This window comes from Bacillus sp. AY18-3 (assembly GCF_008042305.1).
GTDB classification, from domain to species: domain Bacteria; phylum Bacillota; class Bacilli; order Bacillales; family Bacillaceae_G; genus Bacillus_A; species Bacillus_A wiedmannii.
Genome location: NZ_QKQR01000022.1, coordinates 1 through 43,604 on the forward strand (window position 1 = coordinate 1; position 43,604 = coordinate 43,604).

The 43,604-nt window shown below is 32.0% G+C and carries 54 protein-coding genes and 1 pseudogene; 40 read left to right on the forward strand and 15 right to left on the reverse strand.

The window, feature by feature from the left end; all coding sequences use genetic code 11:
• Positions 1 to 171 precede the first annotated feature (171 nt).
• The 32 genes and pseudogenes from DM800_RS19440 to DM800_RS19590 all read left to right on the forward strand — a co-directional run bounded on the left by DM800_RS19440 (position 172) and on the right by DM800_RS19590 (position 26,600).
• Positions 172 to 432: a hypothetical protein gene (locus DM800_RS19440; RefSeq protein ID WP_147787374.1), complete on the forward strand. Its 261-nt coding sequence runs from the start codon at positions 172 to 174 to the stop codon at positions 430 to 432.
• Positions 433 to 436: 4 nt separating this feature from the next.
• Positions 437 to 634 (forward strand): hypothetical protein, encoded by a 198-nt coding sequence (locus DM800_RS29675; protein WP_147787375.1) that lies wholly within the window; start codon positions 437 to 439, stop codon positions 632 to 634.
• 52 nt (positions 635 to 686) lie between these two features.
• Entirely contained in the window at positions 687 to 1,001 is a 315-nt protein-coding gene (locus DM800_RS19450) for a DUF5592 family protein (protein WP_147787376.1), read from the forward strand.
• Between the two features lie 62 nt (positions 1,002 to 1,063).
• A complete protein-coding gene (locus tag DM800_RS19455; RefSeq protein ID WP_147787377.1) occupies positions 1,064 to 1,732 on the forward strand; it encodes a hypothetical protein in 669 nt (222 codons plus the stop codon).
• Between the two features lie 14 nt (positions 1,733 to 1,746).
• On the forward strand, positions 1,747 to 3,684 hold the full coding sequence (locus tag DM800_RS19460) for a VirB4 family type IV secretion system protein (protein WP_147787378.1): 1,938 nt from the start codon (positions 1,747 to 1,749) through the stop codon (positions 3,682 to 3,684).
• 1 nt (position 3,685) lies between these two features.
• Positions 3,686 to 4,828: a bifunctional lytic transglycosylase/C40 family peptidase gene (locus tag DM800_RS19465; RefSeq protein ID WP_147787379.1), complete on the forward strand. Its 1,143-nt coding sequence runs from the start codon at positions 3,686 to 3,688 to the stop codon at positions 4,826 to 4,828.
• A 24-nt stretch (positions 4,829 to 4,852) separates the two neighbouring features.
• The gene (locus DM800_RS19470) at positions 4,853 to 5,461 is read left to right on the forward strand and encodes a hypothetical protein (RefSeq protein ID WP_147787380.1); all 609 of its coding nucleotides are present in this window, start codon (positions 4,853 to 4,855) and stop codon (positions 5,459 to 5,461) included.
• Positions 5,462 to 5,536: 75 nt separating this feature from the next.
• Complete coding sequence (locus DM800_RS19475) at positions 5,537 to 5,779, forward strand: hypothetical protein (RefSeq protein WP_147787381.1); 243 nt, start codon at positions 5,537 to 5,539, stop codon at positions 5,777 to 5,779.
• Positions 5,780 to 5,835: 56 nt separating this feature from the next.
• Positions 5,836 to 6,114: a DUF5513 family protein gene (locus DM800_RS19480; RefSeq protein WP_000926961.1), complete on the forward strand. Its 279-nt coding sequence runs from the start codon at positions 5,836 to 5,838 to the stop codon at positions 6,112 to 6,114.
• Complete coding sequence (locus DM800_RS19485; RefSeq protein ID WP_001237286.1) at positions 6,105 to 6,962, forward strand: hypothetical protein; 858 nt, start codon at positions 6,105 to 6,107, stop codon at positions 6,960 to 6,962. The genes DM800_RS19480 and DM800_RS19485 overlap by 10 nt, the downstream gene beginning before the upstream one ends.
• Positions 6,963 to 7,324: 362 nt before the next feature.
• Positions 7,325 to 7,612, forward strand: a complete 288-nt coding sequence (locus DM800_RS19490) for a hypothetical protein (protein WP_147787382.1) — start codon at positions 7,325 to 7,327, stop codon at positions 7,610 to 7,612.
• A gap of 17 nt (positions 7,613 to 7,629) precedes the next feature.
• Entirely contained in the window at positions 7,630 to 8,238 is a 609-nt protein-coding gene (locus DM800_RS19495; protein WP_147787383.1) for a hypothetical protein, read from the forward strand.
• A 19-nt stretch (positions 8,239 to 8,257) separates the two neighbouring features.
• Positions 8,258 to 9,814: a MobP2 family relaxase gene (gene mobP2 / locus DM800_RS19500; RefSeq protein WP_147787384.1), complete on the forward strand. Its 1,557-nt coding sequence runs from the start codon at positions 8,258 to 8,260 to the stop codon at positions 9,812 to 9,814.
• Positions 9,815 to 9,849: 35 nt separating this feature from the next.
• Entirely contained in the window at positions 9,850 to 10,278 is a 429-nt protein-coding gene (locus tag DM800_RS19505) for a DUF5514 family protein (protein WP_147787385.1), read from the forward strand.
• Between the two features lie 22 nt (positions 10,279 to 10,300).
• Positions 10,301 to 10,507, forward strand: a complete 207-nt coding sequence (locus tag DM800_RS19510) for a DUF5511 family protein (protein ID WP_147787386.1) — start codon at positions 10,301 to 10,303, stop codon at positions 10,505 to 10,507.
• A pseudogene (locus DM800_RS19515) lies at positions 10,507 to 12,275 on the forward strand (LPD25 domain-containing protein). Before DM800_RS19510 ends, DM800_RS19515 begins: the two are co-directional and overlap by 1 nt.
• A gap of 64 nt (positions 12,276 to 12,339) precedes the next feature.
• Positions 12,340 to 13,167, forward strand: a complete 828-nt coding sequence (locus tag DM800_RS19520; protein WP_147787387.1) for a hypothetical protein — start codon at positions 12,340 to 12,342, stop codon at positions 13,165 to 13,167.
• A 24-nt stretch (positions 13,168 to 13,191) separates the two neighbouring features.
• Positions 13,192 to 13,743 (forward strand): metal-dependent hydrolase, encoded by a 552-nt coding sequence (locus DM800_RS19525; RefSeq protein WP_061401420.1) that lies wholly within the window; start codon positions 13,192 to 13,194, stop codon positions 13,741 to 13,743.
• Between the two features lie 146 nt (positions 13,744 to 13,889).
• Positions 13,890 to 14,915, forward strand: coding sequence for a DUF3991 and TOPRIM domain-containing protein (locus tag DM800_RS19530; protein WP_147787388.1), 1,026 nt, complete (start codon positions 13,890 to 13,892; stop codon positions 14,913 to 14,915).
• 248 nt (positions 14,916 to 15,163) lie between these two features.
• Positions 15,164 to 15,760 carry a type III toxin-antitoxin system ToxN/AbiQ family toxin gene (locus DM800_RS19535; RefSeq protein ID WP_147787389.1) on the forward strand — a complete coding sequence of 199 codons (597 nt, stop codon included), beginning with the start codon at positions 15,164 to 15,166 and terminating at the stop codon, positions 15,758 to 15,760.
• 233 nt (positions 15,761 to 15,993) lie between these two features.
• On the forward strand, positions 15,994 to 17,298 hold the full coding sequence (locus tag DM800_RS19540; RefSeq protein WP_147787390.1) for a hypothetical protein: 1,305 nt from the start codon (positions 15,994 to 15,996) through the stop codon (positions 17,296 to 17,298).
• A 200-nt stretch (positions 17,299 to 17,498) separates the two neighbouring features.
• A complete protein-coding gene (locus tag DM800_RS19545; RefSeq protein WP_147787391.1) occupies positions 17,499 to 19,643 on the forward strand; it encodes a type IA DNA topoisomerase in 2,145 nt (714 codons plus the stop codon).
• A 34-nt stretch (positions 19,644 to 19,677) separates the two neighbouring features.
• On the forward strand, positions 19,678 to 20,127 hold the full coding sequence (locus DM800_RS19550; protein WP_147787392.1) for a CPBP family intramembrane glutamic endopeptidase: 450 nt from the start codon (positions 19,678 to 19,680) through the stop codon (positions 20,125 to 20,127).
• 117 nt (positions 20,128 to 20,244) lie between these two features.
• Positions 20,245 to 20,985, forward strand: a complete 741-nt coding sequence (locus DM800_RS19555) for a hypothetical protein (protein WP_147787393.1) — start codon at positions 20,245 to 20,247, stop codon at positions 20,983 to 20,985.
• Positions 20,975 to 21,394, forward strand: a complete 420-nt coding sequence (locus tag DM800_RS19560; protein ID WP_147787394.1) for a hypothetical protein — start codon at positions 20,975 to 20,977, stop codon at positions 21,392 to 21,394. The genes DM800_RS19555 and DM800_RS19560 overlap by 11 nt, the downstream gene beginning before the upstream one ends.
• 247 nt (positions 21,395 to 21,641) lie before the next feature.
• On the forward strand, positions 21,642 to 21,770 hold the full coding sequence (locus tag DM800_RS29680) for a hypothetical protein (RefSeq protein ID WP_000393366.1): 129 nt from the start codon (positions 21,642 to 21,644) through the stop codon (positions 21,768 to 21,770).
• 85 nt (positions 21,771 to 21,855) lie between these two features.
• Complete coding sequence (locus tag DM800_RS19565; RefSeq protein WP_147787395.1) at positions 21,856 to 22,221, forward strand: hypothetical protein; 366 nt, start codon at positions 21,856 to 21,858, stop codon at positions 22,219 to 22,221.
• 81 nt (positions 22,222 to 22,302) lie between these two features.
• Complete coding sequence (locus DM800_RS19570; RefSeq protein WP_147787396.1) at positions 22,303 to 22,755, forward strand: vacuolar protein-sorting protein 36; 453 nt, start codon at positions 22,303 to 22,305, stop codon at positions 22,753 to 22,755.
• Between the two features lie 312 nt (positions 22,756 to 23,067).
• The gene (locus tag DM800_RS19575; protein ID WP_147787397.1) at positions 23,068 to 23,355 is read left to right on the forward strand and encodes a hypothetical protein; all 288 of its coding nucleotides are present in this window, start codon (positions 23,068 to 23,070) and stop codon (positions 23,353 to 23,355) included.
• A 163-nt stretch (positions 23,356 to 23,518) separates the two neighbouring features.
• Complete coding sequence (locus DM800_RS19580) at positions 23,519 to 23,854, forward strand: hypothetical protein (RefSeq protein WP_147787398.1); 336 nt, start codon at positions 23,519 to 23,521, stop codon at positions 23,852 to 23,854.
• 357 nt (positions 23,855 to 24,211) lie between these two features.
• A complete protein-coding gene (locus DM800_RS19585) occupies positions 24,212 to 25,042 on the forward strand; it encodes a GNAT family N-acetyltransferase (protein ID WP_147787399.1) in 831 nt (276 codons plus the stop codon).
• A gap of 121 nt (positions 25,043 to 25,163) precedes the next feature.
• Positions 25,164 to 26,600, forward strand: a complete 1,437-nt coding sequence (locus DM800_RS19590; protein WP_147787400.1) for an IS4 family transposase — start codon at positions 25,164 to 25,166, stop codon at positions 26,598 to 26,600.
• Positions 26,601 to 26,749: 149 nt separating this feature from the next.
• Here DM800_RS19590 and DM800_RS19595 read toward each other — a convergent pair whose 3' ends face one another.
• From DM800_RS19595 to DM800_RS19625, 8 genes are all read right to left on the reverse strand, one after another.
• On the reverse strand, positions 26,750 to 27,130 hold the full coding sequence (locus DM800_RS19595) for a hypothetical protein (RefSeq protein ID WP_147787401.1): 381 nt from the start codon (positions 27,128 to 27,130) through the stop codon (positions 26,750 to 26,752).
• A gap of 45 nt (positions 27,131 to 27,175) precedes the next feature.
• Positions 27,176 to 27,352 carry a hypothetical protein gene (locus tag DM800_RS29285; protein ID WP_000739175.1) on the reverse strand — a complete coding sequence of 59 codons (177 nt, stop codon included), beginning with the start codon at positions 27,350 to 27,352 and terminating at the stop codon, positions 27,176 to 27,178.
• A gap of 53 nt (positions 27,353 to 27,405) precedes the next feature.
• Positions 27,406 to 28,386 carry a tyrosine-type recombinase/integrase gene (locus tag DM800_RS19600; RefSeq protein WP_147787402.1) on the reverse strand — a complete coding sequence of 327 codons (981 nt, stop codon included), beginning with the start codon at positions 28,384 to 28,386 and terminating at the stop codon, positions 27,406 to 27,408.
• 17 nt (positions 28,387 to 28,403) lie between these two features.
• Positions 28,404 to 29,015 carry a recombinase family protein gene (locus DM800_RS19605; protein WP_000023351.1) on the reverse strand — a complete coding sequence of 204 codons (612 nt, stop codon included), beginning with the start codon at positions 29,013 to 29,015 and terminating at the stop codon, positions 28,404 to 28,406.
• A 298-nt stretch (positions 29,016 to 29,313) separates the two neighbouring features.
• The gene (locus DM800_RS19610; protein WP_147787403.1) at positions 29,314 to 31,035 is read right to left on the reverse strand and encodes a hypothetical protein; all 1,722 of its coding nucleotides are present in this window, start codon (positions 31,033 to 31,035) and stop codon (positions 29,314 to 29,316) included.
• A gap of 54 nt (positions 31,036 to 31,089) precedes the next feature.
• A complete protein-coding gene (locus tag DM800_RS19615) occupies positions 31,090 to 31,464 on the reverse strand; it encodes a hypothetical protein (protein ID WP_147787404.1) in 375 nt (124 codons plus the stop codon).
• Positions 31,465 to 31,513: 49 nt separating this feature from the next.
• On the reverse strand, positions 31,514 to 31,855 hold the full coding sequence (locus tag DM800_RS19620) for a YolD-like family protein (protein WP_147787405.1): 342 nt from the start codon (positions 31,853 to 31,855) through the stop codon (positions 31,514 to 31,516).
• The gene (locus DM800_RS19625) at positions 31,852 to 33,117 is read right to left on the reverse strand and encodes a Y-family DNA polymerase (RefSeq protein WP_147787406.1); all 1,266 of its coding nucleotides are present in this window, start codon (positions 33,115 to 33,117) and stop codon (positions 31,852 to 31,854) included. Before DM800_RS19625 ends, DM800_RS19620 begins: the two co-directional genes overlap by 4 nt.
• 247 nt (positions 33,118 to 33,364) lie before the next feature.
• Here DM800_RS19625 and DM800_RS19630 point away from each other — a divergent pair, with 247 nt between their 5' ends.
• Positions 33,365 to 34,075, forward strand: a complete 711-nt coding sequence (locus DM800_RS19630; RefSeq protein ID WP_106103025.1) for a hypothetical protein — start codon at positions 33,365 to 33,367, stop codon at positions 34,073 to 34,075.
• 414 nt (positions 34,076 to 34,489) lie between these two features.
• Here DM800_RS19630 and DM800_RS19640 read toward each other — a convergent pair whose 3' ends face one another.
• Both DM800_RS19640 and DM800_RS19645 read right to left on the reverse strand, forming a co-directional pair.
• Entirely contained in the window at positions 34,490 to 34,696 is a 207-nt protein-coding gene (locus DM800_RS19640) for a hypothetical protein (protein ID WP_087983576.1), read from the reverse strand.
• Between the two features lie 196 nt (positions 34,697 to 34,892).
• Positions 34,893 to 35,063, reverse strand: coding sequence for a hypothetical protein (locus DM800_RS19645; RefSeq protein ID WP_179192157.1), 171 nt, complete (start codon positions 35,061 to 35,063; stop codon positions 34,893 to 34,895).
• 109 nt (positions 35,064 to 35,172) lie between these two features.
• On the opposite strand from DM800_RS19645, the gene DM800_RS19650 reads away from it, so the two are divergent.
• The 7 genes from DM800_RS19650 (at position 35,173) to DM800_RS19675 (ending at position 42,002) form a co-directional block, all read left to right on the forward strand.
• Entirely contained in the window at positions 35,173 to 35,808 is a 636-nt protein-coding gene (locus DM800_RS19650) for a DUF3967 domain-containing protein (RefSeq protein WP_137053512.1), read from the forward strand.
• 402 nt (positions 35,809 to 36,210) lie between these two features.
• Positions 36,211 to 37,326 (forward strand): tetratricopeptide repeat protein, encoded by a 1,116-nt coding sequence (locus tag DM800_RS19655; RefSeq protein ID WP_147787407.1) that lies wholly within the window; start codon positions 36,211 to 36,213, stop codon positions 37,324 to 37,326.
• Positions 37,326 to 37,454, forward strand: a complete 129-nt coding sequence (locus tag DM800_RS29685; protein WP_255447017.1) for a hypothetical protein — start codon at positions 37,326 to 37,328, stop codon at positions 37,452 to 37,454. The genes DM800_RS19655 and DM800_RS29685 overlap by 1 nt, the downstream gene beginning before the upstream one ends.
• A 348-nt stretch (positions 37,455 to 37,802) precedes the next feature.
• Positions 37,803 to 37,979: a hypothetical protein gene (locus tag DM800_RS29290; protein WP_001030996.1), complete on the forward strand. Its 177-nt coding sequence runs from the start codon at positions 37,803 to 37,805 to the stop codon at positions 37,977 to 37,979.
• A gap of 77 nt (positions 37,980 to 38,056) precedes the next feature.
• On the forward strand, positions 38,057 to 38,776 hold the full coding sequence (locus DM800_RS19660; protein ID WP_147787408.1) for a DNA cytosine methyltransferase: 720 nt from the start codon (positions 38,057 to 38,059) through the stop codon (positions 38,774 to 38,776).
• A gap of 30 nt (positions 38,777 to 38,806) precedes the next feature.
• Positions 38,807 to 39,151, forward strand: a complete 345-nt coding sequence (locus tag DM800_RS19665; RefSeq protein ID WP_147787409.1) for a DNA cytosine methyltransferase — start codon at positions 38,807 to 38,809, stop codon at positions 39,149 to 39,151.
• 1,207 nt (positions 39,152 to 40,358) lie between these two features.
• Entirely contained in the window at positions 40,359 to 42,002 is a 1,644-nt protein-coding gene (locus DM800_RS19675; RefSeq protein ID WP_147787411.1) for a peptide ABC transporter substrate-binding protein, read from the forward strand.
• A 103-nt stretch (positions 42,003 to 42,105) separates the two neighbouring features.
• Here DM800_RS19675 and DM800_RS19680 read toward each other — a convergent pair whose 3' ends face one another.
• Genes DM800_RS19680 through DM800_RS19700 form a run of 5 tightly spaced genes read right to left on the reverse strand, consistent with a single transcriptional unit; the run spans position 42,106 to position 43,477 of the window.
• Positions 42,106 to 42,435 carry a hypothetical protein gene (locus tag DM800_RS19680; RefSeq protein ID WP_147787412.1) on the reverse strand — a complete coding sequence of 110 codons (330 nt, stop codon included), beginning with the start codon at positions 42,433 to 42,435 and terminating at the stop codon, positions 42,106 to 42,108.
• Positions 42,436 to 42,461: 26 nt separating this feature from the next.
• Entirely contained in the window at positions 42,462 to 42,749 is a 288-nt protein-coding gene (locus DM800_RS19685; protein WP_147787413.1) for an ArsR/SmtB family transcription factor, read from the reverse strand.
• Positions 42,736 to 42,966 carry a hypothetical protein gene (locus DM800_RS19690; protein WP_147787414.1) on the reverse strand — a complete coding sequence of 77 codons (231 nt, stop codon included), beginning with the start codon at positions 42,964 to 42,966 and terminating at the stop codon, positions 42,736 to 42,738. Before DM800_RS19690 ends, DM800_RS19685 begins: the two co-directional genes overlap by 14 nt.
• Before the next feature lie 30 nt (positions 42,967 to 42,996).
• On the reverse strand, positions 42,997 to 43,224 hold the full coding sequence (locus DM800_RS19695; RefSeq protein ID WP_147787415.1) for a hypothetical protein: 228 nt from the start codon (positions 43,222 to 43,224) through the stop codon (positions 42,997 to 42,999).
• Positions 43,225 to 43,249: 25 nt separating this feature from the next.
• Complete coding sequence (locus DM800_RS19700; RefSeq protein WP_147787416.1) at positions 43,250 to 43,477, reverse strand: hypothetical protein; 228 nt, start codon at positions 43,475 to 43,477, stop codon at positions 43,250 to 43,252.
• Positions 43,478 to 43,604: the final 127 nt, after the last annotated feature.

Here is a 43,604-nt window from a genome sequence, read left to right on the forward strand (position 1 = left end):
GAAGAGTCATGGATCAGTAAGTAGTGGAAATGTAAATGTAAGTGGGACAACAGTGCAACGAGAGGTGCATGTCCAAGAAAAAGAAGTAAGAGCATCTGGTTTAAGACAAAGAGGTATTAAGCGAAATCGAACAGATCAATTACGAAGAAACTAATATTAGGAGGGATTAGGTTGAAAGTAATTGATATTGCCGACAGAAGAAGAGTTTATTTTGAAATGAAACAACGAGAATTACAATGTAGTATTTTAATGACTTTAGCTGGATTTGTAGCGGCAGTAATTTTATTGGTCTTTCAAATAAGGTTTGAATGGGGGCAGCTATATCATTACATTTTCATTTTGTTCCTTTTAGTATATTTTTCTTTTAATCTCTATTCGAATAATAAGTTATCAAAAGAATGTTCAAAAATAAATAGAAATCGGCAGGGATAACAATATGAGTAATTGGTTGTTTGCTATCTGCATGTTAGGAGTTGCGATTGTGATAAGCATGATCGCAACTTTTTTTAAACAGATTTTTAGATTACTAAAGCGGAAAAAGAAGAAAGAACCTAAGTGGGTTACGGTAATGAGTGCGGAGTATATCGATAAGGACTTTTTAGGTAGAACTTTTAGGAAGGGGAATGATAAATGAATTTAAACGGTGAGAAACAAGAATTACTTGTCTTAAAAAGAGGTGATCACATATGCAAATGTTACGTAATCCTAAAAATACAAAGCAAGAAATTAAAATAGCATTCTTCTATCTTATTGATGCTGGAATAATTGGTTTAATGCTGCTTTTAGCAAGTTACATGCCTAAAATTATTCCGGTTGGCGTTTTTGCAAGAATTATGTTTTTTGTGTTATTTGGAACTTTTGGACTGTTTTTATGTATTAAACCTACTAATAGTCCTACAAATCGAAACATGATGGTTATCATAGATATGTTGAAACAAGATAATAAAAGTTATCATCCGATTGAAGTTAAGAGGATAAGCAGTGAAACGGAAAATAAATAAAGGATGTAAGAGAGTGCCTAATTAGTACTCTCTTTTTATATTTCTTGAAAGGAAAGATGAATATGAAGGTTGCAGCAGTTGAACCGAAAAAAATGAAGCAAAAGAATCGGGTTGATTCTACAGAAAATAATGATAAAAAAGGCTTTATCTCAACAATTTTTGCATCATTTAAAAATACAGATGCACCAATACTTGATGTGTCGCCCTATAAAAGAATTGAAAAAGACTCCGGTATTTTAATAGATTGTAGAGATAATTTACAAGTGTATCTGAAGGTAAGGACAACAGACTTGTATTCTATGAATGATGATGATTTGAGACGTTTTATGAATCAATTAACTAATCTATGTAAAGTTTATCATGAGCCGTTTAAAGTCTTGTCCCTAACATACTCTACAGAAACAACAGAGCAGCAAGTTTATTGGAAGCGTATGGCGGTACGATTTCAAGGGAAGATGAATCGAGAGGGGGTGTCAAAAGAAGAGGCGCGTGTGTGTTATCAGAGATATTCATTAGCGGTTGAAAATTTAAATCGGGCGCTTTGGGTTGAAAAAAACTTAAAGGAACTAGCGTTTTTTATAGTTGTTTATGGGGGAAATGAAAAAGAGCTTATAAAGAACGTAAAAGATATGAAGCGCTATGGTGGTCGACAATTTGATTTACAGAACATGAAAGCAAAAGAAGTTGAAAAATTAATCTTTAAAATGCAAAACATGAATTCGGAAATGTAAAAGGAGTGATAGTAATGGTGAAACTAGGAAAAAAAGAACATCAAAAATATCTTAAAAAGGGTTATGATTTAGAGTTCATACAGAGAGTGCAGCCACAAGGTGGAATAAAGTTTAATGAGAGATATATAGCGCAGGGAGATTGCTATGTTGCATGTTTACATGTTTATTCTTTGGCCGAAGATATTCCTCCATTATGGTTAACAACCCTTATGAATAATAAAGATACACTCTCAAGCTTTGATTTAGCAACTGCGAATAAGGAAGAAGTAATTAAAGATATTAACCGTTCTATTTCTGAATTGAGAGATCGTTCAGAAACGGAACGTCGTGCAACGGATCGTGATGATGCAAACTGGGAATTACAAAATTTAAAGCTATTTGCAAATTCAATTACTCAACAAGGGGAGATTGTAAAACTTGTAACATTAAGAATTTTTATTTACGATCCAGTTTTAGAACAACTGGAAAAACGAATTGGTGACTTGAAAAAAGAGATTGCAGGACAAAATTATAAAGCGCAGGTGTATGTATTTAAACAAAAAGAAGAGTGGCAATCATTATTTGCAAGTTACGATCAGCAAATTGAATACTTGGGAACAAAAGCAGGTATTCCGCTACCATCTAGAAATATTGGGCATGGAGTACCGTTTCATCATCAAGATTTAAAAGATCCAAGAGGGATTTATTTGGGACAGACAAGTACTGGTGGAGCATTTATTTTAGATCCATTTTACTCAACAAGCACAAGAACATCATTTAGTGGATTCGTATTTGGTAAGATGGGTGCTGGTAAGTCTACTTTCTTAAAACAACTTTTAGAAGGTTTATTAGCAAAAGATTCTTTTATTAGGGGCTTTGATAAAGCAAAAGATTATTACACAATCGTACAACAACAAGGTGGTAAAATTATTGATTTAAGTGGTGCGAAAAGTAATGGCATTGTTGAAACTGGAATGATTAATCCTCTTGAAGTATTTGCAACAATTATCAATGAGACATCAGGGGAAGTTGATGAAAAAGGATCATTCTTGCAGCATTTATCTAAATTAACAAACATGCTTCGGTTTTTAAGTGTAGATATTTCGGAAACGGTTGTAAAAGAATTCCGTAATTATCTCTTAGAATTTTATATTCAGTATGGGCTAATCCCGAAAAGAGGGGAGAATAAACCGTTTAAAATTACAGGTCTACCACCTAAAGAATATCCAATCATGGAAGAGTTTCTTAAGTATTTGAACGAGGTAGAACTTGAAAAAGGTTCAACAGCACAACGACTTCGAGATCTAGAAACTTTAAGAGTACAGGTACGTGATATGGTTATCGTATATGGCGATATTTTTAATGGGCATACAACATTAAGAAATTTTGAAGATGAAAAAATTGTTTTCTTTGATATAGATGGAATTTCAAAAATAGATAAACCAATTTTCAACTGTCAATTGTTCACTGCATTAACGCTTATTTGGAGTCATGCATTAAAAAATGGACGCAGGATGAAATACTTACGAGAAGAGAAGAAATATCCATTTGAGGATCTTACTTACTTTATGGTGTTGTTGGATGAGTGCCATAATGTTATAAATTCTGAGAATAAATTTGCGAACAGATATATTTTGGAGTTTGAGAGAGAGATGCGTAAATTCTTTGCTGGTATCTTCTTTGCGACTCAATCACCACAAGAAATGTTACCGCCACCAGGTAGTAATGTAGACGTATCAGATATGAAAGCAATTTTTGAATTAACTCAGTACAAGATGTTTTTAAACATGGATAACTCAGTACTAGAAACATTAAAAAGTGTTTTGGGTGAGAGTTTAACTGAGTCAGAGTTTCGTATTTTACCAGAATTAAAACGAGGAGAAGCAATTGTACAAGTTAGCTCTACTGAAACATATAACGTTATGTTTGATCCCGATGAGAAGCAATTAGAACGCTTTAAAGGTGGTCAGTAATATGCAAACTACACAAAATACACAAGGAACAGTAGTAGATAAATATAAAAAAATTAAGAGATTGAAAAAGTTATATAGCTTATTAGGGTCTTCAGGAATCCTAGTTATTGGGGCGTGTATTCTTTCCTTAGTTGTATTAATAGCAGTAATTGGTGGTGGAGATTCAAAGAGTAAATCAGGAAGTGGTAGCCTTATTAGTGGAACTGCATCAGTAAATAATTTACCACCGGAAGTAATGCGTTGGAAGGACATGGTTGAAAAAGAATGTGCAGCTCAAGGTGTACCTGAGTTAGTTCCTTATGTGTTAGCGATCATTATGGTAGAAAGTAATGGTATTTCAGAAAAACTGCCTGATATTATGCAGTCAAGTGAGTCACAAGGTTGGAAAATGAACACAATTTCTAATCCGAAAGATTCTATTTATTATGGTGTAATGCACTTGAAGGGAGCTTTCGATGATGCAAAAATGCTAGGGATTAATGATTTATTAGCCATTGTACAAACGTATAACTTTGGTCGTAATTATGTACATTGGTTAGCAGCAAATAATAAAACACACTCTTTAGAAACTGCTGATAACTATTCCTTAACGGTTGTTGCACCTGCTGGTGGTAATAAAAATGGAACAAGAATTGGATATAGTCAAGCTGTAGCAGTTGCTTACAATGGTGGTTATCGCTATATAAATGGCGGTAACTTTTTTTATGCAGAAATGGTTAAACAGTATTTGAGTTTTGATAATGGAACTGCACCAGTTAATGGATCAGAAACTTTTAAGGCAATAATGAATGAAGCTTTGAAATATAACGGAAACCCTTATGTTTGGGGCGGTAAAACTCCCGCACAAGGATTTGATTGTAGTGGATTAACTTCGTGGGCATTTAGGGCAGCAGGGGTTAATCTAAATGGTTCAGCAGCAGAACAATACGCTGCTACTGTTCCAGTTGATCCGAAAGATGCACAACCTGGCGATTTGGTTTTCTTTAAAGGTACATATGGTGGGCCAGATCATGTAAGTCATGTAGGGATATACGTTGATGCAAATACAATGTATGATTCTGAAAATGCAGGGATTGGTTATCACCAATTTACCTCACCAGGATGGCAAAAATACTATGCAGGAATTAGAAGAGTTGCAAGATAAAAATAGAAATGGAGTGCGGAATATATGAATATGCCAACAAAAATTTTAACAGGATTACTAAGTATATCATTAGTTTTTAATGGGATTCTTATTTATAGCACCATAAAAGAGTTTGATAAGAAAGATAAAAAACATCAAGTTGATATTGCCAAAAAGGATAAGGTTATAGGTGAATTGAAAGCGAAAATGGATCACTTAAATTCAAAAGCTATGGCGAATAATGCTGATTCAAATAAAGAAAATACGAATCCTGTAGTGGATTTACAAAAACAGTATAAAGAAGTATCTAATCAATTTATTCAAGCTTATTTAAACTATTCAGTGAAAAATAAAGGGGAAAGAAGAAACAATCTATTAAAAATGACAGATAAAAAAGTAGTGGATATGGTAGCGCCTGAAACAGAAGATATTGGAGATCCAAATTTTAAATCTACTGTTAATCAAATGGCAATGTTTGTGGATTCAGCGGATGATATTTCTAATAAGTGTAACGTCTTAATAGATGTTGATTACACAATTGAAGGATTGGAAAATAAACATACAAAGATTAAAAGTTTATTGAGAGTGACATTAGAGAAGAAGGGAAATGAAATTAAAGTAGTAGATTATAGTCCGTATAGATTAAGTCGATAACTTAAAAGTGAAAAATCCCCCGCATGAAAGAATGTATCAAGCGGGGGATTTTATTTTAGAGGGGGAGATATCAAAATGAAAGAACGTGTATTAGAAATGCAACCGTTACGGGAAAATTTCAAGTTAATAGGAAAAGAAAAAGATTATATTTTTCAAGCACTTACTTACATGGGAGAAGCTAGTGCTCAAATAAGTTGGGCAAATACGGTGCTAGAAGATGTCGATAAAGTTCCGAGAGAATTAAAAGATGCAATGATACAAGTGAACCAAGTAATACATGATTTGCAAGAAAAATTAAGAAAAATAAACGCTGAATAAGGAATTTTTCCGTTGGAAAACAATTTTCACATTCTAACAGAAAGGGGTTATATGTCATGCTTTTGAGTGAATTAAAACCAAGTCATGATTATTCGAAAGAAGGAAAATATATAGTTATTAAACTTTGGAAACGCAAAAATGATTATCAAGAAATTATAATAGATTGGTTTGATTACAACCCAGGTAATAAATTTGAGTGGTTGATTGTACGTGAATGTCAACTTAATCATGGAGGAAAAAAGAAGTACACAAATTACAAATTGAAAAATATCCATCCAATAGTTAAGGTGCAAGTTCAGGTTTTTAGAAAGGGAGGAAAAGAAATATGCGTTTAAAATTTTGGGAGAATAAAGATGTGCGAAAGCCAGCTAATGCAAAAAGAAAAGCATATTTATTAACCCTGGGAAGCTTTGTGACAATGTTTTTTGTACTTTGTATTTCGCCAGTATTTAGCGGTGCAACATATAAATTTGAGGAAATGAAACCAGGTGAGTATAAAAGTATCACAACATTAGTGAAAATATCAGTTGCAAGAAAAGAGTATAATCCAGCTAATAAAACACTTCGCATTGATTATGAATTAAGGTCTGATAACGATCCTCAACTTTTAAGTAATATGAAATATAAAGTAGAAACTAAATACATTAATCAAAAGGATAATAACGTGAAAACGAAAGTATATCGTGCAAGCGATAACTACATTGTTGTAATTAGTGAGAATGTACCGGAAGGGTTTGGTGCACTTTCATCTATCGTTAAGCCAGAATACATACACCCTGAATTACAAACAGATCCAAATGATTTAAAAGATAGAAGCATAAAAACGTATGTCTTAGAGGGAAATAAGATAATTAATAAAGATTTAAAAGTAGAATCAAAAGACTTCTATGAAAAAGATTATCTTACTTTCTCACAAAAAGGGCTTAATAAAGAGATTAAAGATATGAAGCAGAAAATTGAGAATAAGAATTTTGCTATTGAACAATTAAAGATTAAGAATGACAAGCTAACAAAAGAAATGAACTTCCAAACTGAAGCTGAAAAAACAAAAACAAAAAACATAATAAACTCAAATATATCAACAATTAATAGAAATGAAAAAGAAATCAATGAGTTAAAAGAAGAAATAAAAATGAAAGAAAAGAAAATTCAATTGTTGAATGAAAAGAAAAAAACGGTCTAAAAAAGCGAGTTTTAGACACATACAAAACGCATACAAGCACATACAAAGCACATAAAAACACCGAAAAACGCATACGAAACGCATACAATTCAAAAAAAGACGTACCAGTTAAAGAGCTTTAGAAACCCAATAGGCACAGCCTATTTCACCACTTTGACCTCAAAGTGGGATGGGGTTTCCTTATGCTCTTTCTTTTATTTAGTTTCTTGTCATTGGAAGTGTGATCTTACTGTACTATTTAAATAATAGTTTGAGGTAACTTGTTTACCTTTAGCGTTTAGGTATGTGTATTAATTAGTCTAATAAAAGAACTTAATTCTAAAGTGAATTAAGTTCTTTTATTTATTGAAAGTGGTGAGTATATGGATATTCATGTTCGTAATACCAATCCAAATCATATAGCTGAAATTGATAAAAGATGTAAAGAAATTGGTAAGAAATTAGGGAGACGTTACTATCGTTGGGAATATATCAATATGATATTCGAAGAGCACTTTGATCGGGAATATAGAAGGAATAAAGAAGATAAATTTGATGAAGCAGTAACAAATGTTTCTGTAACATTGGATAGACAGAGTGATAAATTACAAGAATATATCGATGTAACAAATGAGCTTGTTGCTTCGATGATGAAGTTACATGAAGGATAAGAATGGCGGTGTTTTAAGTGGCATATGAAAAGTTATTTCAATTTAGGGGGAATAAGATTCATGTTAATATCGTACAAGATTTTCAAAAACAGTACCCTGAGTATTCAAGAGAGGCGGATGTATTACGACATGCAGTAGTACTATTGGATGAAGAGATGCGTGAAAAAAAGGGTGAGGATGATCTATCGCTTTTGAAAAAAGAGGTGAAAAATTTAACGCAATCAGTTAATGCCATGAAGCAACAAATGGATGTGCTAATTAAATTGAATATGGAACTTATTTCACGATCAGGAAGTGATTTTAGTATAGAAGAAATGCAGCGAGAAGTTAAAAAGAAAATTGGATCTGCTGTTACAAAAAAATCGGAAGGGAAGTTCTCTCGAACTTCAAAGCGTGTATCTATGGAAGAAGAGAAAGAAGAAACGGTGCAGCAACAAATGGAAGTGCAAAATGAAATTAAATCATCATATAAAACAGTGAGAAACTTACCAATGATTAAAGATGATGAAGAAATATTAATGATAAATGATAAGCCGCATAAAAAGATTTGGAAGTTCGGAAGTCAATTAAATGAAGAGATAAAGTGGGAACAAATACCTGAACATAGACTTGATGAATTGAAATAATCTGAAGGAGAGATAAATTATGGGGAAGTCACCAGGTATTATTTTAACGTCTCAATATACGATTCCAAAACAAAAAAGTTTTACAACATACATTGATTATTGCACAAGAAAAAAAGCGCTTTTGCAGGATGGACACACTTTAACAAGTACAGAATTACAAGAGTTAAATCTTCTTGAATTTGCTTTAGATTCTTTTGAAATGGAGATCGATAGTACATCTTCTAGTAAAGGGAAAAAAGATATTTCTAAAAAAGAAGGTGAAGCGAAAGCAATTTTGACTTCACCTGAAAAATTCAATACGGAATCGGATTTTGTGAAATATGTTAGTTATATGGGGAGAAGGTATGCGCTAGAAAGTAAAAAGAAAATGACGAAAACTGAAGAAGAGGAATTGAATCTACTGAACAAACATATTGAAGATCTATCTCCAGAAAAAAATAAAGATGACCAGGAGATTGAAACTGAAGGAGAGGAAATATTACCTGGTGTTTTTTCAAAAGATAAAAATATAATTACAAAAAATGATTTAATAGATATTAAAAAGTTGATGGAGAAATCCCAAAATAGCGGTTCAGTTTACTATCAAGATGTTATCTCTTTTGATACAGATTTTTTAGTGAAGAATAAACTTTATGATCCTCAAACGGATACTTTAGATGAAAATCGCATCCGAATTGCTAGTCATAAAATGATGCAGCAGTTATTTAAAGACGAACAAATTGAAGAAAGTAATGGGTTTTGGTTTGCATCCATACATAGGAATACTGATCATATTCACATTCATTTTGGGACTGTGGAAAAAGAAAATAGAAGAAAAGTTGTAAAGAAAGAAGTGAACGGAAAAACGTATTATGAACCGAAAGGTAAACGAAAGCAAAGAACATTGGATCATATGAAAACCACTTTTGCAAATTCCTTAGTAGATCGGACGAGTGAATTGAGTCGGATTTCAAATTTAAGAAATGATTTAGTGCAAGAAGTTAAAGAACAGTTCCAACAATCAAAAGAAAAGAAACAAGATAGAAAGTTAGTTTTATTGCAGGAGATATACGATGGATTACCAAGTAATAAAAAAGATTGGACGTATGGCAGTAAGAAAATGCCGAAAACGACTAGAGATAAAATTGACGAGCTAACAGAGTTGTTAATGAAAGATAATCCTGTTTTAAAAGAATATAAAGAAGCGGTGGAGAAAGAATCTGATTTTCAAAAAGAATTATATGGGGAATCAGGTCGGGAAGATAAAGATTATGATAAGAATCAAATGAAAGATATGTATAAACGTATGGGTAATTCCTTACTAAAAGAATTGAAGAAAAAGAAACCTTATGAAGAGAATCCATTGTATAAATTCCAACGAAAAAATGAACAGATAAAAAAGAAATATGAAAGGGGGCGATCAGAAAAAAGGGGAGGGTATAGCAAATACTCTAAGTACAAACCACCGTTAATACGTAAGAAAGATGTTCGAAACATTGAAGCAGCATTGAATGATGATTTAACGAAATGGCGTGCAGAAAGGGAATATGAAATTGTACAACAACGTATTGCAAGACAACAAGAAATGGATTATTAGATTTTAAAAATAGATGTATCAAAGGAGTGTTTTGAATGAGTGAAAAAATTTATTATTCGATAGTTTCAAGCGTGAGATTCAGTCGGAATGAGGAGAATAGAAGATTAATAGAAGAATATATACAAAAGGGTGAAATTCATTTTCTGACAAGAGAAGATGATTATGGTGATTGTTTCGAAGTTGATTTTGAAAAAGTAATAACTGAAGAAATAAGTGAGGATTGGATACTGGAAACGGTTATTGATTTTGCTAAGAAATACAAAATTACAGAATTTGAATTGTGGAAAAAACATGAGAATGAATCAACATATAACAAAGGTTTTGGAATTGCAATTGAAGGATTTATGGAGAATCCAATTATGAAATTTAAGGAAGTTTACTCGGGGTCATTAGAAGATTGGAATTTATCTTGGAAAAAAGGTAAACAAACTTATGAAAAAATATATTTTAAATTAGCGCTTTAATATTAGAAAGGTAGTGTAGAAAATGTGCCAGCAAAGTCTATATATGATTAACCATGTGGATCAAGTGAAGAATGAGATTCATCTAAAAAAGTATTTATTTAATAAACAAGTAATCGTAAATGTTTCTAAAGAAGAAGTGGCAGCATATGTCCAATCCTTAAATGAAGCAGTTGGACATGGAAGTGTACCATTTGTTGAATATGATGAGGAACGAGGGGTAATTTGTTAATGGCTTACACAAAAAAGAAATATACACCTAAGACAAAAGAGCAAATAAAAGAAGAAACAAAAGAAATTATGGATAAGGTTCTTACTGATATAACTAAGTATTACAGATCCCCTGAGGATATGTTAGAGTTAGCAAACTTTATGGCGAAGTTTAGTAATTATTCTCCTAAAAACATGCAGTTAATTAGATCACAATTTGAGAGTGCTTATGCATGTGCGAATTTTAAAGTTTTTAAAGATGCTGGATTTCATGTGAATAAGGGTGAAACAGCAATGAAAGTTTTTCATCCTTATGTAAAAGAATATGTGAGAGATCCTAAAACAAAATTAGCAATCCCTTTAGGGAAATTAACGGAAGAACAAAAGAAGCAAGTAAAGAATGGAGAATTAAAAGTAGAAAAACAAACAAATTATTACTTGAAAGCTACAGCGTTTGATATTTCGCAAACGAATGCCAAACCTGAAGATCTGCCGAAAATATTCCCGAATCGTCAGTTTAACTTTGAAATTAATGACGAAAATAAAGAACTATTAAAGATCGGTATCCAGGCATTAGCTGAAAAAGAAAACATTAAAATTAAAACAATGGGACAAGGTGCATTGGTGAAAGAATTAGGAAATGTTCATGGTGCATATGTTCAAGTTTTGGATTCATCTTATTCTCAAATTGTGATGAATCCAAGAAATACTGAGACGAATGAATTATCTGTCGCTATACATGAATTAACTCATGCGAAGTTACATGGAAACAAGATAGATCCTTTAGAACATACACCAACCAAAGAATTTGAAGCAGAATTAACATCCTATATTGTGTGTAAGCATTATGGAATGGATACAAGCGAATCAGCAATACTTATATCGCCCAATGGACAAAAAATGGACAGGATATAGAAGAGAAAGATAAATCTATTATGCGTGTTCATGAGACAGCAAGTAGCTTCATTAACACAATTGACAAGAAAATTTCTGAATTGCAAAGGGAGATGGAAAAGAATATGGAAAAGAGCAAAGGAGAAATAAAAGATGTGTATTTAGTGCGCTATGGCGCTTTAACAAGTACTGAAGAAGAAATTGTAACTGTGCGTGAATTACGTGAAAGAGCAGGTAGAGACAAGTCTTATAATGATGTGGAAAATGCTAACACTTTAAACGATAGAAAGTACATTGAAGAGTTCAATAATAACAATAAAGTAAATTGTATTGCACTAGATCATAAAGAAATTGATAAACCTATGGTTGTTATCCAGTGGTCTGAAGCTGATTTAGAAACAAATAAAGCAATTCCTTTTGGTGAAGCAAATGCAATGATGAGTAAACGAATTGCAGAAATAGATATTGAGTCTGAAAAGGCAAAAGAGAAAGGTGAATATGTTCCTTATGAGCAAACTCGCTATCATTTAATTCTTCCAAAAGAAATGGACAAGGTTTTTAATCGAATGGAAGTCATTACGATGGATCGATTAGATTTAGGTGATGGAGGATATAAGTCTCCATATGAGCAAATATTAAATGAAAAAAGATATTTATCGGATGAAGTAAAACAAGCATTGCATCAAGAAATAAATGAATATGAACAAACAAAAGGTCAATCTAATCCTGAAAAACTAAGAGCAGTAAATCCTACTGTAATTGGTGAGATTCAACAGGATAAGGTTGACCATTTTTCTTCTAAAGAAACAGAACAAGATGAAGGTACAGCAGCTGCTAATAAACAAGAAGCTAGAAGAATGGCACGTATGGTTTACATGCAGCAGATGGAAAGATAAAAAGGACACTTTAACCGGTGTTCTTTTTTATTGAAATATTAATTGATAAGGAGAAGAGAAAATAATGGATAACTTTGAAGTAGTAACCGATATACAGCAGAAAACAAACCAGGAGATTTATGAAAAAGTAGGAATAGATCTAGAAAGACATTGGGAGGGATATGAAATTCAATTATCTGAAGATAATCGAGTTATAGAAGAAATTCATCCTAATATGCGTTTAAATCTTGGTGAATTATATGCTGTTGTTAATAGATATGGGACAGAAAAAGAGCAGAAAAATATAGATGATATTGACAAGTACCTTGAACCATATTATCAGGCAGATCTTATTAAAACAGAATTTTATGAGACACCTATTGTAAAAGTTTCAACAGACAAGCAGCAGAATATGAAAGTGGAGTGTATTTCTGAGTACATATCAGATAGTGATATTGATTTTAATTTTAATCATTCTGTATTTGAAGCGGTGAATCAGATAAATCACTCTATTAGTGAAGCACATAAAGAAACAATGCAAGGTGATGTCGAATATAACGGGCTTTATCCTATAAATGAAGATGTTGAAGAGAAACGAATTGCACCGATTCAATATATTGAAGAGAAGACATATCAAGATGGAGATATTCATTTTAATCCATTAGATGGGATTTCGAATGATTATGAAGATGAAACAGAAGTTTATCGAATGGAGTCCACTAAAACGGTTGGATCAGTTAAGAAAGGATATGGCGCTATGCAGGTAAAAGAAGCAAAAAGTAACCCTAGTGCTGGGAAACGGTATATTGGAAAAGATACAGTTCATCATGAAGAACATGCACATGTTTCTTCGGACAAGGAACAAGCAAAAAGACAACATATGATGCGACAAATGAGTGGTCGAGATTATTAAATAATAAAAGGGGTGCAAGTACAAATGAAGTATAAAACTCACCTTACAACGAGCCTAGCGGTCGCTCTGCCTGTTTTAGCTTCAACGGGCAACCTCACGGTCGGAAATGTTATAGCGGTTAGTTTTGGGGCTTTATTGCCTGATATAGATGAACAACATTCTTGGATCGGCCGAAGAACTCGTGGAGTATCAGATCTTATGAATACGGTATTTGGTCATAGAGGAATCACACATTCGCTATTTGGATTAGTGCTTGTGTTGATTCCTATTTTATTTGCAGTAGGAATGACACCTCTATCATTTACGAACGGTATGTGCATATTTGCTGGTTATTTCCTACATTTGGTGGAAGATAGTTTCTCTAAAAAAGGTATTAAGTGGTTGCTGCCATTATCAAATAAAAATTTTCAAAGCGGTTTTAATGTCTTTTATTACAGCTACAACGGTATAGCTGAGAAGCTAATTTTAATGATTAGCACAATTGTGGTTGTATATGAGCTTTATTCGTATGGAATAACAAGCTTCCAACCTGGGAATTCAGAAATCTTAGGAGCTTTTAAATCATTATTTGATTGAGTGGTGAAATTTATTCTTTAGAACTGAAAAAGGAGGTGATGTTTAGTTTTAGACAGCAATTACTAAAATGATTTAGCAAACATAACAAAAAATTCGGGAAAGACCTTGTGAATGATACAAGGTCTTTTTTTATTGGAGGAATCGCTTTGGAAAATCAAACGAAAAACACAAAAAAATATACAAAAGAAGATATTGAAAAAGCCGCAGCACTTGATATTGTTGATTATTGTATGCAAAATGATATTCCTGTAAAGAGCGACAGTGAGCGTTATTATCGTCTTGTAGATCATGACAGTCTAATCATTGATAGAAAGAAAAATCAATTCTACTGGAACAGTAGAGGTGTTAATGGCAATATTATCAATTTTGTTCAGGAGGTCGAAGGAGCATCTTTCCCTGGAGCTATGCAGCGGTTACTTGAAGGGGAAAAAGATTATGAAAAGGCTTCAGAGGTTAAATACGTAAGTGAACCTTATGACTATGAACAATTTTCTAAAAAAGAAGTATCTCATTTTGACCGAGCAAAAGAGTACTTGGTGAATGATAGGAAGATTGATCCTCAAGTAGTAGATGCTTTGCATAATAAAGGCTTGATTAAGCAAGATAAGTACAATAATGTATTGTTCTTATGGAAAGACCGTGAAACTGGAGCAGTGATGGGTGGATCAGAGCAAGGCGTGGTTAAATCAGATAAATATAAACGTGGAGCGTGGAAAAATATCCAAAAAAACTCTACAGCGAACTACGGCTTTAATGTACTAAATGGTGAACCTCGAAATTTAAAGTTTTTTGAATCATCAATTGATTTATTGAGTTATGCATCACTACATAAACGTGACCTTAAAGATACACATTTAGTGAGTATGGAAGGATTAAAACCACAAGTAGTATTTAATTACTATTTGAAATCTCGTGAGCGACTTGGTGATGAACCTGATAGTGTATCACTATGTGTAGACAATGATAATGCAGGTAGAGCCTTTGTGGACAGATTAATACATTTACGTTATGAGAAAAATGATGGTAGTGTTGTAGTAATAAAACCTGAATATCCTAAAGCTCCTGAGGGAGAGAAAAAATGGGATTGGAATGATGAATGTAAACGTGTTTTTAAACAGCAAGAACAAGGAAGAAAGGCTGCTTATTTACAACAGGTGAGTAGAGAAAGATAAAATCACAAATTGTGGGAAGTTTATAAAAAACGAGCTTAAAATATTGAATTGTTTTCATGTATTATGTATAATTTAAGTAAGAAAGATAGGAGCAGTTTTTCGGAGTACGCTCGGCTAAATAAAAAAACCGATACTTGATAGGAGCAGTTTTTCGGGGTACGCTCGGCTAAATAAAAAACCGATAATGATGTATGCGAAGACACTTACAAATTAGTAAGTGTCTTTTTTGCGTTTAAGGGGCGAGAATAATGAAAACAGGGGATTATGTCCAAATAAGAGATACTTATTTTACAGATCATGAGGATTTGAAAGAATTTCTTATCAATAAAGAAGAAAGAAGATTATATGTTGGGGTTATTGTGAAGATTGATGATCAAAATGCATGTATTCCCTTCCGCTCAAAAACACCCAATAACGGTCGGGTAGCTGCAAGAGGGACATTTCCAATCCCTTCTAGTACAAGACCTGAAGCGTGTTTAGATTTAACTAAGACTTTAATTATTAAAGAAGAATCTTATTTAAAAATCCTGGATGAAAAAACAATTAAAATTCCTGAGACACAAAAGAAAAAAATTAATGAAAATATAGATGAGATACAAAAAAAACTTGATAAGTACCTGGAAGGATATAAAAAAGCAGAAAAGTCTGGTCGTATATCAAGGGATGCATTATTTAAATTTAGTACTCTTCAAAATTACCATGAAGAATTAGGGATAAAAAAAGAATTTAAAGTAGAAAACGAGAAAGAAAAAGATAGAAATGATTCCAAAGTAGAGAATGTGCAGAAGGATCAGGAGAGACAAAGAAGATTAGCGTACATGCGGCAAATGGGGCGTGAGAGATAAAAAGGACAACATAGCGCTATGTTGTCCTTTTAAGTGCGATGTGTAAATGTACACAAATACACAAATACACAAATACACAAATACACAAATACACAAATACACAAATACACAAATACACAAATACACAAATACACAAATACACATTTACACATGCTCGCGATGTTATTAGGAGTAGCATAATCAATGCTGCTCCTTTTTTAATTTGAAATTTTAATAATGAGAGGAAGAAGAAAATGAAATATCAATTAGAATACGATAAGGTATTAACAACTAAAGAGAATTTTGTTTTAGAAAAAACAGGAGAAATTATTTCAAGTGTTTCAATGTTAATTCGTTTTGGAAAGGTTTTTGAAGGGGATTCTTCAAATGGTTTATATATAACGAATGTTGATGGTGAAGATTTTACCTTACCAGGATTATTAAGAATTGCTTATGACTCTGAAACAAAGGAATTTAGTTATTATCCACACGAAGTTCTAGGTGACAATTATGAAATTGTTGGTTATACAAAAGATGTTGGAGTAGGATTTTCTGAAGGATACTTTATTAATAAAGAAGAATTTGAAGAGATTATTGAAAAATATGGTCACTTCTTTGCTTCTGATAAGTCCTTACAAAGCTGTGCGTATTGGGTTCATGAAATTGAAGAAAATGATAATCAAAATAATGAAGTAGAAACAATTGAGGAATATTTTTCTATGGCTTTGGGAGTATCTAAATTAGAGACGTATGGATATATTGCAAGATATAGTGAGGAAGTTCCAGTTTGGTGTTTCCTTTTAAAACGTGATGGTGCTAAAGGGGAAAAATATTATGGTGAGCACTGTCCTTTGAATAATATAAATCTAGAAGATTTATTACAAGTATTTTCTTTGTTTTCTAAGCAAGATAGAAAAATATTTGTAGATACAGAAGGCTATTTATACAAAGACAGGGACTATTTATTTAAAAATGAATTTGTATTAAATCCAAAACCATTAGAAAAGAATGCTCTGAATTTGGAACACTGTACACTAGAGGAATTTATTATTGAAGATAGTTTGTATGACTCTGATAAAGAGTCTTATGGATATATTGCAAGGACCAGCGAGGAACAACCAGTTTGGTGCTTATTCTTAAGTAGTGAGGATTCTGAAGGGGAGAAATATTGCAGTGGTCACTACCCTTTGCATATTACGGATATGGAAGATCTGATTAAAGTTTTTTCCTGGTACTCAAAACATGAGAAAAGTTTAATCGTAAATACAGATGACTACTTTTTTGCAAGAGAAATAAAGGAAATGAAATATCCAAATCGTGTAGAAAATAATCTTTCAAATTCAACTAACTATTTAATTGAAAAAGAATATGATGATCGTTTTTTAATTCATCGAGAATTAGAAGATAAAGAAATTAGTCGGTATTCAGAAGATGAAATATGTGTATACAATGGCAAACGATACTTAGGATCAATTATAATTTGCTCTTCAGAAGAGGAAGCGATAGCTGTTGTAAAGAGTTATTGGAGAGCAATTGATATTTTAACTGAAGGTGATTGAAGATAGAGTAGTAATACAAAGCAAAGAATCAATAACAATAGTAAGAGCAGCATAACTATATGTTATCTTTACGTAAAATGTGAACATGTATAAATGTACACATATAAACATTTATACATGTTCACGATGTTTTCAGGAGTAGCATAATTCATGCTACTCCTTTTTTTATACAAAATTTATTTATGAGAGGAAGTAAAAACATGTCCGTATTAATCCTAGCAGAGAAACCGAATCAAGCGAAAGCATATGCTGAAGCATTTCCGAAAGTTGAAAAGAGAGATGGTCATTTTTATGTTCCACCATGTTCTTTATTACCAAGTGGAGGAAATATCACTTGGGCTTATGGGCATTTAGTAGAATTGAAATCTCCTCAAGATTACAAAAAAGAGTGGGAAAAGTGGGATCTATCACAACTACCGATTTTACCTTCACGTTATGAATATAAAGTGTCAGCTGATAAGAAAAAGCAATTTAATATTGTTAAGAAATTAATGAAGGAAGCGGAAATAATACAAATTTCGACAGATATCGACAGAGAAGGGGAAGCGATTGCAAGGTTGATAATCCAGGAAGCTGGATGTACACATAAAAAGATTAAACGCTTATGGATCAATAGCTTAGAAGTAGATGAAATAAAAAAAGGTTTCCAAAACTTAAAACCAGGAGAAGATTTTGAAAGTATGTTTGCAGAAGCGCAAGCTCGTCAACTTAGTGACTGGATTGTTGGGATGAATGCTAGTAGATTATATACGCTCCTTTTACGTAAGAAAGGCGTTCAAGGGGTCTACAGTGTGGGACGATGCCAAACGCCAGCATTATGCTTAATAAATAAGCGACAACAGGAGATTAAAAACTTTAAGCCAATGCCTTTCTTTGAATTAGAAGCACAATTTACTTCTCCTAACGGTGTATACATGGGACGTTATAAAGAGCGATTTGCCACTAAAGGAGACTTAATGAGCTTGCTGCAGCAACATAGTCTTTCTGAAAAAAACAATCAACAAGGCATGATTAAGTCTGTAGAGGTAAAACCAAAACAACAAGAAGCACCAAAATTATTCTCTCTTTCTTCTATACAAGCTCTGGCCAACAAAAAATATAAGTATTCACCAGCTGGCGTTTTAAAAGGGATTCAGGAGTTATATGAAGCAAAATTAGTAACATATCCTCGTACAGACTGTAATTACATTACAGAGGGTGAATTTGAGTATCTAAAGAATAATTTGAACGGTTATCAATCCATTGTAGGTTTGAATTTTCAACCACATTCATTAACTGCAAACAAGCGTTATGTCGATAATAAAAAAGTCCAGGAACACTATGCAATTGTATTAACTAAAAATGTACCTTCAAAAGAAACGATCGCTAAATTGACGGATATACAGAGAAATTTATATATAGAAGTTTTAAAAAGTGTATTAAGCATGTTCCATTCGCCTTATATGTATGAAGAGACAGTTATAACAAGTGATTTGAACGGTCTGTTATTCACTACAAAAGGAAAGGCGGAAAAGTCCTTAGGATGGAAAGAGTTATATGTGACGGATAAAATTGAGGAAGAGGACGATCAAGAAAAAGCATCCATGTTACCTGTCGTAAAACAAGGTGAATTTGTCCAGGGATTAGTAAAATCAAAAGAAGGTGTGACTACGCCACCTAAACCATATACAGAGGGTCAATTGATTACTATGATGAAAACGTGTGGTTCTTCAGTAGAAGATGAGGAAAGTAAAGATATTCTTAAAGAAGTAGAAGGATTGGGTACTGAAGCAACTCGTGCCGGTATTATAGAAACGCTAAAAAATCAGGGTTATATAGAAGTGAAGCGTAATAAGGTAAATGTTACACCGAAGGGAGAGATACTTTGCCAATCTGTTCAGGGGACGTTATTAGCAAAACCTGAAATGACAGCGAAGTGGGAAGGGTATTTGCGTAAAATCGGTAAAAAACAAGGTTCTAAGGATGTGTTTGTTAGTCAAACTAGTAAGTTTGCAAAGGATCTTATTGAAGGGGCTACAAAGTCCATTGCTGGGCTGGAAATAGATAATAAAATTCAAGAAATGAAATCAAAAGATACGGTTGGTAAATGCCCGAAATGTGGGAAGGACGTTGTAAATCGTAAAACTTTCTATGGGTGCAGCGGTTATAAAGAAGGGTGTAAATTCTCAATTCCAGGAGAATATTTAACTAAGAAAATTTCAGAAGCAAATGCAAAGAAATTATTAGAAGGAAAGAAAACAGGGCTAATTAAGAAGATGAAAGGTAAATCAGGGAAAGAGTTCGATGGTCACTTGAAACTTACAGCATCAGGGAGACTGGATCTTGAATTTGCAGCAAAAAAATAACCAGGAATCAAAGTAGGTAAGGGGAGAAGAAAAAGTGAATATGAAAGCTGTTTTACAAAAAAGTAAATGGGTGTTAATAGCAACTGGACTAGCAATTTTGTCCAGTATGCTTTTTTCTTACATAAAAGCCAGTCTATCAATTGGAACTGGAAATGTGGCGAATGTAAATCAAAAGATAGAAATTAATCTCTTATATGTATTGATACCTGTATTGGTTGCTCCTGTAATAGAAGAATTCTTATTTAGAAAGATTTTGCCACTTGGATTAGAGAAATTATTGGATCGGATCAACCGAACAACAGTGATTATTATTGCTAACGGTATCTTTGCAGCAGTTCATTTTGATTGGTTTTTCTTCCCTTACTTTGTGAATGGTTGTTTGTATGCATGGAGTTACGAAAAGACAAAAGATTTGAAAGTACCAATGTTAGCTCATGTTTTATATAATTTTTTTGTGTTTTTTGCTACAGTAATTTTGAAGTGAAATAATTTGTTTATAATATCCCTCTTTGCTAATAATTACTAAAAATCATAATGAATGGTATAATTCATTTGAATAAAATATGGTAATTTATTTAAAAAGGGAGGAGCACGAGAATAAATGAGTTTTTTTACAGAATTTATAAATTTTATAGAATCTTCAGGTGCTATATTATCGGTATTACTTGGGATTACATCAATTTTAACAAGCTTTATTTATGTGAAAGCTAATAAAAGGAAAAAAGAGACGGAATTTCTTAGCTACATAAAAGATGAGAAGTTATTTGTTAGATACATGACAAGTAAGGAGCAATTTCTAATCTCCATGAAAGAAATTGCAGATCAGAGGGAAGTAAAGCAAAGAAAACCAAAAGTTATTAGAATGATTAATGAAATGGCTACTAATCATATATTATCTGTGACAATGGCTATTCTATCTAGTAAATCATCCAAGTCTCGTAAAAAGCAAAAGGAAGAGAAAGGAAATAAAAATAGTCTTATAATTTCGGCATTATTTTTAGAGAGTAAGTTAAAAAAAATATATAAAACTTATATTATTATAGGATTAGGAAGTATCATGTTACTAGGTATGTCATTCTATTTTGTCGTTCCATCATATATAAATTTAATCCCTTTAATATTTGCAATATTAACTTGCAGCTATCAATTTTTACTCAATTACCGAATAAAGAATGGTTTGTTTGGAACAAATGATTATGAAGCAAGAGAACTAATAGAATTTATTATTCAAAACAATGATAAAATTAATGGGAATAAGATTTTCAACGAAGAAGTAATATCAAATACTATTATAGATTTCTCAAATTATGTGAAGAAGGTGCACTTATTAAATGAACATTGATCTTGATAAAATAACAGGATATTTATATAAAGCTATAGATATTATGTTGTTAAAACAACCCGAAAGGACTGCTTATGGTATTGTGCTGGGGTTTGTTTTTATGGGTGCAAAAGATGCTATAGCGGAATTAACAACAGGCAATGTTAAGAATGCAATTCGAAATTTTAATACATTATCAGCTTTTTGTTTAGGCATTATTCTAGTGAGAATAGACATACTTTTTAAAAAGGAAAAACTAAACAATGACGTAATTATTAAAATGAATACTCTAAAGGCGATAATTAGAGAAGGGGAGTTTACTTCAGATCAAAGAAGGAAATTATATAGAGACTTCATACAAAATATATCAGCAGATCTTGATTTAGGCTCGAATAAGAAAGGCGATAAAGTTAAAGAGCAAAGTTCTTAATTTAATAGGGTTATATTGTTGCCTATATTTCACATAATTACTAAATAAAAAAGACTTCATATTAAATTGAAGTCTTTTTTATTTATCTTCATTTTTGTGAACATGTGTAAATGTGTAAATGTACACATGTGTAAATTTATCGTTGATATGTTGATTCGAGGTGTGTATAATAATATTTAACAGATAAGAAATGTGTAAATGTGTAAATGTGTAAATGTCCACATTTACACGAAGAGGAGGAAGTAACATGGAAGAATATGAAGTTGGATACGAAGAACTATATGCATGTGAGTATTGTGGAGCTGGGTTTATGGAAGGTGCGTATAACAATGAGATTTGTGATAACTGTGCGATAGAACAAGGTCATTTAGACTAAATAAGATACATAAAATTTCAAACGGTACTATAGTCTGATAGTAAAGAAATTAGGCTATAGTATTTAAATCAAAGGAGTGGGTGAAATGAGTACGCAATATCATTTTGATAATATGATTTATACATCGAGAGAAGATCCGAAGAAGGCAGTGGAGAATGATTGGTATAAAAAGTATAACAAATATATGATTAGAGAATTTTTCTACATAGGAAGGCAATTTGAATTTGATGGGATTACATATGAGGTCTTGAATAACAATGCCCAAGAATCACATGTAGAAGGGTGGTTATATCTTAAAGCGATAGGAGAAAACTCATATAATTGTTGGATAAGCCCTAGAAAAATATTATTAGATGAACCTATTTTTAGAAAAGAACTGGATGAAAGTTTGGAAAGAGCGAATATATCATTAGAAATAAACGAAAATCATGAGCAAATGCAATTGTTTTAATAAAATGTATACAAATTATGTTGTTTAGCCTTATAAAAGCATAAATGTAATAGGGTTTGAAAAATGGAGGGGAATTAGTTTATGGGAGTAGCTTGGCGATATTTTAGACAATATGAAATAGTAAAACACGAGGATAATAATTTTAATTACATGATTAGGTATTTAGATGGAGATAAATTACGTTTTACTTATTTAACAAGCGGAAATTTAATCGGTATTTTTTCAAGCTTTAACATTCATGTACCAATGTACTGTGAATATGATCCGCCAAATTCAAGGGAATTAGAATTGATTTCTCCAATTAAAATGATTCAAGCTTGTGAAGAAATTATAAAGATATTAGATGAGGAAACTAATCCTGAATTTACTGATTCATTTACTGGAGAAAAGTGGAGGTTATGGGGTTCTGAAGACTTGAAGGATTATAGATTTGAAATTATTGATGATTTAAATAAAAGGTTCATCAAACACTTGGTATGTATTAAGGAGCTTTCAAGCCAGGGCTATTATTTTGTGAAAGATATTGACGATTAAAGTGGAGGTTATGGGGATTATGGTTGATTCTGTATCTGAAGAAGCATTGCTTACAATTGGTGATTTTACGATTTTTCTTTATATAGTGGTTGTTATATATTTTTTCTTTCGGTTATCTCATCGTAAAGGATAATGATTAGATGATGGCGATGAATAATCAAAATACGAATTATAATTTTTTGGCCAAGAACACTTTGGTGTTAAAACACGAACAAAACCACTCAAAAGTTGATAATATTATATAAATTTATATTTTTTGATAATATAATATTTAAAGATAAAAATTATATATAGTTATTTTGGAGGTAAACATTGGAATTAAATCAAATGCAATCATTAATAGTACCATGTTTTTGTTTTGTAGTAGTCGGTATCGTTCTTTTGGTAATACTGAAAAAAATTCCAGAAAATCATGGAAATATGACAGGAAAAGATGTAGATAAAGTTGTGAAATATATGAAAGACCATAAACTTGAGTCATGCAGCATGAATATTGATGCGAATAAAATAGAAATTTTTAGTGAGGAAACGGGAATAATCAGGATGTCTAGTAGGAAGGCAAGAGTTGGGAAGTTTATTGAACGGAAAATAGAAGATTAGTTGATTGTAAGTCATATAAAGTCTATTTTGAAACAAATAAAATATTAGATAATGCTAACGATTTGGAAATGTATGATCCAGTTGTAATTAACAAGTTTGTAGAAGTTAAATAAAAGATACTGGCTCTCTACTAATGTTTTAATTTAATGAAGGAGGATGAGTGATGAGCGAATTCAAGCAAGAAGATAATGAGTATGGTGGTTTGCGCTTTCTAATGTATATTCCAACAATAATCTTCTTTATATGGAGTATATATTATTGTATTTGTTTATTAAATAATACAAGAGCATTTGGGGTGAGTTCTCTTGCGATGTTTATATTAGGATTGCTCACGTTATGTAACGGGGTATACGGAATTTTCCTTTCTACTAGAAAAGACATTGATGGAATTGAATTTTTTATGGAGGGGTTAAAGGGTTTACTTGCAATAGGGTGTGTTATAATTCTAAGTAAGATTCCGTATTTTGCGGAAGTATTTATAGGATTCATAACTAGTTAAAAATATAGTGCCTTTATTTAAACCAAAGGGAGCAACACAACTATGTTGCTCCCTTTGGTTTTGTTTTTACTATAGTGGGGGTAAATGCACATGCCCATCAACTTAAGAATTTTATAACACCCCAAACAAGAAAATGTACATTTTCTCCTGGAGATGTCATTTTTTCGTTTTGGGGTATTCGCTTTTCTTACCTTAATGGCGATGGGGTACCACCAACATTTTGGAATTATTTTAACCAGTCATTACGTATGACTTTACAATATTTATTGTGCTAACCTACTTCTAAACTTAATAAGGAATATTATGTAAAATGTGATAAAGTTAGAATAGAAATGTTTAGGGAAGGCGGTATAACGTATGATTTCTGAATTAAATAAGAGTGGTTTTTATAAGTGTAAAGGTTTAGTAAATGAAAAAGGGCAATTAGAAGTGAAGGCTGTAATTGAAGGAGTTAATCCAGGTCGTATATTTGTAGATAATAGTTCTTCTCCTAATTCTGGACTTATTTGGTTAGGTAATAATGATGGATTTTTTTTTATTGGAAATGCAGAAAATGAAAAATTTAATAATGAAATTAATAATTTTATTGATAAAGTAATAGTACCTGAAGCAAAGAAAGTCGGACTAAATTGTTTTGAAGGGATCGGTAATCATCCGAAATGGAATGAGACAATTGAAAGAATGTTTGAACATCGTAAATTAAGTAGTTGGAATCAAAGAGTATATACGCTAAAAAAAGAGGACTATAAATATAAACTTGAACCTAAAATTGAACAAGGATATACTGTACTGAAAATCAGTAAAACTCTCTATGAAAATAAAAAAAATTCATTTAAGAACATTGAATTTTTACAATCTAAAATTTTAGAGTTTTGGTCTTCACCTGATATTTTTTTTAATGAGGGAATTGGTTATTGTATTGTTTACGACAATACAATTGTAAGTGTTTGTTTTTCAGGCTTTGTCGTTGACAATATACATTGTATAGATATTGAAACAATAGAAGATCATCGAGGAGGAAAATTAGCCCAAAAGATGGCTCATAGTTTTGTAATAGATTGTTTGGAGAATGGCATAGTTCCATATTGGGATTGTATGGAATTGAACAAGCCCTCCGTTGCAGTTGCAGAAAATACAGGATTCACAAATGCATTTAATTATGTAGGATATTATTTTCCATTCGAATAATTTGTTGCTCACTTATAGGGGCACCTTACATGCCCATCAATTCAAGAGATTTTAATACTCTCAAATACAAAAAAACGTTATCCTTTCTAAATAAGCTAAATTAGAAAGGATGACGTTTTTTATGAATCTTTCCATTCAAAGTGAGCTACAATTATTTGCCGAAGAATTATATGAACATCTTACTCCGTCATTTCTGGAAAATCTCGCTAAAGAACTAGGGTTTGTACAACGGAAACGAAAGTTTTCTGGTCATGATTTAGCTACTATCTGTGTCTGGATTAGTCAACGAGTAGCAAGTGATTCTTTAGTGAGACTGTGTAGTCAACTTCATGCTGTTACAGGAACGATCATAAGTCCAGAAGGACTTAATAAGCGTTTCAATAAAAAAGCTGTTTGCTTTTTAAAACATATTTTCTCTTCGTTATTCAAGAGTAAAATTTGCGAAACATCAGTGATTCCTAGTTCTTCAATTGCTTATTTCCAACGAATTCGTATTTTAGATGCAACGATTTTTCAAGTGCCAAAGCATTTAGCTAGTGTATATCCTGGATCAGGTGGTTGTGCTCAAACAGCGGGTATAAAAATCCAGTTAGAATATGATTTACACAGTGGCCAGTTTTTAAATTTTCAAGTGGAACCAGGGAAAAATAATGATAAAACCTTTGGAACAGAATGTTTAGCAACATTGCGTCCTGGAGATCTATGTATTCGGGATTTAGGCTATTATTCACTGGATGATTTAGATCAAATGGACCAACGTGGCGTGTATTACATATCACGGCTCAAATTAAACAATAGGGTGTATATCAAAAATGAATTTCCTGAATACTTTCGAAATGGGACAATAAAAAAACAATCTCAGTACATCAGAGTTGATTTAGAACACATTATGGATACCTTAAAACCAGGACAGGTCTATGAAATAAAAGATGCTTATATTGGAAAGGATAAAAAATTATTCACTCGAGTGATTATGTATCGATTAACAGAAAAACAACTTCGTGAGCGTATGAAAAAACAAGTGTACACAGAAAGCAAAAAGGGCATTACATATTCGGAAAAAAGCAAACGATTAGCTGGCATGAACCTATATGTTACCAATACACCTTGGGAGATTGTTCCGATGGAACAAATCCATAATTTTTACTCTCTCCGCTGGCAAATTGAAATTATTTTTAAAACTTGGAAATCCTTATTTCAAATTCATCATTGGCAACATATTAAACAAGAGCGATTAGAATGCCATGTTTATGGAAAACTCATTGCCATTTTTCTATGTTCTTCTACTATGTTTAAGATGCGAAAATTAATTTTACAAAAGAAGAAACAAGAATTAAGTGAATATAAAGCAATCGGAATGATTCAAGATCATTTACGTATTTTATATCAAGCCATACAGCAAAACACCCAAGAAATAACAAAGATTCTAATCCGCCTGTGCCACTTACTCCAAAAGAACGGCCGGAAATCTCATCGATATGAGAAGAAAACAGTCTTCGATATTTTGGGTGTTGTCTATGAGTATAATGGATTGAGAAAACGGAAGAAAGCTGCATAATTTTTAAAAACGATACCTATCAAGGTTTATTTGGTATGGTCATTTTTAAAGACACGAAATATTTCAAGAGTTTTTTCGTTTATATGAACGAAAGTTCATTTTGTTTCCTCTCTTAAGTTGATGGGCATGGGGTAAATGCATCATAATGATTACCTATGTGACCGATTTAGCTCCTTGATTTCAGACTCCAACACTAGTATATCTTCAGCTTTTTTTATTTCTTCTCTAGCGTTTAATTCTTGCTCTAATCGTGCTTGGGGTTCGCTATTTATATATTTTTCGTTTTTATCTTCTAATAATGTTAATTCTTCACCGGTAGCAGTATGATCTACAACAATTCCACCACATTTTTTAGCTATCCTCATAGCGCTATGTTTCTCTAAGAAAGGAAATGCATATGTTTTATCGTTAACAAATTCATAACTGAAAGTGGACTCATCTTCTTTCTTCCTTAATAAGCCACCAGCGTAATACATTTCTCCTAATTTCACTAGCCAATATGTTAGTTTTTTATCTTTTAATGGGTTCATTATTGATGTTCTCCTTTAAAGTATTTAGTTTGGTATAGCGCTATATTACTTTTTATTTGGTTCTATTTTTATCATTTGAATTTGAAAAATATCACGGTCTGTTATGCCCAGGACTAGCATTTCATCTTTTAATGAGCGCCAGGATTCAATTTTGATAGATTTATTCGTTCCATCTAATAAAGTGTATTGATGGATATAATATGATTCCTCGTTTTTCTTCATTAATAAACCTCTGTTTTCATTAAATTTAATGATTTTTTGTAGATATGTAAAATTTATATATTAAGGGGAGAGTGTGAGTCTGTAATTGACTCGCTTCGTTTATAGTAATCGTAATATCTTTTTAAGGATAAATTAGATTTGAATCCTATTAGCTGCATGATTTGTTCAGGTGTGCTGTTCTCTTGAATTCTTCTTAAAATATAAGTGTTTCGAAAATGTTGAGAAGAAATTCCCTTTCGGAGATTAGCACGTTTCACTTCTAAACGAATCATTTTTTGTATTGATATTTCAGTTAGAAACTTTGGTGCATCATGATCATAACTCCAATGATAAGTCCCACGTGTAAAATCAAAAGCAATAAATAGTGGATCATTGCTGTGATATTTAGGGCGTACAGATTCAGGAATAGTTTTATAGTAATTGTATAAGTGTAATTTATCTTCTTCCTTCAAATGAATGGTTCTATTTACTTTTGAGTCTTCAGGAATCGATAAAGTGTTATTTTCAAAATGAACATGTACCATTTGCAAAGAAACAAGTTCTTTTAAGGATAATCCATAGTCCAGGAGTAATGTAACGATAGAAACGTTTCTTTCTAATATCATTGGGCGTGTTGATAGTTGTTTTTCTGTAAGTCCTTCTAGAGAAGAAATGACTTCTTTTAAGCGCTTTTCCTCCTGGAATGAAACGAAATCTTCTTTACGTAATGCCCGATCAGGTGGATCTATTTGAATAACTCCTTCAATGGGGCTTGGTAAATCTAAGTATTCGTACAACCTATTTAATACAATATATATACGGTGTACAGTTTTGTCAGAGTACTGCCGATCTTCTTTTAAGTATTTGAAAAAGGCTTCAAAGTCTTTTTTATGAAGACATTCAAAAGTATTACTTTCACTGAAATTATTTGATTGGTGCAGCCATTGAATGAAACTTTCTACATCATATATATATCGCTTAATTGTTGAGGGCTTCCTTCCCTTACTTAATAAATAAGAAGAGAAGCCTTGTATTACATCCTGGTTTCTTTGCATGAATATTATCCCCTCTATTATTTTTTAAATTGTCCCTCGTATTCCTTAACAACTTTATAAAAATGAGTTTTTTTCATATTACACATCTGCATAGCTTGTACCGCTGTAATATTACAAGCTTTCCACAAACGGTATGCTTCATAAAATTCTTCTGGAATCTCCTTTGGCTTTCTTCCTAACGGTCTACCTTCTTTTTTTGCCAGTTCAATTCCTTGCCTTTGGCGTACTTTGTTTTTTGTTCGCTCTTCCTCTGCAAGCCAGGACAATATTTGTAGTACTAAATCAGTAATTAAATTACCGAGACTATCTTTATATTTCGTTGTATCTAGTAATGGCATATCCAATACGATAATATGTGCCTTAATATCTTGTGTGATTTCTTTCCATTCTTTTAAAATTGCTTCTTTATTTCTTCCAAACCTATCTAATGAATGAATATATAAAATGTCGCCTTCTCTCAACATCCTTTTTACTAGTTGATACTGATCTCTGTTATAATCTTTGCCACTTTTTTTATCTATAAAAATATCACGTTCACTTTCAACATGTTTTTTAATATCTTCAATTTGTCTTCCCTCATTTTGGTCTTTGGTACTTACTCGCACATAACCGAATTTCTTAATACTCATTATATTCTTACTCCTATCACTCTCTTTTTTATTAATTATATCATTTTACGTTCGTTAATTCCTGTTTAAAAAAAGGACGTTCACAATTATAGGTTAAAGGCTTTTGTGAACGTTGATTATGTATGTATTAATACTGGACTTTAAAGTGTACCTTTTAGGAATATGAAAAGGATATAAGTAAGCAGCATTCAATATATTTTTAAGAAAAATTTTAAAATAAAAAAAGAAGCTATCTTGATTAATATTTTTCAAAATAGCTTCTTTTTTATTTATTACCAAATTGAAGGTGTAACTTTAATTACTTTCGATTTATAATCCATCTATTTATATTCAGGTATAGCATTATAAAGATTAGAACACTCCATAATGCTACAGTAAAACGTAAAGGATGTAATATAACATAATGATTAATAGGAGGAATTTTCGTTAGTATATCATTAACTATTAATCTTAATCCGTTGTATCCTAATACAATGGTTAATAGCGAAGAAATAACAAGAATATTTGTTTCGTTCGATTTGATTTTAATTTCTTTTTGTGTAACGATATCTTCCCGAATATTTTTAAATAATTCCTCGGATTTTTTTAACAGTGCATTTGTTTCCGTTCTCTCTAAAATAGCTTTGTATAAATCTTTTGCGCTACCATCTGAAGAAAAAAGAATATCTTCATCATACTGTAATTTTAAAAAGTTGAATTCTTTTCTTAGAAGGTTATAGTCTTCGGTTGAAGTATACTGGTTGTTGGAATTATTTTGTAATAAATTCCGTACAAAATATTTTTTTATGAAACTTAGTTCATAGAAACGCAGAAAATCAAACATATTAATAATAGTCTGTTTCTTTAAAATTAAATTCAATTGTTCTTCATATGCTTTTTGTTTTCTTAATTCACTTTCGTACGCTTTTTGTTTTATTGATTCCTTTTCATGATTTTCTAAAATTTCTTTTGCTTTCTCATAAAAAAGAGTTGAACCGAAAGTAATGATGGAAAATGTAGGGCTGCACATATATATACACTGTTTATTTTTATAAACTTCGAATCCTTTTAGTATTTCGTCTACTTCACTTGGGAAATATCTATTACTATGTTCTTTTGTTCCGTTAAGTAAATAACTAGTATACAAATCTTTATTATGCTTTATAAAGTCCTGAAGGTCACTACGTTTATTCTTATCGAAGTCTCCGAAAACCCAATTTATTCTGCGATTTAAACGGTCATCTTCAAGGGAGATATTACTTAGTTCAGATAATTGTTTAATATAATGCTCCATAATTCCATCTGCGTTGATATTACTTACAATATCTTTTTCCCAAAAATCATCTGATTTGTAATTTTTTTTGGATTTATATAAATGAACTTCGGGTATTTTCATGTTTCTTGGTATATTCTCAGGTGTAGATATAACTTTTTTGTGTTCAAAAGTCATAGTGATTTGTAAAGTAATAATACCTATATCATAGATGTTTGCAATTGCATAAGCTTCAGTGAATACTCCTTCACTTTTTATTAAAAAAGGCAATAACATATATCTTTTATGATTGTGCATAACGAAATTTTTGCTTAAATTAAAGCGGTTTGTCTTTTCTATTTTTTGATCAATTTCAATTAAGTTTTCAAGTGCAAGACATTCAATTGGTGTAGGTGTATGTATCGCTACATAAGAACCGTCCTTTGCTTCATTAATTATGTTGTATTCATTTATATAATCTTCTTGAACACCAAACTGTTCATATAATTGATTGATTTTTTTAATATCAATATCAGGAGGTACTAGAGCTTCATAGTGATAGTTGAAATCGTCTTTTTGTTTAGTTGGATTATGTGGTTTATGGATTGTATATAACGCTTGTTTATAACGCAAATACTTTTCATATCTGGAATTTGTTTTTCCAGAGTTCTTTTTGGAATTAATATAACAAACATAACCTCTGGATTCTTCGATATTTTTTTGAATCTGCTCGTATAATTTTTTATCGTAATTAATGACGCTATACATATTTAATACTTTATAAAACAATTGATCAACTCCATTTGTTAATAAAATTTTTTGCTGTTTGTAGTAGTATCATTTTTATTTGAATTCTACATAAAATTTGGTGTCAATAATTCCAAAAGCAACTTCACGCGGGAATGGATTTTTCTCTACTGAAGCAGCATGCATACATGAAAGTACCCAATGTTCCAGTTCTAAAGGTAGACGGTATGCTTGAATGCTACCATTGTTATTTTTGAGTGTCACAATTGGTGTATTTACCCTAGTTGTAGAAAATCCGTCCGTTGTTACCATTGCTATCGCATTGCTAGAGTGAAAACCAGCACTTAAAATTTCGTAAATCTGTCCATCTTTTTTATTAATAATCATGGGTATATTTAGGTAGGGGTGTTTATTGATATCGTTATGAATAACTGCTCCTGCTGTATTTTTTCTTACTGGATTTTCTTTCATTTTTTTCCGCTCCTTTTTAACGATTCAAGTATAATCATATCAATTAATTCTATTTTACATCTACTATATTAGAAAATTGCAGTTTCATCTTGTTATAAAAAGCATCCGTACATATAATGGCGCTATGTTGCTGATCAATACCAACAACAGTCATATAGCTAGAGAGTAAACAACCATCTTCATAATATGTAATTAGTATTTCTTCCTCAGATAATAAGGAACACAACAACATGTTCTCAATTAGTTCTCTTTCTTCATCTGTTAAGGTCGGCCGAGTTACTTTGTTTTGCTCCTTGATGATTTCACGAATACCAGCAAACTGTTCAGGCATCGCTGCAAACGGAGTGAATTTCACCATACCTCTTCCTTTTGGCATGTTAGCGTTAATCATGATCTGTGTCCTCCTATTAGTGTGTTTCTATGTCTAGCTGTAGCGCTATGCGTGTAGGAAATCCCTCGTAAAATACTGTTCTTCCCAAATTTTGTGCGTATTTCATCCATTACTTTTGTTAACTTCACCTCTTGTTCTCGTTGGGTGAAATTATCGAAAAGAGAAATTTGTTCTTCTCCTTCTTCGATTAGATTTGTTAGAGAAATGTTTATGCTGCGGATGGGTTCTCCAGTATATTGTTGATGCAAAAAGTACGTACAAATCTTATAAATATCCATTGTTAGGTTAGTCGGACGACTTAAAGTATGTGTTTTTCTAATGCCACCGTTATAACTCTTACTATAACCAACAGAGAATTGAACGGTTTGAGCAAGTTTGTTTTGTCTTCTAAGGCGATAACAGACTTCTTCAATATGTTCCAATAGAACAATTGGGAATTCTTCTATTGTATAGTCACGCATTAGAATTTGGCTTTTTCCGATTGATGTTGTAGCAGGTACGTATTTCTCTGAAATACGGCTGAAGTCGATACCGTTGCTATGTAAGTGCAATTCTTCCCCAATCTTGCCGAAGCTTTGTTTTAAGTATTTAAGGGGGTAATTGGCTAAATCCCCAATAGAATGTATCCCCTTACGATTCAATTTTTCTTCTGTTTTATACGAAATCCCCCAAAATTTATTAAGTGGTCGTATACCCCATAACTTTGTTGGGACATCTTCATACTTCCAATGAGCGATCCCTTCTTTGTTCTTCTTTGCTTCAATGTCTAAAGAAATCTTACTCATTAAAGGGTTCGGAGCAATTCCGATGGTACATTCAATTCGTGTATGCTCATAGATTTCGCGCTTGAGTTTTAAAGCAAACTCATAGGGATCATTAGCAAATAAATGAATGCTATCAGTTACGTCCAACAGAAATTCATCGACGGAATATTGGTGGAAATCCTCAATCGGTACGTATTGTAAAGCTAACTTTGTTATGTAATTAGAGCATTTTATGTAAGTACTCATAATCGGATTCACAACGAGAATATCTTTTCTTCGAGGAATCTCGTAGAGCCTTGCCATCTTTTTTACGCCCAGGGCTTTTAAGGGTGGTGTTGCAGCAAGAACGATTGAACCATTTCTATTTACATCGCCGACTACAGCCAACTTTGTATGCATAGGGTCTAAACCCATTTTAATGCAACTAACTGAAGCGTAAAAGCTACGTAAATCAACACATAAGATGATTCTATTTGGTAGGATTGAATAGTCATACACTGTGATTCCTCCTTAAATAAAGAACGTCTGTTCTTATTATACACGAACCTATGTTCTTTTATGAAGAGGGGAATATAAATTTTTAGTAGGGAAATAGGAAACTTTTATATTGTAGATATTATTGTTTGAATCTATATAAAAACAGAATATTCTGTTTTTTATTTATCAATTTAATAAGCAGTACAAATATTCAGAAAATATGGTAATATATTCTTGTATTTGTAAAATATTTCTAGGAGGTAATCGAATGATAAGTAAAAAATTTGTAACTGGTACTATTGTATCGACATTATTGGTTCTTTCTGCTTCCCCATCTTTAGCGGCTGTTAATGAAAAACAAGTACAGAAAACAAATTCTGTTCAAGAGGTTCAAAACGAAAAAAGTGCAGAAATTAAATTTAACAATGAACAAGAGATGTATGATATTGCACAAAAAGCAGAGAAATATTTTGTGAAGAATGTAGATGGCACACTTGCACTTAATGCAACTGCAGAACAACTCGGAACTACTGAGGAAAATTTAAATCAGTATAGAAAAGGTTTAGAAGCTATTAATATAGCAGTTGCAACTGGTAACGTGAAGGTCAATGTAAATGCAAATACGAATTTATTGTCATTAGAAACGGTTGCTCCTTCAAATCATTCAAATCTTCCTAGTTGGACATGGGATAGTGATTTTTATGGTTGGAACTTTTATTTAAGTAATTCTGAATCAAAGACATTTGTATACAACTGCAATAAATGGGCAGCAGGTGCAGCGGGTGTTGCTGTTATCACTGGTTATGTAGCAGCCATGGGTGTACCTCAAGCTGCCGCAGCTGCTTTAGCGGCTGGGTTAATTTCAGCAGGTCTTTGGTGGGTAGGAAACGAAGTGGATTATAGAATGACTAGTAAAGGGACAAAAATATATTTGAGTAACTGGAATCCAGTAAATATTGTGCAGATTTCAGGTAGATAAAATAATTTCTTAAAAGAAAACAATGTATATTCATTGTTTTCTTTTATTTAGGAGGTTACTAAATTTATGATTATATTTTTGTTAATATTATTTTTGTGTGGATATGTAATTTTAAAATACTCTAATATGTCTCCATCATCTTACTTTACGTATTTTTTAACCGCATTTATCATTATAGGTGTATCTATATTAATTCTAAAATTAGATGTTAAACCACAAATCAAATATACGATTTTTGGTTTTTCTCTCTTTGTTCTTTTGCATAATCTTGTTATAGGAGCAAAAATGTTATTCAAATGAATAATTTTATATAACGAAGGCACTTTGTTTGAGTGCCTTCGTTATATAAAATATTTTATAATATCTAAAGCACTCATTAGTTTGTTTGAGTGCCTTCGTTATATAAAATATATACTATTTTTTAAATGCACTTGGTTTTTCAACTCTAAAGGAAATTACTTCTCCGCAATCAAGACAAAATGTAGTTAATAGTTTAGAGCGTTTCCCACCTTTGAAAATTGTACTATTAATATTTTCATAAATGTACGCATGATAACCGTATCCTACTTTCCCCTCTTTAAGATTAGTAGATCCACATTTATCACATTTTGAATTTTGCATATTGTAAACCTCCTTTTCTATAATATTATCATGATTTTTATAAGGGAATCGTTTTTAAAGAAATATCGTATTGAAAAATAATTTAAGACTGGTTCAAATAATAAGCAGTGAGGGAGAGAAATAGAGATTCATATATACTCAAATGAAAAAAGAGAGGGAATTTGTCCTTCTCCTTTTATTTAATACTATGTCTGCATCAGTTTTCATTCTTTCGGTATTCATGTGCAGCATTTACAATACTTACGATATCATTAACGGTGTTTTGTTCGTATCCTGCTAACCATAAAATAGTCCGTGATTCGTTTTTTGTCAATTGGCGACCGATGGATTCCTGGAGTGATTCTACAAACGATCTGTAACGCTTCATTTTCCATCCTGACAAAATACAGCAAAGACCGTGCGAGCTTCGTCGATGGATTCTAAAAGGGATTATTCCTTTAATATGGAATTTTTCTTATAGGAGGTGGCGTAGCGCTATGTCAGAAGCAGAGATAGTATATACCAGCAATGAGGTCTATAGTCGTTTAGGAGTAAGTGGGAGCACCCTTAGAAAGTATTCGGATGTTCTTGAACGTGAAGGATATGATGTAAGAAAGAATAGTCGAGGAAGAAGAGAATATACAGAGTTTGATGTTGTACTTATTGAACAGTTAGTAGAGTTGAGTAAGCAAGATGGTATGACTTTAGAAAAGGCTGCGAAAATGATTGCGAAGCAGTTTGGAATCCATAATAAGCAAGAGGAGTCCCTGGGGACAGATCCAGTTCCTTATCAAATGCAGTATCAATTCCAACAACAATATAGCGCTATGATAGAAGAAATTAATAAGGTGCAGCAAGCAAACCTATTAGAAATGGAAAAGAGGCTAGGTGATCGTATAGATCAAAAGAACAAATTAATCGAAGAGGATATTAAAGAAAGAAATAAATTAATAAGAGAAGATATGAAAGATCGGAAAGAACGTGAAGAAAGGATAGAAAAGAGGTTAGAGCTAAGGGATGATAATCTGATGAAAATGGTCAGAGAGATTCAAGATGCAAAACGTACTATTGTATTAGCACAGGAAGAAATAGCGGCAGCAAAAAAGAAATCTTGGTGGAAGTTTTGGAAGTAGTGGTGTTAAATTATAGGTTCTTTTGTATACACCTAAAAAAACGATTTTCTAGAGTTAAAGGAAATTGTTTTTTTAGGTGTATTTTTTGTGAAAACAACAGTGAAACAACATTTATTTGGATTTTTTTTCGACAGCCCATGCAGCAAATAAAATACAAATTACAATAATCCCCCAGCCTACAACTCCCATGATTCCCCTCCTTTTATGAAGAAAATATGTATAAATTTCTATATATAAAATATATATTTTTAGGGATTTTTCAAGAAGATGAATTCGTCTCTTGATTTTTTGAATATTCTATATATTTTTTCGCAACTTACTTTTACAGGATGCGCCCTTATGTAGTTAGCAGAATTATGGTAATCTTTAGTAAATAGAAGTGGTTGAGGAGGACGTAGTGATATGAGCACAAATGTTTGCACACATAAAGCCGTTATGCAACAACTTAATGATTTTTATCAAATAATGTTGTCACAGCAAATTATAAAAGCAACTGAAGTAAAAAAAGAAATAGATGAAAAAATTGAACAGATTAAACATGCAGAACAAAAAGAAAATCAAAATCAAAATTTATTATTATATTATTCTTTACTAGATTTAAAATACAGAATGCTAACTGATCGAGTAAGTATTCGAAAAGACAGCTTTGAAGCGATTGATAAGATTGATGAAACAACAGATACACTCATAGCTTATTACTATCATTCTTTTAAAGCAGAACATGCTTTAATGTTTAGTAACTATAATGAAGCAAGAAGACAATACGAAGAAGCTGAAAGCTTATTAGAACACATTTCTGACGAATTGGAGCATGCAGAATTTAATCAAAAATATGCAGTGTTAAATCATCATATGTCTAGTATGTTAATATCTATTGAATACGCCAATAAAGCAAAGGAAATCTTTGAAAGGCATGCTGGATATGAGGTGAAAGTTGCTTCGTGCGAGAACACATTAGGGACAGCTTGTATATTCTTAAAGCAATTTGAAAAAGCGGAAGAACATTTGAATCGTTCCATTGACCTTTTGCAAAAACATAATGAAGAAAAATTGATTTTAGTAGTAAGGCATAATCTAGGATTATTATATGCAACTCAAAACTTATCTACATTAGCCATTCGTCATTTATCAGAAGTGACAGAGAAGAATCCAGCGCATTTTAAAGCATTGTTTTTACAAGCACGTGAACACTATAAGCTAAGAGAAACAAATATTGCAAAAGAACTTATTGAAAAAGGATTAGCAGTTTGTATGGAATTAGGAAATGAAGAGTATGTATATCATTTCAATATTTTACGTTCTCTTAATGAAGATGAAGCAATTAAACTCTTAGAAGAAGAAGTGAAGAAAAGTATTTCTTACTTCAAAAAGCAGGGTTTATGGGATTTCGTAGAAGAATATGCAGAAGTATTAGCGGTTCGCTTCCGCAAATTGAATGAGCATGAAAAAGTTAGTGATTATTTCGATGTATGTTACGAAGCGAAACAAAAATTACTAAGGAAAGGGGCGTTAAAATAATGAAGAAGCTTGTGTTAGCGACATTAGGATTAGTTATAGCATTATCATTTATTAACAATACAGGTGATAAACAACATGCTCTAAAAAAGGAAGAAATTATACAATACTCACATGCTGATCATTTTTAATTGCTAATTAACAAAGGGACTCCAATTATGGAGTCCCTTTGTTAATGGGGTAATGCTTTGGTTTCTTCTATTATAACAATATTTGTAAAAAGGTGTATAGGGGTTCTAATTTTATTTGGTAATAGGAAAAACTGGTGAAAGTTATGGAAAAGAGTACATTCATCAATAAATGTGCTCATTTTTGTGCAAAATGGAAAAATATGCTTTCTGTTTTTTATTTAAATTACTAAATTGTCATATTAATTTATAGAAAATATTTGTAACAGGTTACCACATGTAGTAACATTTAATTAAGAAATCGCTAAATATAGTATTAGTGATTTGGGAGAGGTTTTATGGAGGGGTAATATGAATAAAGAAGGAATATATATTATTGATTCTAAAGGGGATTCAACGTATTTTTCTCCACCTGATTCGGGATTTGGAGAAATTCAAATACAATATTGTAATTCAGTTCCTATTATGCTGAGAGAAACAAAAACATTAAGGTTAGCCGAAACGAAAAAATCGAAGGCTGCAAGCTAGTAAAAGATACTAGTTTGCAGTCTTTTTTTGTTTCATTTATTTCATAACTAGTAGATTTATAAAAGGAGTGGATTTGTTTGTCATTAACATTTATAGATTTTTTCGCTGGTATAGGTGGTTTTAGATTAGGGATGGAGGAAGCATCACATAGATGTATTGGTTATGTTGAATGGGATAAGTTTGCTAGAAAATCATATGAAGCTATACATAATACTAGAGGGGAATGGACAGAACATGACATTAACAACATTAAACCAGGAACAATACCAAAAGCAGACGTGTGGACGTTTGGATTTCCATGCACCGATATATCAATTGCATCAGGAAGAGCTACAGGACTTGCAGGAGCAAGATCTGGACTATTTTACAAAACGATTGACCTCCTCAAAAGCCAAAAAGAAGAAGATAAGCCTAAATACTTGTTCATTGAAAACGTTAAAAACCTCTTTTCAGTTAATGGAGGATGGGATTTTGCCCGAATTCTCATTAGTTTGGATGAAGCAGGGTATGATGCGGAATGGTTTTTGCTCAACACTAGAGACTTTTCAACAGCAGAGAGACCAGTACCACAAAATCGAGAACGAGTATTCATTATTGGACATTCTCGAAAAAAGCGTACAAGAAAAGTATTTCCTATCAGAAGAGAAGCTGCACAAAATCGTATTAAAGTAATAGGAAATACCAATTCTAGCGGTTGGAGAAGAGGGGGGGAGCTGTGTGATCCTATGGGACTATCGCCTACAATCACCTGCAAAGATGCACCTAAGATTGTACTTCCTAATCAAAAGGCAGCTTAAATAGAAAATGTAAAATGGAGAGTGTAAATAATGAAAAGTTATAAAATCCGTATTAAAGAAGCTACAAAAGTAGGCTATGCAGAAGCTAAAGTAGGGGATAGCATTAATTATTCTGTACCAGGAAGTAAGACTAGAAGAGGGAGGGTAGGAAAAGGTGTTGCTCAAACGTTAGATACAGCTTGTAATCAAGCAGTATTAACAAGGGATTTTAGAGTTAGGCGGCTTACACCGAAGGAGTGCTGGGCGCTTCAGGGGTTTCCAGGTTGGGCGTTTGATCGTGCAAAGGAAGTAAATTCAGATACACAATTGTACCGACAAGCAGGTAATTCTGTTAGTGTACCGGTTATTTATGCGATTGCAAGAAAATTAGAGTGATAGTCGTATATTATATTTATGAAACAAAAAGCCTGGCTTGTATAAGTCAGGCTTTTTGTTTTTATGTTAAATGTTCGAAATAGTTTTTGGTACTGTTGTTAATAGTTTGTGAAAGAATTTGATCGTAAAGACAGTAGCAATTGTAACCGAAATAAAATTAATGGATGTTAAAAGCATATACCCAATCAAGAAACTTGTTATACCGCATAGTAATGGGTTAAAAGTATTATCTTCATCAAAATTAATAGCAAAGTATAATTTGATGAATTTGAAATCTAGTTTCTGTCGCACTATAAATGGCAAAAGTAATAATGGGATACTGAATGAGAAATATAAAATATAAATGTGATTCATCTAAATTCCCTCTCTTTTATAATGATTTTTTTATAGTCCGCGCGGCTATTTATAAGTGTATTTCATCGGTTTTAGAATAGCAACCCCTCTAAAATAGGGCTAAATCTGTTTAGTTAATAGAGTTTTTTTGACAACGTATTTCACCTTCCTTGTTTGATCGTTTATAGGAGGTCTGCATAGTCATTATTTTAAAACACACATTTGAAAAAAAATTGTACCTAGAATTGGCGTTAATAACACGCTCTTTTTGTTTATTCAAAATTATAATTTCACATACCTTACTAATCTATATAAGATTCGAATAGTATAAAGTGAGAGTGAATTGGGAATAACTATAATACGGTTATATGAATCTTTATTTATGCATAAAGTTCGATTGGTTAAGCTACTGATCATGGTGTATTCAATCGAAAAGAAACAGAAAATCGTCACGAATAATCAGGCACATACATAGCCTGGTGCACCTCTATATTTCAAGTGTCTGAAAAAATGTCACATAGGGATATATGTTGTTATATGATTTACTAACAATACATAGTGAAAATCGCCTGGTTGATTTGCCCTAAATCGATACTGGGCTATTCGTGTTTGTTTTATATTTTATTTATAATTTCACGTACCTTACTAAAAAATTATTTTAGTAATTGACACAATAATCTCTAAAGTGCTACGTTTTTAATGGTAAAGTAATAAAAGGTTTGTTATTTAGATCTAACATATATAATGAGAAAAGGTACTGGAATTCGTTTAGAGAAAGGTAAACACTATTCTTACACCCCTTAAAATTCAATATATAGATAAAATGATGATACGAACCGTATATGTAGTTATGTAGAGAGGAAGAAAGTATAAGATGTTTAAAAAGGTTACATCGGTTGTTGCTTCTGTTTTATGTGCTAGTTTTCTACTAACAGCTTGTAGTAGTGGAGAGAAAGAAACTAAAAATACAGCAAAGGCAACTGACAAGAATGAAACAAAACAATCCATTAATTTACCGTATATAGCGGAGATCCCAACAATGGATGTAACAAAGGCAACGGATAGTGAATCAATGAATGTAATGCGTAATGTGTTTGAAGGGCTGTATACATTAGGAGAAGACAATAAATTAATTCCTGGCGTGGCACAATCTTATGATGTAAGTGAAGATAAAAAAACGTACACGTTTCATTTGAGAGAATCGAAATGGTCAAACGGAACACCTGTAACAGCTGAAGACTTCGTGTTTGCTTGGAAAAGAGCTGTTAATCCTGATACAGCAGCAGAATACTCATTTTTATTCTTTGATCTAAAAAATGCAAAGAAGATAAATAGCAAAGAGTTATCTGTAGATCAGTTAGGGGTAAAGGCAGTAGATAATAAAACATTAGAAGTACAGTTAGAACAGCCCGTACCTTACTTTATAAATTTGACAACGTTTCCAACATTTTTACCAATAAACGAGAAGTATTTTGAATCAAAAGGTAAGCAATATGGTCTAGAAGCGGATCAGTTAATTTATAATGGAGCATTTACATTAGATAATTGGAAGCATGAGCGAGGTTTTCAATTTAAGAAGAATAAAAGCTATTGGGATGCAAAAACAGTTAAATTAGACGAAATTAACTTTGATATTATAAAAGATAAATCGACTGAAGTGAATTTATACGAATCAGGTCAAATAGATCGTGTAGGGTTAACTGGAGATTTTGTAGATAAATATAGAAACAGCCCTGACTTCAAGGAGCGTCCTGAAGTAACAATGCAGTTTTTACGTTTGAACCAAAAAAATGAAGTGTTAAAAAATAAATATACAAGATTGGCAATCAGTAAATCATTTGATAAGAAGGCTTTTACAGAAACCGTTCTAAACAATGGCTCGCTTCCAGCGGAAGGGATTGTGCCGCTTAATTTTGCTAAAGGAACAGACGGAAAAGACTTCCGGAAAGAGAATGGGAACTTAGCGAAATATGATGTAGATGCAGCGAAGGAAGATTGGAAAAAAGCCAAGCAAGAATTAGGAAAAGAAGAAGTAACATTAGAATTGCTAACGAGTGACAATGCATTAGCAAAGAGAAATGCAGAGTATTTAAAAGGTGAGCTTGAAAAGAATTTAAGTGGATTAACTGTGAATATTAAACCGCAGCCACGTAAACAACAAATTGAATTGTTATTAAGTAGCGATTATGACATAGGTGTAGATGTATGGGGGCCAGATATTCCTGATCCTATTACTTTTTTAGATTTATTTACAACAGATAGTACATATAACTTTGATAAGTATTCAAACAAGCAATATGATGAACTAATTCATAAAGTGAAAAAGGATCTAGCTGGTAATGAAAAGGAACGTTGGAAAGCTATGAAACAAGCAGAGAAAATCTTATTAGAAGATGGAGCTGTAGCGCCTTTCTATCAGCAAGGTAGATCATATCTACAGCGTTCCACTATAAAAGGCATTGTGACAAATGATTTTGGTGGGGAATTTAACTATAAATGGGCAGAAGTTAAGAAATAGGTAAAAAAAGGAGTCGAATATATTCGACTCCTTTTAGTTACAAGTTATATAGGACTATAGTATAATTCATTTGGGTATATTGCGTTAGAGATCTCTGTATTCTTTAATTGCAATGAATGATGGATTGTAAGGGTAGGATCTTACAGTCCATTTTTTTATATCTTCCTACAAGCCTTCTTATGTAATCAGATGCAATTTGCATTAAACAAATCCTTAGGTCTTGATTTAAGTAATTGTAAAGTAGCAGTTGTCTTCTAATGTAATCCTGATCTTCTTTTGTAAAGTTTTTAATCATATCTATAACAGTATCGTGTTCGAAAAAGAAATATCTTTCATTTGCTTCTATAATAAAAACATCATTTTCTATAGGATGATTTTTAAAAAATAAATCAAAGAAAGAGAGCGACTTTGGATTTTCTTTTACAATGTTCATATATAGATTCTCCTTTTACTTTAATTTCACTTAATATTAGGCAATAAAATTTCGATAATCATAGGAACTTTTGGGTTATTTATGTAGTAATACACCTCTAAACCTCTTCTGTCGTATCCTAATATCTTTCCTTTCATTTTAGATAGATGCTGTGAAACTGTTGCTTGCGGCATTTGTAGAATATCAACAAGTTCTGAAACATTTAATATGTTGTGATGCATAAGGATGGTTATGATTTGAATACGGGCTGGATGAGATAGTGTTTTTAACATTTCAATATTCTCGTCATTTATATCGATTTTAGTGTAGTTCATTTTGCATTTCTCCTTTTATATGTGTACTTTGATTTGTCCATAAACTTTTATAGTTATTACATACTTCTAAAGCCCAATTCACATCTTTTTCGTGTTTTGTACCTTTAGCCATTATTCGTAGGGTCTCATTAATCCATTCTTGGCAGTCTCGATAGTTTTGAGATACCTGGGCATTAATAGTGGCTTCTAGAATTTGTCTTTTCTTTGGTATTGCCATTCATATTCTCCTTTCTCAAGAGCTATAGCGCTATATAGTCATGGAATATATCCACTTGTTTCCTTTTAGTTGATCAGTATCCAATGAATCGTCTATTCGGTAATAACGGGTCTCGTTATATGGCGAAGTAATGGCGAAGTACATATAAATATGACCTTTATGTATAAACTCAATTTTCTCACCTCCTCCAACTGAATAAGCTTCAGATAATAATTTTTTACATCTTAGAATGGTCTTTAATTTTTCATCAAGATTCATATAGATCCTCCAGGAGTTAGATACATTAAATTAGAAAGGCATAAGATAATAAGGAAATAACCATGATAGTTCCAACGATAGTAATGAATAGTGCCAGGAAGCTAAGAACCATATAATATAGGAAGTAAGCACCAAATAAGAGTGCTATTAATAGTCCTATAATGAGTGCTAATGTTCCGATTGTATGTAGAGAAATTACATTTAAAAATACTAAAGTTATGACAACTAAGCCTATAATACCGAGGGTTCGCATGGAATTTCTCCTTTCTTTTGTGTAAATGTGTATTTGTACACATTTACACATTTACACAAAATTTTGATCAAAAAAATATTGCGACTTATCACTACTACACTGATATAGGGGTACAGCCGAGATACGT

Excerpts from the sequence above, each read along its gene's own strand:
- DM800_RS29675 (WP_147787375.1), top strand. The coding sequence starts at position 437 with ATGAGTAATTGGTTGTTTGCTATCTGCATGTTAGGAGTTGCGATTGTG.
- DM800_RS19450 (WP_147787376.1), top strand. The coding sequence starts at position 687 with ATGCAAATGTTACGTAATCCTAAAAATACAAAGCAAGAAATTAAAATA.
- DM800_RS19455 (WP_147787377.1), top strand. The coding sequence starts at position 1,064 with ATGAAGGTTGCAGCAGTTGAACCGAAAAAAATGAAGCAAAAGAATCGG.
- DM800_RS19460 (WP_147787378.1), top strand. The coding sequence starts at position 1,747 with ATGGTGAAACTAGGAAAAAAAGAACATCAAAAATATCTTAAAAAGGGT.
- DM800_RS19465 (WP_147787379.1), top strand. The coding sequence starts at position 3,686 with ATGCAAACTACACAAAATACACAAGGAACAGTAGTAGATAAATATAAA.
- DM800_RS19470 (WP_147787380.1), top strand. The coding sequence starts at position 4,853 with ATGAATATGCCAACAAAAATTTTAACAGGATTACTAAGTATATCATTA.
- DM800_RS19475 (WP_147787381.1), top strand. The coding sequence starts at position 5,537 with ATGAAAGAACGTGTATTAGAAATGCAACCGTTACGGGAAAATTTCAAG.
- DM800_RS19480 (WP_000926961.1), top strand. The coding sequence starts at position 5,836 with ATGCTTTTGAGTGAATTAAAACCAAGTCATGATTATTCGAAAGAAGGA.
- DM800_RS19485 (WP_001237286.1), top strand. The coding sequence starts at position 6,105 with ATGCGTTTAAAATTTTGGGAGAATAAAGATGTGCGAAAGCCAGCTAAT.
- DM800_RS19490 (WP_147787382.1), top strand. The coding sequence starts at position 7,325 with ATGGATATTCATGTTCGTAATACCAATCCAAATCATATAGCTGAAATT.
- mobP2 (WP_147787384.1), top strand. The coding sequence starts at position 8,258 with ATGGGGAAGTCACCAGGTATTATTTTAACGTCTCAATATACGATTCCA.
- DM800_RS19505 (WP_147787385.1), top strand. The coding sequence starts at position 9,850 with ATGAGTGAAAAAATTTATTATTCGATAGTTTCAAGCGTGAGATTCAGT.
- DM800_RS19510 (WP_147787386.1), top strand. The coding sequence starts at position 10,301 with ATGTGCCAGCAAAGTCTATATATGATTAACCATGTGGATCAAGTGAAG.
- DM800_RS19520 (WP_147787387.1), top strand. The coding sequence starts at position 12,340 with ATGGATAACTTTGAAGTAGTAACCGATATACAGCAGAAAACAAACCAG.
- DM800_RS19525 (WP_061401420.1), top strand. The coding sequence starts at position 13,192 with ATGAAGTATAAAACTCACCTTACAACGAGCCTAGCGGTCGCTCTGCCT.
- DM800_RS19535 (WP_147787389.1), top strand. The coding sequence starts at position 15,164 with ATGAAAACAGGGGATTATGTCCAAATAAGAGATACTTATTTTACAGAT.
- DM800_RS19540 (WP_147787390.1), top strand. The coding sequence starts at position 15,994 with ATGAAATATCAATTAGAATACGATAAGGTATTAACAACTAAAGAGAAT.
- DM800_RS19545 (WP_147787391.1), top strand. The coding sequence starts at position 17,499 with ATGTCCGTATTAATCCTAGCAGAGAAACCGAATCAAGCGAAAGCATAT.
- DM800_RS19555 (WP_147787393.1), top strand. The coding sequence starts at position 20,245 with ATGAGTTTTTTTACAGAATTTATAAATTTTATAGAATCTTCAGGTGCT.
- DM800_RS19560 (WP_147787394.1), top strand. The coding sequence starts at position 20,975 with ATGAACATTGATCTTGATAAAATAACAGGATATTTATATAAAGCTATA.
- DM800_RS29680 (WP_000393366.1), top strand. The coding sequence starts at position 21,642 with ATGGAAGAATATGAAGTTGGATACGAAGAACTATATGCATGTGAGTAT.
- DM800_RS19565 (WP_147787395.1), top strand. The coding sequence starts at position 21,856 with ATGAGTACGCAATATCATTTTGATAATATGATTTATACATCGAGAGAA.
- DM800_RS19570 (WP_147787396.1), top strand. The coding sequence starts at position 22,303 with ATGGGAGTAGCTTGGCGATATTTTAGACAATATGAAATAGTAAAACAC.
- DM800_RS19580 (WP_147787398.1), top strand. The coding sequence starts at position 23,519 with ATGAGCGAATTCAAGCAAGAAGATAATGAGTATGGTGGTTTGCGCTTT.
- DM800_RS19585 (WP_147787399.1), top strand. The coding sequence starts at position 24,212 with ATGATTTCTGAATTAAATAAGAGTGGTTTTTATAAGTGTAAAGGTTTA.
- DM800_RS19590 (WP_147787400.1), top strand. The coding sequence starts at position 25,164 with ATGAATCTTTCCATTCAAAGTGAGCTACAATTATTTGCCGAAGAATTA.
- DM800_RS19595 (WP_147787401.1), bottom strand. The coding sequence starts at position 27,130 with ATGAACCCATTAAAAGATAAAAAACTAACATATTGGCTAGTGAAATTA.
- DM800_RS29285 (WP_000739175.1), bottom strand. The coding sequence starts at position 27,352 with ATGAAGAAAAACGAGGAATCATATTATATCCATCAATACACTTTATTA.
- DM800_RS19600 (WP_147787402.1), bottom strand. The coding sequence starts at position 28,386 with ATGCAAAGAAACCAGGATGTAATACAAGGCTTCTCTTCTTATTTATTA.
- DM800_RS19605 (WP_000023351.1), bottom strand. The coding sequence starts at position 29,015 with ATGAGTATTAAGAAATTCGGTTATGTGCGAGTAAGTACCAAAGACCAA.
- DM800_RS19615 (WP_147787404.1), bottom strand. The coding sequence starts at position 31,464 with ATGAAAGAAAATCCAGTAAGAAAAAATACAGCAGGAGCAGTTATTCAT.
- DM800_RS19620 (WP_147787405.1), bottom strand. The coding sequence starts at position 31,855 with ATGATTAACGCTAACATGCCAAAAGGAAGAGGTATGGTGAAATTCACT.
- DM800_RS19630 (WP_106103025.1), top strand. The coding sequence starts at position 33,365 with ATGATAAGTAAAAAATTTGTAACTGGTACTATTGTATCGACATTATTG.
- DM800_RS19640 (WP_087983576.1), bottom strand. The coding sequence starts at position 34,696 with ATGCAAAATTCAAAATGTGATAAATGTGGATCTACTAATCTTAAAGAG.
- DM800_RS19645 (WP_179192157.1), bottom strand. The coding sequence starts at position 35,063 with ATGAAGCGTTACAGATCGTTTGTAGAATCACTCCAGGAATCCATCGGT.
- DM800_RS19650 (WP_137053512.1), top strand. The coding sequence starts at position 35,173 with ATGTCAGAAGCAGAGATAGTATATACCAGCAATGAGGTCTATAGTCGT.
- DM800_RS19655 (WP_147787407.1), top strand. The coding sequence starts at position 36,211 with ATGAGCACAAATGTTTGCACACATAAAGCCGTTATGCAACAACTTAAT.
- DM800_RS29685 (WP_255447017.1), top strand. The coding sequence starts at position 37,326 with ATGAAGAAGCTTGTGTTAGCGACATTAGGATTAGTTATAGCATTATCA.
- DM800_RS29290 (WP_001030996.1), top strand. The coding sequence starts at position 37,803 with ATGAATAAAGAAGGAATATATATTATTGATTCTAAAGGGGATTCAACG.
- DM800_RS19665 (WP_147787409.1), top strand. The coding sequence starts at position 38,807 with ATGAAAAGTTATAAAATCCGTATTAAAGAAGCTACAAAAGTAGGCTAT.
- DM800_RS19675 (WP_147787411.1), top strand. The coding sequence starts at position 40,359 with ATGTTTAAAAAGGTTACATCGGTTGTTGCTTCTGTTTTATGTGCTAGT.
- DM800_RS19680 (WP_147787412.1), bottom strand. The coding sequence starts at position 42,435 with ATGAACATTGTAAAAGAAAATCCAAAGTCGCTCTCTTTCTTTGATTTA.
- DM800_RS19685 (WP_147787413.1), bottom strand. The coding sequence starts at position 42,749 with ATGAACTACACTAAAATCGATATAAATGACGAGAATATTGAAATGTTA.
- DM800_RS19690 (WP_147787414.1), bottom strand. The coding sequence starts at position 42,966 with ATGGCAATACCAAAGAAAAGACAAATTCTAGAAGCCACTATTAATGCC.
- DM800_RS19695 (WP_147787415.1), bottom strand. The coding sequence starts at position 43,224 with ATGAATCTTGATGAAAAATTAAAGACCATTCTAAGATGTAAAAAATTA.
- DM800_RS19700 (WP_147787416.1), bottom strand. The coding sequence starts at position 43,477 with ATGCGAACCCTCGGTATTATAGGCTTAGTTGTCATAACTTTAGTATTT.